Source organism: Grimontia sp. AD028, from assembly GCF_000973155.1.
Classification (GTDB): Bacteria; Pseudomonadota; Gammaproteobacteria; order Enterobacterales; family Vibrionaceae; genus Enterovibrio; species Enterovibrio indicus.
Map to the genome: position 1 here is coordinate 1 of NZ_LASY01000003.1, position 57,671 is coordinate 57,671.

General features: G+C 47.0%; 50 protein-coding genes (1 of these 50 running past the window's edge). 20 read left to right on the plus strand and 30 right to left on the minus strand.

What is annotated here, in order from left to right:
- Positions 1 to 197: 197 nt before the first annotated feature.
- On the minus strand, positions 198 to 902 hold the full coding sequence (gene hutC / locus RN22_RS00180) for a histidine utilization repressor (RefSeq protein WP_002540106.1): 705 nt from the start codon (positions 900 to 902) through the stop codon (positions 198 to 200).
- Positions 903 to 1,140: 238 nt separating this feature from the next.
- On the opposite strand from hutC, the gene RN22_RS00185 reads away from it, so the two are divergent.
- On the plus strand, positions 1,141 to 2,352 hold the full coding sequence (locus tag RN22_RS00185; RefSeq protein WP_046302613.1) for a glycerophosphodiester phosphodiesterase family protein: 1,212 nt from the start codon (positions 1,141 to 1,143) through the stop codon (positions 2,350 to 2,352).
- 90 nt (positions 2,353 to 2,442) lie between these two features.
- On the opposite strand, the gene RN22_RS00190 is transcribed toward RN22_RS00185, so the two are convergent.
- Positions 2,443 to 2,877, minus strand: a complete 435-nt coding sequence (locus RN22_RS00190) for a hypothetical protein (RefSeq protein ID WP_046302614.1) — start codon at positions 2,875 to 2,877, stop codon at positions 2,443 to 2,445.
- Between the two features lie 536 nt (positions 2,878 to 3,413).
- Here RN22_RS00190 and thrS point away from each other — a divergent pair.
- The 4 genes from thrS (at position 3,414) to rplT (ending at position 6,581) form a co-directional block, all read left to right on the plus strand.
- Positions 3,414 to 5,342, plus strand: coding sequence for a threonine--tRNA ligase (gene thrS / locus RN22_RS00195; protein WP_002540102.1), 1,929 nt, complete (start codon positions 3,414 to 3,416; stop codon positions 5,340 to 5,342).
- Between the two features lie 3 nt (positions 5,343 to 5,345).
- Complete coding sequence (gene infC, locus RN22_RS24580; protein WP_082111321.1) at positions 5,346 to 5,891, plus strand: translation initiation factor IF-3; 546 nt, start codon at positions 5,346 to 5,348, stop codon at positions 5,889 to 5,891.
- Positions 5,892 to 5,991: 100 nt separating this feature from the next.
- Entirely contained in the window at positions 5,992 to 6,186 is a 195-nt protein-coding gene (gene rpmI / locus RN22_RS00205; protein ID WP_002540100.1) for a 50S ribosomal protein L35, read from the plus strand.
- A 41-nt stretch (positions 6,187 to 6,227) separates the two neighbouring features.
- Positions 6,228 to 6,581 (plus strand): 50S ribosomal protein L20, encoded by a 354-nt coding sequence (gene rplT / locus RN22_RS00210; protein ID WP_002540099.1) that lies wholly within the window; start codon positions 6,228 to 6,230, stop codon positions 6,579 to 6,581.
- Positions 6,582 to 6,651: 70 nt separating this feature from the next.
- On the opposite strand, the gene RN22_RS00215 is transcribed toward rplT, so the two are convergent.
- A complete protein-coding gene (locus tag RN22_RS00215; RefSeq protein ID WP_046302615.1) occupies positions 6,652 to 7,992 on the minus strand; it encodes a polysaccharide deacetylase family protein in 1,341 nt (446 codons plus the stop codon).
- Between the two features lie 496 nt (positions 7,993 to 8,488).
- On the opposite strand from RN22_RS00215, the gene pheS reads away from it, so the two are divergent.
- From pheS to btuD, 6 genes are all read left to right on the plus strand, one after another.
- Positions 8,489 to 9,472, plus strand: a complete 984-nt coding sequence (pheS, locus tag RN22_RS00220; RefSeq protein WP_046302616.1) for a phenylalanine--tRNA ligase subunit alpha — start codon at positions 8,489 to 8,491, stop codon at positions 9,470 to 9,472.
- Between the two features lie 19 nt (positions 9,473 to 9,491).
- Positions 9,492 to 11,882 (plus strand): phenylalanine--tRNA ligase subunit beta, encoded by a 2,391-nt coding sequence (pheT, locus tag RN22_RS00225; RefSeq protein ID WP_046302617.1) that lies wholly within the window; start codon positions 9,492 to 9,494, stop codon positions 11,880 to 11,882.
- 410 nt (positions 11,883 to 12,292) lie between these two features.
- Entirely contained in the window at positions 12,293 to 12,589 is a 297-nt protein-coding gene (ihfA, locus tag RN22_RS00230) for an integration host factor subunit alpha (protein WP_002540095.1), read from the plus strand.
- Positions 12,590 to 12,787: 198 nt separating this feature from the next.
- Positions 12,788 to 13,837 (plus strand): succinylglutamate desuccinylase, encoded by a 1,050-nt coding sequence (locus tag RN22_RS00235; protein ID WP_046302618.1) that lies wholly within the window; start codon positions 12,788 to 12,790, stop codon positions 13,835 to 13,837.
- 63 nt (positions 13,838 to 13,900) lie between these two features.
- Positions 13,901 to 14,887, plus strand: coding sequence for a vitamin B12 ABC transporter permease BtuC (btuC, locus tag RN22_RS00240; protein ID WP_046302619.1), 987 nt, complete (start codon positions 13,901 to 13,903; stop codon positions 14,885 to 14,887).
- The gene (gene btuD / locus RN22_RS00245) at positions 14,884 to 15,639 is read left to right on the plus strand and encodes a vitamin B12 ABC transporter ATP-binding protein BtuD (protein WP_046302620.1); all 756 of its coding nucleotides are present in this window, start codon (positions 14,884 to 14,886) and stop codon (positions 15,637 to 15,639) included. The genes btuC and btuD overlap by 4 nt, the downstream gene beginning before the upstream one ends.
- 107 nt (positions 15,640 to 15,746) lie before the next feature.
- Here the strand turns inward: btuD and RN22_RS00250 are convergent, their stop codons facing one another.
- The 3 genes from RN22_RS00250 to RN22_RS00260 form a co-directional block, all read right to left on the minus strand.
- A complete protein-coding gene (locus tag RN22_RS00250) occupies positions 15,747 to 16,196 on the minus strand; it encodes a TerB family tellurite resistance protein (protein WP_002540091.1) in 450 nt (149 codons plus the stop codon).
- A 128-nt stretch (positions 16,197 to 16,324) separates the two neighbouring features.
- Positions 16,325 to 16,738, minus strand: coding sequence for an OsmC family peroxiredoxin (locus RN22_RS00255; protein WP_002540090.1), 414 nt, complete (start codon positions 16,736 to 16,738; stop codon positions 16,325 to 16,327).
- A 363-nt stretch (positions 16,739 to 17,101) separates the two neighbouring features.
- The gene (locus tag RN22_RS00260) at positions 17,102 to 17,938 is read right to left on the minus strand and encodes a calcium-binding protein (protein WP_046302621.1); all 837 of its coding nucleotides are present in this window, start codon (positions 17,936 to 17,938) and stop codon (positions 17,102 to 17,104) included.
- A gap of 380 nt (positions 17,939 to 18,318) precedes the next feature.
- Between RN22_RS00260 and RN22_RS00265 the strand changes: the two genes are divergently transcribed.
- Positions 18,319 to 19,662 carry an endonuclease/exonuclease/phosphatase family protein gene (locus tag RN22_RS00265; RefSeq protein WP_046302699.1) on the plus strand — a complete coding sequence of 448 codons (1,344 nt, stop codon included), beginning with the start codon at positions 18,319 to 18,321 and terminating at the stop codon, positions 19,660 to 19,662.
- 133 nt (positions 19,663 to 19,795) lie between these two features.
- On the opposite strand, the gene RN22_RS00270 is transcribed toward RN22_RS00265, so the two are convergent.
- The 4 genes from RN22_RS00270 to RN22_RS00285 all read right to left on the minus strand — a co-directional run bounded on the left by RN22_RS00270 (position 19,796) and on the right by RN22_RS00285 (position 25,330).
- Positions 19,796 to 20,152 (minus strand): YibL family ribosome-associated protein, encoded by a 357-nt coding sequence (locus tag RN22_RS00270; RefSeq protein ID WP_002537231.1) that lies wholly within the window; start codon positions 20,150 to 20,152, stop codon positions 19,796 to 19,798.
- Between the two features lie 125 nt (positions 20,153 to 20,277).
- Positions 20,278 to 21,954, minus strand: coding sequence for a GMC oxidoreductase (locus tag RN22_RS00275; protein WP_046302622.1), 1,677 nt, complete (start codon positions 21,952 to 21,954; stop codon positions 20,278 to 20,280).
- Positions 21,955 to 22,193: 239 nt separating this feature from the next.
- Positions 22,194 to 24,980 (minus strand): immune inhibitor A domain-containing protein, encoded by a 2,787-nt coding sequence (locus tag RN22_RS00280; protein ID WP_046302623.1) that lies wholly within the window; start codon positions 24,978 to 24,980, stop codon positions 22,194 to 22,196.
- Positions 24,981 to 25,051: 71 nt separating this feature from the next.
- The gene (locus RN22_RS00285; RefSeq protein ID WP_156168133.1) at positions 25,052 to 25,330 is read right to left on the minus strand and encodes a hypothetical protein; all 279 of its coding nucleotides are present in this window, start codon (positions 25,328 to 25,330) and stop codon (positions 25,052 to 25,054) included.
- Positions 25,331 to 25,613: 283 nt separating this feature from the next.
- Between RN22_RS00285 and hrpA the strand changes: the two genes are divergently transcribed.
- The 4 genes from hrpA to RN22_RS00305 all read left to right on the plus strand — a co-directional run bounded on the left by hrpA (position 25,614) and on the right by RN22_RS00305 (position 32,620).
- Positions 25,614 to 29,516, plus strand: a complete 3,903-nt coding sequence (hrpA, locus tag RN22_RS00290) for an ATP-dependent RNA helicase HrpA (RefSeq protein WP_046302700.1) — start codon at positions 25,614 to 25,616, stop codon at positions 29,514 to 29,516.
- 339 nt (positions 29,517 to 29,855) lie between these two features.
- Positions 29,856 to 30,467, plus strand: a complete 612-nt coding sequence (locus RN22_RS00295) for a murein L,D-transpeptidase catalytic domain family protein (protein ID WP_046302625.1) — start codon at positions 29,856 to 29,858, stop codon at positions 30,465 to 30,467.
- Positions 30,468 to 30,643: 176 nt separating this feature from the next.
- A complete protein-coding gene (locus tag RN22_RS00300; protein ID WP_046302626.1) occupies positions 30,644 to 31,501 on the plus strand; it encodes a DNA ligase in 858 nt (285 codons plus the stop codon).
- Positions 31,502 to 31,615: 114 nt separating this feature from the next.
- Positions 31,616 to 32,620, plus strand: a complete 1,005-nt coding sequence (locus RN22_RS00305) for a substrate-binding domain-containing protein (RefSeq protein WP_046302627.1) — start codon at positions 31,616 to 31,618, stop codon at positions 32,618 to 32,620.
- Between the two features lie 50 nt (positions 32,621 to 32,670).
- Here the strand turns inward: RN22_RS00305 and RN22_RS00310 are convergent, their stop codons facing one another.
- From RN22_RS00310 to RN22_RS00355, 10 genes are all read right to left on the minus strand, one after another.
- Complete coding sequence (locus tag RN22_RS00310) at positions 32,671 to 35,502, minus strand: FAD-binding and (Fe-S)-binding domain-containing protein (RefSeq protein WP_046302628.1); 2,832 nt, start codon at positions 35,500 to 35,502, stop codon at positions 32,671 to 32,673.
- Positions 35,503 to 35,504: 2 nt separating this feature from the next.
- The gene (locus tag RN22_RS00315; RefSeq protein ID WP_046302629.1) at positions 35,505 to 36,179 is read right to left on the minus strand and encodes an LUD domain-containing protein; all 675 of its coding nucleotides are present in this window, start codon (positions 36,177 to 36,179) and stop codon (positions 35,505 to 35,507) included.
- Complete coding sequence (locus RN22_RS00320) at positions 36,176 to 37,606, minus strand: LutB/LldF family L-lactate oxidation iron-sulfur protein (RefSeq protein ID WP_046302630.1); 1,431 nt, start codon at positions 37,604 to 37,606, stop codon at positions 36,176 to 36,178. The genes RN22_RS00315 and RN22_RS00320 overlap by 4 nt, the downstream gene beginning before the upstream one ends.
- Positions 37,603 to 38,376, minus strand: coding sequence for a (Fe-S)-binding protein (locus RN22_RS00325; RefSeq protein ID WP_046302631.1), 774 nt, complete (start codon positions 38,374 to 38,376; stop codon positions 37,603 to 37,605). Before RN22_RS00325 ends, RN22_RS00320 begins: the two co-directional genes overlap by 4 nt.
- A 221-nt stretch (positions 38,377 to 38,597) precedes the next feature.
- Entirely contained in the window at positions 38,598 to 39,422 is an 825-nt protein-coding gene (locus RN22_RS00330; RefSeq protein ID WP_046302632.1) for an HDOD domain-containing protein, read from the minus strand.
- A gap of 135 nt (positions 39,423 to 39,557) precedes the next feature.
- Positions 39,558 to 40,277 (minus strand): DUF3581 family protein, encoded by a 720-nt coding sequence (locus tag RN22_RS00335; protein WP_046302633.1) that lies wholly within the window; start codon positions 40,275 to 40,277, stop codon positions 39,558 to 39,560.
- 78 nt (positions 40,278 to 40,355) lie between these two features.
- Complete coding sequence (locus tag RN22_RS00340; protein ID WP_231590814.1) at positions 40,356 to 40,808, minus strand: NUDIX domain-containing protein; 453 nt, start codon at positions 40,806 to 40,808, stop codon at positions 40,356 to 40,358.
- A gap of 77 nt (positions 40,809 to 40,885) precedes the next feature.
- Positions 40,886 to 42,514 carry a sensor domain-containing diguanylate cyclase gene (locus RN22_RS00345; RefSeq protein WP_046302635.1) on the minus strand — a complete coding sequence of 543 codons (1,629 nt, stop codon included), beginning with the start codon at positions 42,512 to 42,514 and terminating at the stop codon, positions 40,886 to 40,888.
- A complete protein-coding gene (locus tag RN22_RS00350; RefSeq protein WP_231590815.1) occupies positions 42,498 to 42,794 on the minus strand; it encodes a hypothetical protein in 297 nt (98 codons plus the stop codon). Before RN22_RS00350 ends, RN22_RS00345 begins: the two co-directional genes overlap by 17 nt.
- Positions 42,795 to 42,933: 139 nt before the next feature.
- A complete protein-coding gene (locus RN22_RS00355; RefSeq protein WP_046302636.1) occupies positions 42,934 to 44,187 on the minus strand; it encodes a porin in 1,254 nt (417 codons plus the stop codon).
- Positions 44,188 to 44,400: 213 nt separating this feature from the next.
- Here RN22_RS00355 and cobB point away from each other — a divergent pair, with 213 nt between their 5' ends.
- A complete protein-coding gene (gene cobB, locus RN22_RS00360) occupies positions 44,401 to 45,117 on the plus strand; it encodes a Sir2 family NAD+-dependent deacetylase (protein WP_002537172.1) in 717 nt (238 codons plus the stop codon).
- A gap of 51 nt (positions 45,118 to 45,168) precedes the next feature.
- Here cobB and RN22_RS00365 read toward each other — a convergent pair whose 3' ends face one another.
- From RN22_RS00365 to potA, 4 genes are all read right to left on the minus strand, one after another.
- Positions 45,169 to 46,209, minus strand: a complete 1,041-nt coding sequence (locus RN22_RS00365) for an extracellular solute-binding protein (protein ID WP_046302637.1) — start codon at positions 46,207 to 46,209, stop codon at positions 45,169 to 45,171.
- 123 nt (positions 46,210 to 46,332) lie between these two features.
- On the minus strand, positions 46,333 to 47,103 hold the full coding sequence (gene potC / locus RN22_RS00370) for a spermidine/putrescine ABC transporter permease PotC (RefSeq protein ID WP_002537168.1): 771 nt from the start codon (positions 47,101 to 47,103) through the stop codon (positions 46,333 to 46,335).
- Positions 47,100 to 47,957, minus strand: a complete 858-nt coding sequence (gene potB / locus RN22_RS00375; protein WP_192815496.1) for a spermidine/putrescine ABC transporter permease PotB — start codon at positions 47,955 to 47,957, stop codon at positions 47,100 to 47,102. Before potB ends, potC begins: the two co-directional genes overlap by 4 nt.
- Positions 47,941 to 49,056, minus strand: a complete 1,116-nt coding sequence (gene potA, locus RN22_RS00380) for a spermidine/putrescine ABC transporter ATP-binding protein PotA (RefSeq protein WP_046302638.1) — start codon at positions 49,054 to 49,056, stop codon at positions 47,941 to 47,943. The genes potB and potA overlap by 17 nt, the downstream gene beginning before the upstream one ends.
- Before the next feature lie 342 nt (positions 49,057 to 49,398).
- On the opposite strand from potA, the gene RN22_RS00385 reads away from it, so the two are divergent.
- Genes RN22_RS00385 through RN22_RS00395 form a run of 3 tightly spaced genes read left to right on the plus strand, consistent with a single transcriptional unit; the run spans position 49,399 to position 51,623 of the window.
- Positions 49,399 to 50,208: a hypothetical protein gene (locus tag RN22_RS00385; protein WP_002537163.1), complete on the plus strand. Its 810-nt coding sequence runs from the start codon at positions 49,399 to 49,401 to the stop codon at positions 50,206 to 50,208.
- Complete coding sequence (locus RN22_RS00390) at positions 50,209 to 50,982, plus strand: glucosaminidase domain-containing protein (protein WP_046302639.1); 774 nt, start codon at positions 50,209 to 50,211, stop codon at positions 50,980 to 50,982. It abuts the gene before it with no gap.
- Positions 50,979 to 51,623, plus strand: coding sequence for a DUF2987 domain-containing protein (locus RN22_RS00395; RefSeq protein WP_046302640.1), 645 nt, complete (start codon positions 50,979 to 50,981; stop codon positions 51,621 to 51,623). Before RN22_RS00390 ends, RN22_RS00395 begins: the two co-directional genes overlap by 4 nt.
- A gap of 64 nt (positions 51,624 to 51,687) precedes the next feature.
- Here RN22_RS00395 and ttcA read toward each other — a convergent pair whose 3' ends face one another.
- From ttcA to RN22_RS00425, 6 genes are all read right to left on the minus strand, one after another.
- A complete protein-coding gene (ttcA, locus tag RN22_RS00400; RefSeq protein WP_002537159.1) occupies positions 51,688 to 52,614 on the minus strand; it encodes a tRNA 2-thiocytidine(32) synthetase TtcA in 927 nt (308 codons plus the stop codon).
- Positions 52,615 to 52,813: 199 nt separating this feature from the next.
- Positions 52,814 to 53,764, minus strand: coding sequence for a universal stress protein UspE (uspE, locus tag RN22_RS00405; RefSeq protein ID WP_002537157.1), 951 nt, complete (start codon positions 53,762 to 53,764; stop codon positions 52,814 to 52,816).
- Positions 53,765 to 53,907: 143 nt separating this feature from the next.
- On the minus strand, positions 53,908 to 54,651 hold the full coding sequence (locus RN22_RS00410) for an FNR family transcription factor (RefSeq protein WP_002537156.1): 744 nt from the start codon (positions 54,649 to 54,651) through the stop codon (positions 53,908 to 53,910).
- A gap of 63 nt (positions 54,652 to 54,714) precedes the next feature.
- Complete coding sequence (locus RN22_RS00415) at positions 54,715 to 55,389, minus strand: sulfite exporter TauE/SafE family protein (protein ID WP_046302641.1); 675 nt, start codon at positions 55,387 to 55,389, stop codon at positions 54,715 to 54,717.
- Positions 55,389 to 55,580 (minus strand): cbb3-type cytochrome oxidase assembly protein CcoS, encoded by a 192-nt coding sequence (ccoS, locus tag RN22_RS00420; RefSeq protein ID WP_046302642.1) that lies wholly within the window; start codon positions 55,578 to 55,580, stop codon positions 55,389 to 55,391. The genes RN22_RS00415 and ccoS overlap by 1 nt, the downstream gene beginning before the upstream one ends.
- 4 nt (positions 55,581 to 55,584) lie before the next feature.
- On the minus strand, positions 55,585 to 57,671 hold the 3' portion of the coding sequence (locus RN22_RS00425) for a heavy metal translocating P-type ATPase (RefSeq protein WP_046302643.1). Its footprint extends 307 nt past the window's final position; the window shows 2,087 of its 2,394 coding nt (coding positions 308–2,394); the start codon falls outside the window, past its right edge — the gene reads right to left on this strand; it ends in the stop codon at positions 55,585 to 55,587.

Consider the following 57,671-nt stretch of genomic DNA (forward strand, 5'->3'; position numbering starts at 1 on the left):
AGATGTGTATAAGAGACAGGCGTTTGTGGGGAATTTCTGCTGCGTTATCGGCTTCTCATGTAGGCTAGCTACACATCGAAGCCTCTGCCTTGCATAAAATCCCCACAAACTGCTGCAAAAACCATCACCAAAGGTCAACAGCCCCTAGGAAAACCACTGAATTTAATAAGGTAGTTTGGTCTTGCGGTTGACTGGACTTAGAGTTCTGCGCGTGCGCTCAGTTTGTAGCGGTTACCGGGATGGAAGAGAAGGGCAGCACTGACTAGTTGGTTCTCACTCCAGGTACGTCGGTGGAGTAAAAGGCAAGGCTGGTTAGTTTCGATTTGTAGAAGGTTAGCAATGTGCGCAGGAGGTAAAATAGCTTCCACCGTGTGTTCGATGATGCCTACCGGGCATTGGGACACCAGATATTGATTTGGCGTCATCGAGGAAAAGTCCTGATTTAAATAATCAGGTGCAAATGCAGGGTTTACCCAACGAAGTTCAACCTGAATGGGTATGTCATCGGCAAAATGGACGATTTCACTCTTGAATACATCGCTACCTAGCATAATACCGAGACGCATTGCCACATCTTCTGGCGCACGTATTCTTCTTAAGGATATGATTTCACTGTGATGTGCTTGACCACGCCCTGATATTTCTTCTGCGATATTGCGGATATCCATCAGAGGACTTTCCGCTTTGCGCTGGCATACAAACGTGCCCAAACGAGGCGTTCGTTCCAGCCAACCCTCATTGACTAAATCTCTTACCGCTTTGTTTACTGTCATTCTACTGACCGAAAATTGCTCACAAAGCTCTGCTTCTGTTGGCACTTTTGCGCCAACTGGCCATTCCTGTGATTCAATTTTCTCAATCAGGAAGTCTTTAATCTGCTGGAAGCGGGGAGATTTCGGCATAGGTTCTCAGTGTCATATTAGTATATACAAATAATCATTGATGAAGTCAGAGCGAAAATCAAGGCCGATAGTCAGGGAGTCGGATGAAGCGCATAAATCATGCCTTTGTCTTATCTTTTGTTATGGCCTTGATTTAACACTGAACGGTAAGATTTTTGTCTCAATTTATTCATATGGTACATACAGAATGCAGTACGGTGACTAACGTAATACCCATAAAACCTAAAGGAAGTGGTACATGAAGAATATCGTCAAGTTGGGTTTAGTGTTTTCATTGTTAGCTGCAGGGTCAGCAATCGCATCTGAAGGCTATACACTTGGACCTCGTCCATTGTTTCTTGTTGCAGATATGGATGAAGGAAAACTGAAAGAGAAGCTGGAAACGTGTTTGGAGGACAAACCGAAGAAAAGTGCTTTCTCGATTGGTCATCGTGGCGCTGCTTTAATGTTTCCAGAACATACGAAGGAATCTTATATAGCGGCAGCCCAGATGGGGGCTGGTGTGGTGGAGTGTGATGTCACATTTACCAAAGACAAGGCGCTTGTTTGTCGCCATTCCCAGAACGATCTTCACACCACGACAGATGTGTTAGCTCACCCGGATCTCGCTGCAAAATGCACGGTACCTTTCAAGCCGGCCAATCTGAAAACCGGCACGAAAGCGCAGGTTGAGTGTCGTACGACGGATTTCACTTTGGATGAATTTAAGCGTTTGAAAGGAAAAATGGATGGTGCAAATCCAATGGCGACAACACCTGAGGAATACATGAATGGTACGGCTGGCTGGCGCACCGATCTTTACAACAGTCGCGGCACTTTGATGACACACGCGGAGAGTATTGAGCTGTTCAAAACGCTTGGAGTGAAAATGACGCCGGAGCTAAAAAGCCCCGCTGTCGATATGCCGTATGATGGTTTTACACAACAAGATTACGCGCAAAAGATGATCGATGACTATAAAGAAGCCAGTGTGAAAGCATCTGATGTCTTTGCGCAGTCGTTCGATATTGAAGATGTGAAATACTGGATTGCTTCAGAGCCTGCTTTTGGTGAGCAAGCAGTGTTACTTGATGCGCGTATGTACAAAGACCGAACGTGGAAACCCACTTCAGAAGACATGAAAGCCCTTAAAGCGTCAGGTATTGAATTTATTGCTCCGCCGTTGTTTGCGCTAGTGTCGTTAGGCGATGAGGGCGAGATTGTTCCTTCTGATTACGCAAAACTGGCTAAGGATGCAGACTTGAAAATCATTGCTTGGACACTAGAGCGTTCTGGTCAGTTGAGCAATGGTGGCGGTTGGTATTATCAGTCGATAAAAGATGTGACCAACAACGATGGTGATGTCTTCAACTTATTGGATGTATTGGCTCAGGATGTTGGCGTTGTAGGCGTATTTTCTGATTGGCCAGCGACAACCACCTTTTATGCAAATTGCATGGGTATTAGATAAAAAAAGGGCCTCATCGACGGGTGTCATTGGGGCCCAAAGCTACAGCATTGCAACATCACTGAATCATTACGTGACGTCTTTAGCTTCGGTTCACTTCACTGACTCAACATTCTCTTTATCAATTTCTGCGAGCTTCATTGCGAACTGTACATAAGCTCTGCGCTCCTCGGCTGACAGGTGTCGATTAACCGCCAGGAAGGCAATGAAGCTATCCATGATGGGCTCCAAAAGGTCTTGTTCTTGAGTGTCGCAATCGATGTACCGTGGCAGGAGTTTGTGCATTTGGTTGAGCAGGCCGGGTTCGAGTTCGATCTCGTTGTCCATTTCTTCCGCTCGCGCTAATGCTGTCGCCACCTTGTTGAAGTTCGCCTTTTTGGTATCTGGCGTTTGGCTCTGACATTGACTGGCAATGAGCTCACTAAAACTTTGTATATGTCGGTTTAAAGCCTTTTCTGAGATATCGGCGTGTGCAGGCGTGAGAATGAATAGGGCTGAAAGAGCAACAAATAGGAAGATGTTAGGCATGAGCAACTCTTAATACTGCGATGTTGATAGTGACGTCGTGAGAGGTTTATTCCATCTTCCTGTTTTGGTGCCAAATGACCACCTTTTCGGGAGGGAATTTCGTATCAAAGTGTTTGCTGGAGTGAATTTTGGACTGAAGATCTCCATATGAGGAAAATAAATAGCGATATAAGCGATTGTTTTGTCGATTGATACCGTTATTAAAAAGTCGGGATTTCCCAATAATGGGCCCTCTTTAGTTTGGTAAGAGCGGGGAGGAGTGGCTTAGTAAATAGGTGAAGGTCCGTAAAGTAGTAATGGACAGAGTTATAGCCGATTACTAAGTAAACTGATGGGGATAGCGCATGATTGGTTGCGTTATTCCACCACATGGTTACAATCCCAATTCGATTCGGGTTCAGACATTTTGATTGGTACCAAAATTGGACCCTCAAGAATCTTTTCATTCTCGTGTATTCATCGCTCTCTAAGCTGAATACAAAAAATCCAAACAAGTGTTACTTCGTGTGTAACACCACTGTAAATAGGACAATATAATGCCTGTAATTACTCTTCCTGACGGTAGTCAACGTTCATTTGATAACCCAGTTTCTACTTACGACGTCGCTGCTGACATCGGTCCTGGTCTTGCTAAAGCATGTATCGCGGGTCGTGTTAACGGTCAACGCGTTGATGCGTGCGACCTGATTGAAAACGACGCGAATCTGGAAATCATCACTGCGAAAGACGAAGACGGTCTTGAGATCATTCGCCACTCTTGTGCTCACTTGCTGGGTCATGCGATTAAGCAGCTTTTCCCTGACGTGAAAATGGCGATCGGTCCAACCATCGACAGCGGTTTCTATTACGACGTTGACCTTGACCGTTCTCTGACTCAAGAAGACCTGGATGCGATTGAAAAGCGCATGAAGGATTTGGCGAAAACCAAATACCAGGTCATCAAGAAGAACGTGAGCTGGCAGGAAGCGCGTGATGCTTTTGAATCACGTGGCGAACCTTACAAGATGGAAATTCTGGATGAAAACGTATCTCGCGATGATCGTCCAGGCCTTTACCATCACGAAGAATACATCGACATGTGTCGTGGTCCGCACGTACCGCACATGGGTTTCTGCCAAAACTTTAAAATCCTGAACGTTGCTGGTGCATACTGGCGCGGTAACAGCGATAACAAGATGCTGCAACGTATCTACGGTACGGCTTTCAACGACAAGAAAGAACTGAAAGCTCACCTGCAGCGTTTGGAAGAAGCCGCAAAACGTGACCACCGTAAACTGGGCAAGCAGCTTGACCTTTACCACATGCAACAAGAAGCACCGGGTATGGTGTTCTGGCATCACAACGGTTGGGTTGTTTTCCGTGAACTGGAAACTTTTGTTCGTGCAAAACTGAACGAATACGATTACCAGGAAGTGAAAGGTCCGCTGATCATGGACCGTGTTCTGTGGGAACGTTCTGGTCACTGGGACAAGTACGCTGACTACATGTTCACCACTCAATCTGAGAACCGTGAATACGCACTGAAGCCAATGAACTGCCCTGGCCACGTTCAGATCTTCAACCAAGGTTTGAAATCTTACCGTGACCTGCCACTGCGTATGGCTGAATTCGGCAGCTGTCACCGTAACGAGCCATCAGGCGCGCTGCACGGCCTGATGCGTGTTCGTGGTTTCACGCAAGATGACGCACACATTTTCTGTACCCCAGAGCAGGTGCAACAGGAAGTGACGTCTTGTATCAAGATGGTTTACGACACTTACCAGACTTTCGGTTTCGACGAGATCGTGGTTAAGCTGTCTACCCGTCCTGAAATGCGTGTAGGTTCTGATGAAATGTGGGATCGCGCTGAGAAAGCACTGGCTGAAGCACTGGAATCTATGGACATTAAGTTCGAGATTCTGGAAGGCGAGGGTGCATTCTACGGTCCTAAGATTGAATTTACTTTGCATGACTGTTTGGATCGTGCGTGGCAGTGTGGTACTGTGCAGCTCGATTTTGCTCTGCCTGAGCGTTTGGGCGCAACGTACGTTGGCGAAGACAACGAACGTCACACCCCAGTAATGATTCACCGTGCGATTCTGGGTTCACTGGAACGTTTTATCGGTATTCTGATTGAAGAATACGCGGGTCATTTCCCAAGCTGGTTAGCTCCACAACAAGCTGTAGTGATGAACATTACCGACAATCAAGCGGAATATGTTCAGGAAGTAGCGAAAAAACTGCAAAAAGCAGGATTTAGAGCGTCTGCAGACTTGAGAAACGAGAAGATTGGCTTTAAAATCCGCGAACACACTTTGAAGCGCGTACCTTATATGTTGGTTTGTGGCGACCAGGAAATGGAAGCTGGCGAAATCGCGGTACGTACACGCAAAGGTAAAGACTTGGGTAAATATAAAATTGACGAATTCGTTTCTCTGCTCGAGAACGAAGTTCGCACCCGAACTCTTAATATTTTGGAGGATTAAGGTATTAAAGGCGCAAGAAAAGTCCCGGCTAAACAAAATGCTCACCGTCTTAACGAAGAACTTCGTGGTCTGCGTGAAGTACGTCTGACTGGTATTGATGGTGACCAGCTTGGTATTGTTTCATATGATGAAGCGATTAAAGCGGCAGAAGATGCTGGTGTTGATCTGGTAGAAATTAGCCCTAATGCCGAGCCGCCAGTATGTCGTGTGATGGACTACGGTAAGTTCATCTACGAAAAGAGTAAGGCTGCGAAAGAGCAGAAGAAAAAGCAAAAGATTGTCCAGATCAAGGAAGTTAAATTCCGTCCTGGAACCGATATTGGCGACTATCAGGTAAAACTACGCAACCTGGTTCGCTTTATTGAAGAGGGTAACAAGGTCAAGGTTACTATCCGTTTCCGTGGTCGCGAAATGGCGCACCAGGATATCGGTGTTGACGTTCTGAACCGACTGAAGGAAGACACTGCTGAAATCGCTTCAGTAGAAAGTTTCCCTTCAAGAATTGAAGGTCGTCAAATGATCATGGTTCTTGCCCCTAAGAAGAAGTAATTTCGGCATACAAGTAACGAGAGGCTATGCCTTCGGGCATAGCCTCTTTGTTCGCCAAATTACACTGTTATTAATTGCATACAATGCGGAGTTATTCATCATGCCTAAGATGAAAGCAAACAAAGGCGCTGCTAAGCGTTTCAAGAAAACTGGTGGCGGTTTCAAGTTCAAGCACGCAACTAAGCGTCACATCCTGACTAAGCGTACTACTAAGAACAAACGTCAACTGCGTCCTAACTCAATTCTGCCTAAGTGCGAAATGGGTGCAGTTGCGCGTATGCTTCCATACGCATAATTTTCTTAGTATTTTTAACGAATTAGTTTAGGAGAGACATAATGCCTCGCGTAAAACGTGGTGTACAAGCTCGTGCACGTCATAAGAAAGTTCTGAAACAAGCTAAAGGTTACTACGGTGCACGTTCACGTGTTTACCGCGTAGCTTTCCAAGCAGTAACTAAAGCTGGTCAATACGCTTACCGTGACCGTCGTCAGAAGAAACGTCAATTCCGTCAACTGTGGATTGCACGTATCAACGCTGCGGCTCGTCAAAACGGTATGTCTTACAGCCGTTTCATCAACGGTCTGAAGAAAGCGTCTATCGAAATCGATCGTAAGATCCTGGCTGATATCGCTGTATTCGACAAAGCTGCATTCTCTGTTCTGGTAGAGAAAGCGAAAGCTGCTCTGTAATTTATTACAGAATAGACTTTGTGAGAAAGGGGAGCTTCGGCTCCCCTTTTTCTATTCTAAATCCCGACAGTTAATTCGCTGTGCAAGATGGAATTAGCTCCCAAGGCGAGTTTTCGTAAAGCCCCGGTATTTGCTGGGTTGTCCACCATTTCGCCTGATAGTTTTCTCCCCCATACGTGACAACACTACCTTCAACATATGTTGTATATACATTCCAATCGTCTTTGGGGCATAAGGTCAGCGGCTCAGGGTTTTTCATCCAATCAATGATTTCAATGTGGCTGACAAACCGCACTTCAGATTTTGATAATGCGTACTCGATAAATTTGGAGAGGGCAGCTTGGCGGCTTTGGGTGTCCGAACCCGGCATTCCATATTGTTCTTGTCCATTCACCAACCCATAGAAGCCGGAATGTAATCCCAAAACCAAAGGTGCTCTGTTTCCTTTCAAACGTAAATCCAGGTTATAGGCATAAATGGCAAACACCTCATCTCCTGAGAGTCCAGCTGCGCCCCAAGCTGGCTCGGAGTATAGGTTCCAGTCGAAGTTGTCACCTTTACCAGATTCACGGTCAAACCAAGGCACGCGCTTGGCTATCTTGTCTCTCAAAGAATAATCAATGCCATATTCCGATGTCAGATTATCTGGTGGTACGATCAATGTGTGTGCAGGAACTTCCCACAAACCTGAATAGTTGGCTATTTGCGGCTTCCAACCACCATTAACGGCAATATCATGCTCTGGACTGCCGTTCTCAAGAGTGTATGGCCAGTAATTGTTGGTTCCGTCATGAGCGGGTGTTATGCCTGCGGGAAAGCTGACGTCGTATGCTATACCGTTTTGAATGACTGCCTTTAACGTGTTGTCATTGTAGGTAAGAAAAGGCGCTCGGAATCCATGTGCTTCTTCAATACCTATACCGCCATCTTCAACAGCGGAGGTGAGAAACTGATTACAGAGTGTCACTTCTTGCTGCCAAGCTTCTTGAGTCATCCAACTGTCCAAGGGATTCCAGTTCACCTTGTCATCCGGGTGTGTTTCGGTGTGATTTCCAATGTCATGGCCCGCTTGGTGGGCGCGTCGCCATAAGTTCAAGACATCTTCGTTTTCCCTAGATTGGCCGCAAAGCATAAAGAATGACGCGGTAAGATTGCGATTAGCATGTTTGTCCATGCCATTAGGATTTTTGTGAGAGGCCAGGGTATCGAGAACCCACTTAAGACCCTCTAAGTCGTTGTTATCATCAAAGCCTAGCGAGACGAACATAGGCGTTTTTGCAGTATCAATCGGTGATAATTGAGAGGGTGGGTAAGCATTTTCCATTGCGAGTACTTGTGCTGACATAACTAGTGGAAGAAAAAGCGAGTAACTGGTTTTTTTACCAGTAATGTGCCAACTGAATTTTGCCATTGTATTGTCCTATTTTTAGCTTCTACGTTATTGAATGTGAGCAAGAGCTCATCCACTAGAAAATACATACTCGGGCCTGATTTCTACGACATCTTGTACGTGCTGTTATCAAAGTTTGACTGTAACGATAGCGGAGGCTGTAAGTTGCATTCAGCGCAGAACAGATATTGGTATTTGATCGCACTAAGTGGTGAATCAATAAGCAATTTTCTGAATCAATTGCGTTGCCATGGGCTTGAATCTGGGTAAATTCACGTCGTTGAAAAATATCAGGTGATAAAATCGCCGACGATTTAGTCATGACCGCCATTAAACGGCTATTTCAGATTGGATTTGAGGCGCGGTTTATTTACTATGTACCGTTACGTCTTATACCAATTCTCAGAGCGTGATCTGCCAATGCGAATTCGCACTGGAAAGACGGATTCTGCTACGAGAATTGGTATATCTTTTACTCCCCCGTAGGACACTGCCTAGACAGGCAGATGAGGAAACGATGCAACAACTAGAAGAGATTCTATCCAACGCAACGGCTGCTATCGAAGCAGTTGATTCAGTTGCGGCTCTGGATGAGGTACGTGTTAAGTACCTGGGCAAAAAAGGTGAGCTGACCCTCCAGCTTCAGCAGTTGGGCAAACTTCCGCCGGAAGAGCGCCGTGAAGCGGGTGCAAGCATCAACAAAGCAAAGCAAGCAGTTCAACAAGCGCTGACCGAGCGTAAAGTTGCACTGGAAAGTGCAGAGCTTGAAGCGAAGCTGGCAGCTGAGACCATTGATGTGACTCTGCCTGGCCGTCGTATCGAGAACGGTGGCATTCATCCTGTAACCCGCACTATCGAACGTATCGAAAGCTTCTTTGGTGAGCTTGGCTTTAGCGTTCAAACAGGCCCAGAAATCGAAGACGCATTCCACAACTTCGATGCTCTGAACATTGCGGAAGACCACCCAGCGCGTACTGATCACGACACTTTCTTCTTCAACCCGGATCTGATGCTGCGCACGCACACTTCAGGTGTTCAAATCCGTACGATGGAAAACAACCAGCCGCCACTGCGCTTTATCGCACCGGGCCGTGTTTACCGTAACGACTACGACCAGACTCACACCCCAATGTTCCATCAGGTCGAGGGTATGCTGGTTGACGAAAACGTAAACTTTGCACAGCTGAAAGGCATCCTGAACGACTTCCTGTGTAACTTCTTCGAAGAAGATCTGGAAGTACGTTTCCGTCCGTCATACTTCCCATTCACTGAGCCTTCAGCAGAAGTTGATGTTAAAGGCAAAAACGGCAAATGGCTGGAAGTACTGGGCTGCGGTATGGTTCACCCGAACGTACTGCGTTCTGTTGGCATTGACCCAGAAAAATACTCAGGTTTTGCATTCGGTATGGGCGTAGAGCGTCTGACCATGCTGCGCTACGGCGTAAACGACCTGCGTGCGTTCTTCGAGAACGATCTGCGTTTCCTGAAACAATTCAAGTAAGCATTGGGGTAATTGATAAATGAAATTCAGTGAATCCTGGCTTCGCGAGTGGGTTAATCCTGCAGTAAACAGCGAAGAACTGGCACACCAAATCACCATGGCAGGTCTGGAAGTCGACGACATTGAAGCTGTTGCAGGTGAGTTTACCGGCGTTGTTGTTGGTGAAGTGGTTGAGTGTGGCCAGCACCCTGATGCAGACAAATTGCGTGTTACTAAAGTGAACGTTGGCGGTGAAGAGCTGCTGGACATCGTTTGTGGTGCACCGAATTGCCGTCTTGGCCTGAAAGTAGCCGTAGCGACAGTTGGCGCTGTGCTGCCAGGCGACTTCAAAATTAAGAAAGCAAAACTGCGCGGTCAGCCATCTCACGGCATGCTGTGTTCGTTCTCTGAGCTGGGTATTGACGTCGAGTCAAATGGCATCATGGAACTGCCTGCGGATGCAGTGATTGGTACTGATTTCCGTGAGTTCCTGAAGCTGAACGACGTGACTATCGATGTAGACCTGACTGCAAACCGTGCTGACTGTCTGAGCATCAAAGGTCTGGCACGTGAAGTAGGCGTTCTGAACCGTGGCGAAGTATGTCAGCCAGCGTTCGAGAAAGTCACTCCGGCAATCGACGACAAAATCTCTGTTGCGATCGAAGCGCCAGCAGCGTGTCCACGTTACCTGGGCCGTGTGGTTCGTAACGTTAACGTTAAAGCGGCCACACCACTGTGGATGCAAGAAAAACTGCGTCGCAGCGGTATCCGTTCTATCGACCCAATTGTAGATATCACTAACTACGTGATGCTGGAACAAGGTCAGCCAATGCACGCATTTGATCTGGCGAAGATCGAAGGTGGCATCGTTGCACGTATGGCGAAACCAGGTGAAAAACTGGTTCTGCTGGACGGCAATGAAGCTGAGCTGAACGAAAATACGCTGGTTATTGCTGACCATAATAAAGCGCTGGCGATTGCAGGTATTTTCGGTGGTCAGGATTCTGGCGTAAATGCAGAAACCACGACTGACGTTCTGTTGGAAGCAGCATTCTTTGCACCAGACGCAATCCGCGGTCGTGCACGTAGCTATGGCCTGCACACTGATTCTTCACACCGCTTCGAGCGTGGTGTTGATTCAACGCTGCAAAACTACGCGATGGAGCGTGCTACTCAGCTGCTTATCGATATCTGCGGTGGTGAAGCAGGTGAAATCGTAGGTCAGGAGTCTGAAGAGCACCTGCCTAAAGCGAACACCATTGCATTGCGTCGTACCAAGCTGGACAACCTGCTGGGTCACCACATTTCTTCTGAAGATGTGGTAGAGATCCTGAGCCGTCTTGGCTGTGAAGTTGAAACGACTGAGCAAGGTTGGACTGCGAAAGCGCCTTCATGGCGTTTCGATATGGCGATTGAGCAAGACTTGATTGAAGAAGTTGGCCGTATCTATGGCTACGACAACATTCCAAACCAAGCGCCTGTAGCCTCACTAAACATGAACGAGCACAAAGAAGCCAATCAGCCTCTGAAACGTGTTCGTGATCTGCTGGTTGATCGTGGTTACCACGAAGCAATTACTTATAGCTTTGTTGAGCCAAACCAACAGAAACTGATTGTGCCAGACGTAGAGCCATTGATTCTGCCGAACCCAATTTCAGCAGACATGTCAGCCATGCGCCTGAGCCTTTGGACTGGCTTACTGAATACCGTTGCTTACAACCAAAAACGTCAGCAGCCACGTGTTCGTCTGTTTGAAGCAGGTCTTCGCTTTATCCCTGAACAAGCCGCAGAAAACGGTATGCGTCAGGAAATGATGTTGGCAGGAGTGATTGCAGGCCCTCGTTCAGAAGAGCACTGGGACATCGCAACCAACACCGTCGATTTCTTCGACCTGAAAGGCGATCTCGAAGCGATTTTGGAGCTGACTGCAAACGAGCTGAGCTACAGCTTTAAAGCTGCTAAGCATCCAGCACTGCACCCGGGTCAATCAGCAGCAATTGAAGTCGATGGCAAAGTCGTGGGCTACATCGGTACGGTTCATCCTGAACTTGAGCGTAAGTTTGGCCTGAACGGCCGCACCATCGTATTCGAAATCGAATGGTCAGCGATTAACACTCGAGTCATTCCAGAAGCGGTTGTTATCTCCAAGTTCCCGGCTAACCGCCGTGACATCGCAGTGATTGTTGCTGACGACGTTGAGTCAGAGGCTGTGGTTCGTGCTTGTTTGGAAACCGATAATGCACTGATCACCGGTTCTAAGCTGTTTGACCTTTACAAGGGCAAGGGCGTAGAAGACGGCAAGAAGAGTTTGGCTATCGCTTTGAGCCTGCAATCCACTGAGCGCACCTTGGAAGAAAGTGATATTTCTGAGGCGGTTGCATCGGTTGTAGCATTGCTTGGCGAGAAATTTGGCGCGCATCTTCGCGACTAATTACAAATTTATTAATAAAAAAGCAGCCCAATGGCTGCTTTTTTTATGTCTAAAAGTTCTAACACGTATCATTCTGATAAATCTATGTTTTATCATAATCTTAACAAGTCTCGACTTGCAAACGATTAAAACCCCAGTAAAAACATCACTTAATGACTATATTCACAATATCGTGTCTCAGTTTTTATGCATGACTCGAGAATGAAAAGCTCATAAACAGAGCACTGTTCTAAATAATGATATGGAAAAAAGTTGGCGCAAATCAGCCAGTTGGCTTACACTGTTCGATAGTTGCTGCTGGAGATTATGCTGCCCGACGAAGGAGCAAGTGAATAATTTCTTCGCAGTGCAATCGTGGTGTAGATACGACGTATCACATTTGTGTTCAACATTTCTTGAGGGAATGACCTATGGCGCTCACCAAGGCCGATTTGGCTGAGAACCTGTTTGAGAACGTCGGGATGAGCAAGCGGGACGCCAAGGAAACTGTCGAAGCGTTTTTCGAAGAAGTTCGTAAAGCGTTAGAAAGTGGCGAACAAGTCAAATTGTCTGGCTTCGGAAATTTTGATCTTCGTGACAAGAACGAACGTCCTGGCCGTAACCCAAAGACGGGCGAAGATATTCCTATCACGGCGCGTCGCGTTGTTACGTTCCGTCCGGGCCAAAAACTGAAGGCACGTGTCGAAAAAGCCAAAGTAGACAATTAATCGTCGTACGAGAGTTTTCCAAAGAACCGTGGTTATTTAACCGCGGTTTTTTATTGCCTGTAAGTTAGGGGCTTCGGCATTTTCGCATGGCGATATAGGCGTCTAATTGCGTTTGTTATCAGAGTGTTTAATTTGTATATTGGGGGTCAGATACGAGAAGAACACATAAAACAAAATAATCAAAAAGGACAGCTTGAAATGGATAGTCAACTCTCCGGGGGCTTTCTAAAGCACACGTTATATCCACCCAGCAATTTCATCCCTAGCAGCATAACTCTTTCTAACGGTGTCAACGTCAGCCATAACGCAATTGGTGTTGTTGAAATCACGCCACCAATGGCTGATAAAGCCATTGTGATCTCTTCAGGTATTCATGGTGATGAAACCGCACCTATCGAACTGGTCGACGATTTGGTCTCCAGCGTTCTAGATGAAGCCTACGTGCCTACATCACGTTTACTGTTTATCATTGCCCATCCTGATGCCATTCACGCACACACACGCTTTATAGAAGAAAACCTCAACCGTTTGTTTGCGGGTATAAACCCTGAAAGAAACAAAGAGTGTGAAATGGCCAATGAGCTACAGGCGCAAGTTCAGTCTTTTTTTGAAAAGGGTAGTGAAGAGCCTTGGCATTTTGATCTGCACAGCGCAATCAGAGCGTCTCAGCATTATATGTTTGGTGTTGTACCGGCTTCGTCGAAAGCCACTGATATCAGACCGCTGGTCAACTTCTTAAAAGCGTCTCACATGGATGCAGTCATGTTGAGCCGCACTCCATCATCGACATTTAGCTGGTTCAGTGCCGAAAAATTTGGCGCATTGGCAGCGACTTTTGAGATGGGGCGAGTAGCTCGTCTGTATGAAAACAACATGGAAGAATTTGTGCCACTGCGAGACGCTTTAGTCGCATTAATGTGTGGTAAGGCTTTGCCTGCACCTTCTGCTGTGAAAAGCTTCTCAAGTTATAAAGTGACGCGAACTATCACCAAGACTGATACCGCTTTTAATCTGGCATTCAGTGATGATGCTGCAAACTTTACCTATTTTGCAGAAGGGGCGCAGTTAGCAGAGGAAAACGGTACCGTTTATTCAGCGATCGCTGGCGGTGAGGCGGTGGTGTTTCCAAATTCAAAGGTAGCGATAGGGCAGCGTGCAGCTCTATTAGTTCAACCGTTTGAACCTGATCTTTCTAAGCCGCTCTACGTCAATGTGGAACGCGATCCGGGGCCTGTCGCCTTAAGTTAGCGCTTTTCATTTTCATCTGTTCTATGTATGGTTGGCGGCAATCGCGATTAAAACCCGAAAACCATGCATTTACTTCAACTTGTCCAGCGTCGGGAAAGGCGCTGGCATGCCGCACTTATCACTTCACTTTGCCTTCTCACGGTTAGTGCGTTCGTTTCCTTGTCCGTTGGTGAAATCTGGATATCTCCTTTTTCTGTCAGTTCGCAACTCGAGCAGCAACTTCTTGTTGAATTGCGTGTTCCGCGAGTTATTGCAGCGGTTGTCATTGGTGCCTCGCTGGCGGTTTCCGGTGGGGTATTGCAAGTGTTGCTTGGTAATCCACTGGCAGAGCCCGGGGTGTTGGGTATATCAGGCGGGGCGAGCCTTGCTTTAGTTGTTGTGCTGTTTCTCTTTCCCGCACTGGCCACGCCTTATGGGTTAATGGGTGCCGCTATGTTGGGAGCATTGGCATTTACGGCGATTTTGGTCATGTTGGCCAGAAAGCGGACGATGTCGACAGCAAGGTTGCTTTTGATCGGCGTCGCGCTCGGGATCTTATCTGGTGCGATTGTCACTTGGGCGTTTTATTTCAGTTCCGACCTTAACTTACGTCAGTTGATGTATTGGTTGATGGGAAGCTTGTCAGGTGTTCACTGGCCCCAACTGACATTGACTATCATTGTTGTCCCTTCGCTTATCTGGCTCTGTTTCCAGGGTAAAAAGCTTGATTTGATGATGCTTGGTGAAATGCAGGCCAAGCAACTAGGTCTGGATACAGACGCCTTAAGATGGCGTTTGATCCTTTTAGTGAGCCTTCTGGTTGGGGCATCTGTGGCGATGGCTGGCGTGATAGGTTTTGTTGGTCTTGTTGTGCCGCACTTTCTGCGTCTTTGGCTGGGAACGGAAAACAAATTCCTGCTACCACTTGCTGCGATTTCCGGCGCTGCTTTGATGTTAATTGCTGACACAATAGGTCGAATGGCAATCGCTGAAGCTGAGCTACCCGTGGGCGCCGTAACAACGACCATTGGCGCCCCTCTGTTTATCTGGATGCTGTTGAGGCGCATATGATCATTGCAAGAAACATTGCGTTGGGGACGCGCCTGTTACCGCTTAACTTCCGAGCAGAAAAGGGAGAAATTGTTCATCTGTTGGGGGCAAATGGTAGCGGGAAAAGTACACTCCTCGAACTTCTATCCGGTTTAATTGAAGGGCAGGGTGATATTGAACTGAATGGCAAGGACATGCGAAAAATTGAAAGCATGTCTCTCGCACGCCAGCGTGCTTATCTTAGTCAGCAACAGAAGCCCGCTTTTGCAATTGGTGTTTACCAATATTTAAGCCTTAGCCTGTCTGCTATCCATCAATTGGACCCCTCAGCCGCTGAGCGAGCTGTCGTTGACGTTTGCGAGGTATTGGGCATTGCAGACAAGTTGAATCGCAGTACAGACCAGCTTTCTGGTGGTGAATGGCAGCGTGTCCGTCTGGCTGGTGTGTGTTTGCAGATATGGCCGGATATCAACCCTGAAGGAAAACTACTGATACTTGATGAGCCCGCCACTGCGCTCGATATTGCCCAGCAAAGCGTGATGTACCAAATCGTCAGGAATATAGCAGACAAAGGTATCGCGGTAGTGATGTCTAATCATGACATCAACCGGACACTATCCGATGCAGACCGAGTCGTGTTACTGAAGCATGGTCATATCGTTGCCCAAGGTGAACCGGCAAAGGTTATGGATGTTTCTAAATTAGAGGAGACCTTTGGTACAAGGCTCAAACGAGTAGAAGTGGATGGTCAGATTCTTATGTTGAGTCAATAGACTGCATCATTCAACGGAGGGATTTTAATCCGTTTCAATTGGTTCAGTGTCCAGCATTGGTGCTTGAATAATGCAGCTGTATATCTGTAATCGAGTGGCTTGCCGCTTTACTGCTTAGTAACCTCCAATTTCGCTTTAATAAATAGCGCGTGATCCAGGTAAAGTAGTTCTGCTGTTTTTCGAATAACGGAATCCTCCAGTGGGTCAACCTTGCCGTCTGCATACGCGACTTCCCACATCGCCTTGACTAAATCGTACCGTTGGCTCTGCTCTAACTGTCGCAGTTTGTCTGTATAGTCATAGAGCGATACGGAGTGTTGGCTATCCTTTTGTGCTTCTTCGACTAGGGTGTTTGCCTCATCTTGCTTAATGTCTAGTAGCGAGCAGAGTAGGCTGACTTTGGCGGCTTCTTCTCTGGGGTCTAGTTGGTGATCTGCACCAGCCACTTCGCACAGTAGTCCCGCCATTGCTCGCTGATAGCGCATTTCATTTGAAGTGGCGCTACCACCTTCTTCCGAAAATACTTCTTTTAAAATAGAAGACAGTTTTGAAAACATAGCCGTCGTTCCTCGTGATCTTTTGTCTAATCAAAGAGTACGCGACAAGGAAACGTGATGTAAACCGTATTTACAAAGCGAGTTTGAAAGACGCTCCTCAGTGAATCGCATAAGGAGCGTCAGTAACGTTAAGCGAGGGTCAGTTGAAGAGTCACTTCAGCACCAGTCACAAGACGAGATACAGGACATTTCTGCTTGGCAATTGAGCCTAATTCTTGAAGTAAGCTGTCTTCCAGGCCATCTGCAGACACTTCAGATTCCAATTCAATAAGCGTGATTTTGGGGCCATCCTCATCACCTAAGTGAACTTTGGCTTGTGTAGAAATGGTTGGAACCAGACCTTTTTCTGATAGAAGGGCAGAAAGGAACATAGAGTAGCATCCAGCGTGAGCTGCACCTATCAGTTCTTCAGGGTTCGTGCCTTCACCATGTTCAAATCGGGAAGCGAAAGTAAACGGCCCAGTAACATCACCGTATTTCATTACGCCTTTACCTGACTTTAAGGTTCCTTCCCATACTGCATTGGCTTTTTGTGTTGGCATTATTTTCTCCTTGTTTGAATTTACCCAGTCAAGTGGTAGTAACGGGGCAATAACCTACTGACTTTATTGTGCAGTAGAATTTTTCCAGAGCAGGGGAGCGGTAACAACAAATGAAATATTGTTCGCGGAGAGAGAAAAAATAGGTTGGAAAGGAATAAAAAAATGCGCGCCATTAGACGCGCAAAGTAGTATTGGCAGACGACCGCACTACAAAACCGATTTCGGACTCAGTGTGCTCTATTTCGCCATAATTCTTTAGGATTTATTTTCTCACTATAAAGACATTATCCTAAAGTCGTAGAAGTCGTTCTCAGCATTGATGAACAGCCTTCTTAGGTATAGCGTATATTCATACCGGCTAAATTAGAGATTGTAAAAAATGAAATCGTCTGCGGTGAAGTTTTCAACTTGTGAGTTATTGAAAATGATGGTGTGGTTTTCACTGACCTGAATTTCAACGGTAGGCCCTGACTGATTAAAAGCAAGATCTTGAAAATCAGTGGCGATATTAAAAAGCACCACCTTGTCTGTTCCCTGTTCAAAATCCACGATACGATCTGTGCTTTCTTCGGTGTCTAACAACCTTGTAAACATAAAATAGTCACTACCTTCACCGCCAAAGTAAAAATCTGACCCGCTAGTGCCAACCAAATAATCTTCGCCGCTATTTCCGTAAAGTCTATCGTTTCCAATGCCTCCAGTGATGACATCACTTCCTTCACCACCTAAAAGTAAATTATCGCCGGCAAAACCGATCAACATGTCATCTCCAGAGCCTCCGCGTATGACATCATCACCTGCACCGCCATAAATCATGTCGTTGCCAGCACCGCCGATCAGCATGTCGCTGTCGCCTTGTGTTGCAAGAACACTTAGAAATTCGGGGTTTTCGACAATAAAGTTTTGTACTTCAAACAAAGCATATTGGATATCTTCGATTGAAAAGTCGCTTAAATCACGCGACTGAACGGACTCGTAAAGTGCAACCAGCGCTTGTTGGACCGCTTCACTGTTAAGATCGATGTAGTCTTCAATAGGTATGTCATCACCCAGGATCAGGTCGTTGCCGCCAAAACCTACAATAGTATCCTGGCCATCCAAACCATTAATAAATCCGTCACCGTTACCACCATTGAGTGTGTCGTCTTCGTTCGTACCAAGTTTTAGATAATCAAATTCAATTCCATATACTGTTGTCATTTTTTAATCTCCTAAAAGGCAAATCTGAATATCGACGAAAGAGAAACTCCACTTCATTGTATTTGCCCGTGGATAATAAAATGTTTCAGTTCGCTGACTTTATGCTGTAAATGGCCTTCTGAAACAATTGAAAGATATGTGAGAACGCGATTTTTAATAATGAGAAAGAATTAGTCATCCATATAAGTGGCGGATTGGAATCGTTTTTTCTTATTTTTCTTTCAATAGTTCAACTAACATGAATTGTGAAAATTGAACCAAGGTTAAATATTCATCATCGGTTAATTACTGTGTCAATAACATCAGTTAATTTCGACGGTTGCCCGAGCGCTTATTCAAAAAGGTCGGGCATCACTACCTTAATCAATGAGGAAAAGATGATGAAGGACCTCAAGTTAAAGATTTTGCTATTGCTCTCTTTCCTGATCTTAACAGGATGTATGAACGAGAAAGTCACCATTGCGGCGTTCAATCTCTCATTTGATCGCGCCACTTTTGAGCAACTCCAGAATGAAATGGCAACCTCACAAGAAGAGCAGGATGTGCTTGTTGCTGCGTATGTTGAAGACAAAGATGGGATGAGTGATGAAAACAAAGCGAAAGCGGAGAAAGTGATCCAAATCCGTAACGTCGCAGCAATCATCCAGCAAAACCGACCGGATATCCTGATGATGGGCGAATTCAACAATGAAGGATATGGGCAGGATCTCAGTGCCTTGCATGGCTTTCAGAATAACTACCTGTCAATAGGACAAAGCCTGAACAGTATTGATGGAGGAGACGTACTTAAGCCTATTTCATATCCCATCATAGAAAGCTTTTCTACCAATACCGGCCTGAACAGTGGATTGGATTTAGACAACAATGGCAATGCAGGCCAGTTGCCTGGTGATGCATGGGGCTTCGGTTTTTATCATGGTCAGTATGCGTTTGCTGTTATGTCCAAGTTCGGTATCAAGAAGAACAAGGTAAGAACATTCCAAACCTTCAAATGGAAAGATCTGCCCACTGCGAGTATTCCAACCATTACTAACTGTGACGATGAGAACAACCCAATTCCTGAAGGACTGGCTTGCGGTGACAACTGGTACACCGATGCGGAATGGGAACAAGTAAGATTGTCTTCAAAAAATCATGTTGATCTTCCCTTAGTCATTCCTACGCCCTATGGCAAAGAGATTGTGCACCTTCTGTTGTCACATCCCACACCGCCTGTGTTCGACACCGTGACGCAAAATAACAAGCTACGGAACCGTGATGAAATTCAGTTTTGGATTGATTACATCAATGGCGAGAAGTTTATCTACGACGACAGCGGCAAAAAGGGAGGGTTGAAGAAGAATGTACACTTTGTCGTTATGGGAGATTTAAATGCCGATCCTGAAGCGGGTGATGGTGTTCGAGACACTATCGCTGGGCTGCTTGAACATCCACGAGTCAATCAATCAGCGACAGTGGGGGAGTTTGTACCAACAAGCACTGGCGCTTTAGAGGAAGCAATTGATGCTCCATTTCCTGAACGTGTTACCAGCACCTTTGGACTTCGCGTTGACTATGCGTTTCCGTCTTCAATGCTGAAAGTAGAAGACTCCGGCGTATATTGGCCAGCGAGCGGTGAACCAGGGCGGCTACTGATGAATGACGATCGTGTGGGGCGATTTGGCAACGGCAAAGATATTTCTTCGGATCACCGGATGGTTTGGTACACACTGGAACTGTACTGAACGAGTGATGAATGATGATAAAGCCGGGCGAAAGTCTGGCTTTTCTTTTTTCGATTGGGGCGTGTTTAGCGGGATGAAAGAGGATGAACACGTTGCCACTCTTTTTCAGAAGAATGGCAACGCTTTTGGAAAGTTAGAATTGTTTCGGTGCAAAGCCAGTAACGACTTCCAGTTTCAACTCTTTACCCAGTTTAGTCAGTGGGTGAACGACAACTAGGCCACGAACTGATTTCTTCAGCTTACCCATGTCTGCTTGTTCTTGTTTGGTGATTTCACGGGAGAAAGGCATATCCAACAGTGCCTTACGCTCTTTATTCAGAGTAAAGCTTTGTTTGTGCGTGAGTTGGCTGATTTTCTTATTCAAATCTTCAATGTCGTTGGTGAACTTAGTCACCATCACATCGTCACCACGAGACTTAGCAGCATCAAGTTTGACTTGGCTTTTGTTCAAACGGTTTTTCAGTTGTTGTAGTTCTTGTTTAATGCTCATGGTAATCGACCACTCAGATTGACTTGGGCGCGGAGTGTATCACAGGCAAAGCAAGATGGTAATGACAATTCCAGAAGCGAAATCGGCACCTTTTCGGTGCCGTGCGTTTCCATAAGCGAGGAGGCTCAGAAATCTTCCTGAATCACTCTTTCAATGTTTCTTTCCGCCAGTGCAGCAATGGTGAGTGAAGGATTTGCGCCTCCGGTGTTACCCGGAATCAGTGAACCATCCATCACGTAGAGGCCGGAGTGATTTTTTACCCGCCCAAACAAATCCGTCGCTTTGCCAATTTCCATACCACCAACCGGGTGAGCGCCCGTGAAAATAACATCGTCAAATCCTGGCGCTCCAAGCTTCTGCCAATTAACCCAAGCCATCTTGTTGTTTACTGCACGAACAGCGTTGGTGGCGTCTGCTTCCAGCGTTTTAGGGTAATGCAACACCGCATCGTCTTTTGCGGCGTCGTAATAGAAGTAACCTCGGTTTGTGAAGTCTGCGGTCACTGCCAATGTCATGGAAACCCCAACTTCTGCGATAGCAGCGTTGGCCCAGTTTTCTGCGACAATTGGGCTTTGACCCGTGTTTGTCACGTAAATCGCTGAAGGGGACGGTGAGGCTTGAGGGCCGCCTTGTGGCAGGCCAAACCAAGATTGACGGAAAGCCATCCGGTTTCCGTTGTCGCCCCAGTTCTTACCGACGAAATCGTTCAGCTCCGGAAGTGTTCCTTTCGCTTTCGCACGGACCAGCATTCTTGGGGTGTGATAAGCGCCAGCCGCCATAATGAGTTTGTCGCAGGTGACTGTTTTTGAGTTGATTACCTCACCATACGGGTTGTATTCGACCACGTCTAATTCGTAAATATCGCCGTTCGGCCGAATTTCTCTCACTTCATGATTGTGGTGAACGGTGACATTCCCCGTCGCTTCCGCCATCGGAATGTAGTTTTGATCCAAACTGTTCTTACAACCATTGCTGTTACCGAAGTTCGTTAGGCCAATGGTGCTGGAAGGTAACGAGTGTCCGGTTAATTCGTCTCTTACTGTCCCCCAGTTCCAGTTTCCATCAATTTTGTAGGACCGATAGCCCGCTCTCGCGGCTTCTCTGTCCCAATCCCTGCAGTGTTTAAATGGCAGACTGTTGTATATGTCGTCCGGCATTTGGGAGAAATTGAGCACTGATTTCACCCGTGGGTAATAAGTGTTCACCATGTCGCTGTAAGAAATATCTGAGGGGAACAGGCGTTCAAAGTATGCCCGCTTTGGAACCGCTTTCACGCCGGTGTAAATGACAGATCCGCCACCCACTGCGGTGCCAAGAAGAAGGTCAGAACCGCCTGTATAGTTCTCTCCCGGTCTGTCGATGATATTCAACACGCCACAGAAGTTATCAATGGCCTTTGAATCGATAGCATTGAAGAAAGGAAGTCGGTATGTCAGCGCAGGGAAAGTGGTAGTGGTGCGATGCCAGAACATCCTGCCATCAGCAAACATATCGTGAGCAAAAACTTTCCGTGATGGGCTGAGCGGCCAGCGATTCCCGCGCTCTAACACTGCGGTTTGAATACCTGCTTCCCCAAGGCGAAGTGCACTGACTGCTCCGCCAAACCCACTCCCGATAATTATGACAGGGTAGTGGTAGGAAAGACGTGGTGGCGAATTGAATAGTTCTGGCAATAAAGTTTCGTAATTAAATAGCAGGGGAACGATTGATGCTTGGGTATTGCTGGCGTAAGGCGCTACAGCCGCGGCAACAGATACGCCTAAGGCAGATTTGACGAATTTTCTTCGCGCAGGGTTATTCATTTGTTCTCTCCTTAATACAGAATCCTTGATGAATGCCTAACTGCTTGTGCAATGCAATTAGTTGGTGAGGGACAAAGTACAACTGAGATAAGTCCTGTTAACTAGATGAAGCTAAAGCTCCCGCATATGAGGTTGTGTGGAGGAGTGTCCAGATTAGCATTCATTTTAGGCAGGGTATTTTGCATGTTTAAGAAATAAAGAAAGGAAAAAGCCGGCTTACGCCGGCTTTGATAAGGTTTTTACTTGCCACCCTTTGGAGATTTTTTGACGGTCACTGTCATTTCAGTTCTGTCACTTGCTCCATCGTTATCTGTCACTTTCAATGATGTTTGATAAGTTCTGCGTTTGCGGTACTTATGGAGAATAATGCTGTTTCGAGTATCAAAACTTGTACCGTCACCAAAATCCCAATGGTGCTGTTTGATAAAGCCATCTTTATCGGTGGAGCGGGAAATAAACAACGCCCATTTATGGAATTGAAGGACATCATAGTCAGCTTTCGGTGCCAGATTAATTGAAATGGTTTTGGTGATGGTATGAGTTTGACCAAATTGATCCGTCACGGTCAACGAAACAGTGTAATCCCCACCCTTTGTATAGATATGTACCGGATTGGGCTGGGTTGAAGTATTTCCATCCCCATAATCCCAAAACCATGCGGTGATTGGACCTTCACGGTCAGTAGACTGGTTGATGAAACTAACTTGATAGCCATCAACTTCGAATTCAAAACCTGCTAGGGGTGCAACATCATCCAGTGAAATTTCAATGATACCGAATTGGTTATCTTCAGCTTGCTCAACAACGGAAATCATCAGACCGTATTCTGGAATGTTGCGCCCCGCATCGGGTTGATCGGCATTGGAATAATCATTTCGATCAGAAAAATGAGCGTTGGCATTGAGTGCATCGTCTATCAGAGAGCCAACGTCTTCACCACTGACATCAATACCGGCAAACTGATCCTGTAGGCTGAATGCTGCATCGTGGATTTGGTAGTGTGTTGAAGCAGCATTGCCAGTCTTGCTCCAGGTGACGGCATATTGGTCTGCGTCAACGACACCAAGCCAACCGTAGCCGGGATGTTGTCCGACCCAGTTATCGCTGTATGAGTCATCCGCATACCAGATCACGAGTCCCGGTTCGTACTGCCAGACTTTCCCGTAACGGTTTAGATGTTTAAGCCCTTGATCAACGTCGGCATAGCTGCGCCATTGCAGCATGTAGTAATGGTCGTAAATACCGAAGCCATCATTGAGGGTGTAACCGTTAAGTGAAAATGCGCTTTCACCTTCTGCGTCGTCTGAAAAGAGTGCGCTTCCATCGGCAATTATTTGGATGTTATCAGCGTAAAAACCTTGTTCGATCCACCCACCGTCGGTGATGTATTCAAACGTGAGTGTGACATCTTTACCTGCAAATTGTGAGAGGTCAAAAGTTGCGGGTACCCAGCCGTCGACATTGTCAGGGTGGTCTTTTGAATAACTGTGTACAGCAGGAACCAATCCGGATCCCAGTGGATCTTCATAAGTGGTGATATTCCCGGGAATTGCTTCGCCGTCAATCAAGACTCTGGCAAAGTCGTAGTTGGGTTCAACATCGTAGTGGGAGTCAAATGTCAAAACGATGCTTGCTGCATCAGGCAGTGATATATCTGCTGACATGCTGGTGTGAAGGTCATCCCCTTTGCCGGAATAGTACTGGTACTGTCCCTGCTTTGGAGGGATTTCCGGAATGCGTTTTCCCGGTAGGTTGATGCGAATATGATTAGTGCCGTCGTTATTTTCTGTGGTTTCTGCCAATCGAACCGTTTTCGTGTTTCCTGCCAAATCCTCTAACGAATAGGTTTCCGGTGATAACCAGCGCCCACCCATTTTGGCAAACAGGAACTCTTTTGCCCAGGCGCTGAATGCTACGGGTTCTGAGCCGGGAATTTTTCCAGCCCAAGAACCGGAAGACATAATTGACCATGCGGAAACTGGCTCTCCACGCCCTGAATATCGTGTGTCATATTCGTCGGGCAATCCCAGGTCATGGGCATACTCGTGCGCTGTTACTCCTGCTGCGGCATCAATCGGCTGCATAGTGTAATCGTAGGCTGCGTATTTGCCATTCCAGTAACCCAAACCGCTGTCAGTTCCTTCAAGTTCATAAACGGAAGAAAGGCTCCAACGGTGTGACCAAATTGCATCAGTGCCAATAGCTCCGCCGCCAGCTTCCTCGCCAACAGATGAATGGAAGATCATGAGATGATCTATTAAGCCATCCGGTTCGAAGAAGTCACCGTCGCCATCCTGGTCATATCGGTCTTCTTTATCGAAATCTGCCAGATTAATGGAAGGGTCTTTCGCGAGCGCATCCAGTGCTTCCATCACTAACGCTCTTGCGTTGATATCGCTGCCACCAGAATCAGTTCGAGCACCGTAGAAAGCCGCTGGATTTTTAGCGCGATACCAACCTGCGACCAAGCCATCAACGCTATAAGAGCCTCCAGATTCTTTTTCGTAATAAGCTTTCATGGTGATGAGAGGATTTCCGTCTGGCCCTTCATAAGAGTCGCCAAACAGTAGATTCTGATAATGCGATGCCGGATAGCTCTCGTAGTACATATCCGTTAAATCTGGCGTTAGCTGGTTATCGTCAAAGGGAAGATCAGGAAAATCAATCAGGATGCCGAGCACTTTATCCGTACGTTGACTAGTAGCAAGTAGTGAGAAAAGGGCACGCTTATTCTGATCTGGAGCACTAAGCGACTCTTTGCGAGCTAATACATCGTGCTTGAGCTCTAAAGACTTTTTGGAGAAGACACCATCGTCTTTGGGCTCGGAACGGTTAAGGTATTCGGAGAGGGCTCTTTCTATTTCGTTTTTTGTTGAGTGGTTGTTGATGACTCCAGTTCTACGAAGGTACTCAATGATTTTCTCTTCATTGACGATAGCCTGATCGCTCGGTGTTTGCCCATGAGCCTGATAAGCTATCGCGATGGAGACTAACAGGAGCAGGGAGGTAGCTTTGACGTTGTTCATAAGGTGAAGATCCTTCTCTTTGGTTATGTTGTCGTATCTCTTTGCTTTGTATCGAGAGCCATTTGGGGCACTCAATTCGTTTTATCCTTTGGCAGGGTCTTTTTGTGGTGTGGAGGCTTAGGCTGATTGGGTTCTTTAGGAAATTGTCCGAGGTATTTTCTGAGTTGGTGTTGGATCTCTTCTTCACTCATGTCCTTGGTGATAATGCCTTTTTCTTTCAATGAATTGATAATCATTTGGTCGTTGGCCGGCATGGCAATTGAAAGACGCGGAGTGGTGACGGGTGCAATGAATACGGTAATCAGCACTAAAGCAATCCAAAGTGATCGATGAAGTAACGCTGAAATCATGAAGAGCCCAGAAAAACATATTGTATGCATTTATAAATAGGCGCAATTAAGGGCAGGGAATGAATAGGAAATGAGAAACGGGATCCTCTGTGGAAAATAAACAGAGATTGGGATTATCAATAAAAGTAAGTAGCCAGAAATTTGGAAGAAAGATTGAAGATCGAGCTTGCTGCGTGTTGTGGTAGAATCTTCGCAATTTTTCAAACGGTACTGAGCCTTATCGAGTCTTACGCTCGTATCGTGAGTGGATTTTCTTCAAAACAGCATTTCTTTGGATATCGATTTGACCGCTTCAATCCATCAAAACAACGCTAAAACGCTTTTCGCTGCGCTTGATGATTGCATGCTGAAAGACAAGTTCCGTCTCAGCAAACGCATCAAGGGAGCACAACGCATTAAGAAAGACGAAGCCCGTCAGGCTGTCTTCGATGAGATCGCGCTGGACATCGCTAAGTCGATGCAAGTGCGCATGCAACGCTTGGCTAATAAGCCAAACATTACTTTCCCTGAGCAACTGCCAGTCAGTCAGAAAAAAGACGACATTGCAGAGGCGATTGCCAACAATCAGGTGGTGATTGTCGCTGGTGAAACCGGTTCAGGTAAAACCACGCAGTTGCCTAAAATCTGCATGGAACTGGGACTTGGTGTATCAGGCGTCATTGGCCACACTCAACCCCGCCGTCTGGCTGCACGTTCAGTAGCAACCCGCATTGCCGAAGAACTGGAAACTGAACTGGGTAAAACGGTCGGTTACAAGGTTCGATTCAACGACCAGGTGTCGGAAGAGTCCCGTGTGAAGCTGATGACGGACGGTATTCTGCTGGCGGAAATCCAGCATGACCGTTTTCTGAATCAGTATGACTGCATCATCATTGATGAAGCGCACGAACGCAGTCTGAACATTGACTTCATCCTTGGCTACCTGAAACAGCTTCTACCAAAGCGTCCAGACCTCAAACTGATCATCACATCAGCGACTATCGACCCTGAACGTTTTTCTAACCACTTCCGTGGCGCGCCGATTATCGAGGTCTCTGGCCGTACCTATCCTGTGGAAGTGCGCTACCGTCCTCTGGTTGAAGACAGTGAAGATACTGATCGTGACCAGCTTCAGGCGATTTTTGATGCAGTCGATGAACTGCACGACGAAGGGCCGGGCGATATTCTGATTTTCATGAACGGTGAGCGTGAAATCCGTGATACTGCTGACGCGCTGAATAAACGCAATCTGCGTGATTGCGAGATTTTGCCGCTCTATGCACGTCTGTCATCGGCAGAGCAAAACCGCGTGTTCCAATCTCACTCTGGTCGACGCATTGTCCTGGCAACCAACGTTGCGGAAACCTCGCTGACAGTGCCAGGTATCAAATACGTGATTGACCCGGGTACGGCGCGTATTTCGCGTTACAGCTACCGTACCAAGGTTCAGCGTCTGCCAATCGAGCCCGTTTCCCAGGCGAGCGCGAACCAGCGTAAAGGTCGCTGTGGTCGTGTGTCTGACGGTATCTGTATTCGCTTATACTCAGAAGAAGATTTCCTGTCGCGTCCCGAGTTTACCGATCCGGAAATTCTGCGTACCAATCTGGCGTCCGTTATTCTTCAAATGACGGCCATTGGCCTGGGTGACATTTCTGCCTTCCCATTCGTTCAGCCGCCTGATAGCCGCAACATTTCTGATGGTGTTCGGTTGCTTGAAGAACTTGGTGCGCTGAAAGAAGGTAAAAAAGGCGATGACCACAAACGTCTGACCGAAACGGGGCGTAATCTGGCGCGTTTACCAATCGACCCGCGTTTGGCGCGTATGGTACTGGAATCAGCCCGTCTTGGCTCATTGCATGAAGTCATGGTGATTGCGTCTGCGCTGTCGATTCAGGATCCGCGTGAGCGTCCATCTGATAAACAGCAGCAGTCTGATGAAAAGCATCGCCGCTTTAATGATAAAGAATCAGATTTCCTCGCTTATGTGAATCTTTGGGAACATATCAAAGAGCAGCAAAAGGCGCTGTCTGGAAACCAATTCCGCAAGCAGTGTAAGAAAGACTATCTGAATTACCTTCGTGTTCGTGAGTGGCAGGATGTTCATTACCAAATTCGCCAGGTGGTGAATGAGTTGGGCTTTAAGATTAATCAGGAACCGTCTGATTATCAGTCCATTCATATGTCGTTGCTGGCTGGCTTGCTCTCGCATATTGGTTTGAAAGATCAGGAGAAGAACGAATATCAGGGTGCGCGTAATGCCCGTTTCAATATCTTCCCGGGATCAGGCATCTTCAAGAAGCAGCCGAAGTGGGTGATGGTGGCCGAGCTGGTTGAAACCTCTAAGCTTTGGGGTCGTGTTGCCGCCAAGATCCAGCCGGAATGGGTAGAGCCGCTAGCGAAACATCTTATCAAGCGCAGCTACTCCGAACCGCACTGGGAGAAGAAGCAGGCTGCGGTATTCGCGTTCGAGAAAGTCATGCTCTACGGCATTCCTATCGTTCCAAAACGTAAGGTCAATTACGGCAGCATCGATTCGGTGGTCAGCCGTGAGATCTTTATCCGCTCCGCACTGGTAGAAGGGGACTGGGATACCAAACACAAGTTCTTCCATCAGAACCGTAAAATGCTGGCGGAAGTCGAGGAGCTTGAGAAGAAATCACGTCGCCGCGATATTCTGGTTGATGATGACACGCTCTATGAGTTCTACGATCAGCGTATCGAACATACCGTAGTTTCCGGTCGTCATTTCGACAGCTGGTGGAAGAAAGCCAGCCGTGATGAACCAGAAAAGCTGAACTTCGAAAAAGCCATGCTGCTGGCAGGCGATGCCAGCCATGTGACTGAGCTGGATTACCCGAACTTCTGGCATCAGGGCAATCTGAAGCTCAAGTTAAGCTATCAGTTTGAACCTGGTGAAGACCACGATGGTGTGACGGTTCACATTCCGCTGCCGGTGTTGAACCAGATTGAACCTGAAGGGTTTGATTGGCAAATCCCGGGATTACGCCACGAGCTGATTGTAGCGCTTATTAAATCGCTACCAAAAACGTTACGTCGTAACTTTGTGCCGGCACCAAACTATGCGTCTGCATTCCTGCAGCGTGTTACGCCAATGGAAATGCCCTTGTTGGATGCGTTGGAGAAAGAGCTCAAACGTATGACTGGCGTGACCGTGCTTCGTGAAAACTGGCAGTTGGACCAGTTGCCTGAGCATTTGAAGATCACTTATCGCGCGGTGGACCATAAGAATCGCAAGCTGAACGAAAGCTACGATTTGTATGAGTTGAAAGATGGCTTGAAAGAGAAGGTTCAGGAAACCTTGTCTCAGGTTGCGGATGACGATATCGAGCAACAAGGGCTGACCACCTGGAGTTTTGGTACGTTGCCGAAAATGTATCAGCAAAAACGCGGTGGCTTTGAGGTAAAAGCTTTCCCGGCGATTGTTGATAACAAAGATTCGGTGGGCATTAAGCTTTACGAAACCGAAGAAGAGCAGCGTCAGGCGATGCAACAAGGTCAGCGTCGTCTGATCCTCCTGAACGTACCATCGCCAATCAAATACCTGCACGACAACTTGCCGAACAAGTCCAAACTCGGTTTGTACTTCAACCCTTACGGTCGTGTGCTGGATTTGATTGATGATTGCATTGCCTGTGGTGTTGATAAGCTGATTGAGTCGCAGGGCGGTTTGAAGTGGCAGCCTGAAGAGTTTGAAGCGCTGAAGGAATATGTTCGTGCAGAGCTGGGTGACACCGTGGTGGAAATCGCCAAACAGGTCGAACAGATCCTGACGACGGCATTCAGCATCAACAAGAAGCTGAAAGGTAAAATCGACTTCACCATGGCATTCGCCCTGTCGGATATCAAAGCTCAGGTTGAAAGCTTGATCTTTAAAGGGTTTGCGACGGAATGCGGCTGGAAGCGTTTGCCGGATATTCAGCGTTACCTGAATGCAGTGGAGCGTCGTCTGGAGAAACTGCCGATTGATCCTAATAAGGATCGTCTGCACATCCTCAAGATTGAATCTGTCACTAACGACTACAAAGAGCTGCTGAATAAAATCCCGAAAGGGCAGCGTGTTCCTGAGTCAGTGAAGGAAATCCGCTGGATGATTGAAGAACTTCGTGTCAGCTACTTCGCCCAGCAACTTGGTACGCCTTATCCGATTTCAGATAAGCGAATCAAGAACGCTATAGACGCTATCTAGCTCTGCTTTACAGTCATGCTTCATCTTAGAAGCACTTATCTATAAAAATAGAAAGCCAGCGTTGTCGCTGGCTTTCTCACCTTTTGCCGCTATGGCAACATTCCTTCATACAGGTGATGACAAACGGCAAGCATATGCCTTTCTCACCGACCACATGCAGGTTACGCACGAAAGGAAAAATGCGCAGCTTGTAAACTAAAAAAGCTAACTTACTGAAAAAATATAATTAATCGTTTCAGATAAGGCTCTGGCACGAATTTTGGTATGACATAAATGGGATTAGCCGATTTGCATTGCTCGGCACGCATTTTTAATCACATACCATTTACGGGGAATGTTATGTTTAAGGCGTTGAAAGCGACTTTTGCGCTCATTTTATTACTGTTTTCTGCGAACGTATTCGCAGCCATTCTGCCAGATGCACAGTCTATGTATCGGCAACTTAGCCTCTCTGACGAGGTATCGTTCGACAAATTCCAGAAAGCCTACAATCACTTCCGCACACACAGAACAGGAAAATCTGTTTTCACTCTCATTGACTACGGCAAACCTTCTTCAGAAAAACGTTTTTGGGTCGTTGATGCAGAAAAACGCAAAGTGCTGTTCGCTTCTTATGTCTCTCATGGCAAAAACAGCGGCTCGCTCTACGCGAAGAAGTTTTCTAACGTGGTTAACTCGCGTCAAACTTCTATCGGCGTGTTCCGCGCTGCGGAGACTTACTACGGGAAACACGGTTACTCATTGCGTCTCGACGGTTTGTCTAAAGGTGTGAACGACAACGCGCGTCGCAGAGCGATAGTGATTCATGGTGCGGCATATGCTCATCCAAATGTCATTGCGAAAACAGGTCAGCTGGGTCGTAGTTGGGGTTGTCCGGCGCTGCCGAATTACTTGTCGAAGAAAGTGATTAATACCATCAAGAACGGGACTTATATTTACGCTTTTGCTTGATGTTCAAATACGAATTTAATGGCGGCGCATTCAGACGAATGCGCCGTTTTTTTGTTTGTGCCTGCAACAACAGAATGAGATTTTGACGAGACATCTCAAATCGCTTATTCAAACTGGTATTCGAGTGAACGGGAGGAAAAATGGATTCAACCTCTTGAAATTATTGTGTCGATGCCATGAAACCTGCTCCATTGCTATTAGCCATCAGTTTAGGTCTGGCAACCAGCCAGCATGTCCATGCCACTACTTGCTTGCACTACAAACCACAACTCGCGATCCCGTTTGAAGAGTCTGAAATCAGTCACTGGGAAAACTATGTCTTTAGTGAAAAACTCGATGGTATTCGAGCTTACTGGAGCGGCCAGTACCTTTTTACACGACAAGGCAAACTAATATACGCACCGAAATGGTTTATTGATGCGCTACCCGAAATACCACTAGAAGGAGAGCTATGGATAGGCCGAAACCGCTTTGAAGAAACGATGGCAGCGGTGATGGATGGCAAGCCTGATGACAAAGAGTGGAAGAAGGTGAAATTTATGGTCTTCGACCTTCCTGCCAGCCTTGATAGCTTTGATGTTCGCTACAAGCAGTTTAAGAGCATGGCGCAAGGACTAAACATTTCTCATCTTGATTTTGTTGAACACAAACCTGTTGAAAGCAAAGCATCTCTGTTGGCATTACTTGAGACAATCAATGATGCAGGCGGTGAAGGTTTGATGCTCAGAAAGCTAAGCGGTGTCTATCAGGCCGGGCGCTCGGCAAATGTCATCAAAATGAAAGTGGCTGATGATGCCGAAGCTGAGGTGATTGGGTATGTGGATGGCAAAGGAAAGCATGAAGGCCGGATGGGGGCATTAGTAGTGAGGATGCCCAATGGTAAGGAATTTAAAATCGGCACCGGCTTTTCTGATTTTCAACGGGAAAACCCACCAGAGCTTGGCGAGCTGGTAACATACCGCCACAATGGTTTCACCAAAAATGGCATTCCAAAGTTCGCACGTTTTATGAGAGTAGATGCCAGTAAGCAATAACCTTTATTCGCCGGATATAGAGTTAATGTTATGGGTCACACTTTGCATATTCCTATTGGCGAATAACTGAATCGTCTCAAAAACTTATTGGAAGAGTGTTTTGAGGAGATTGCTATGGGAAAGAATCGTCGTCCTACAATGAGTGACGTGGCCGAGCGCGTTGGTGTCACCAAAATGACAGTCAGTCGCTACCTCAAACATCCACACAAAGTCGCCAAGAAAACAGGCGAGAAAATCCAGATTGCCCTCGATGATTTAGGCTACATCCCAAACCGGGTTCCCGATATTCTTTCCAACCGCAGCAGTAAAACGCTTGGCGTCATCCTTCCTTCTCTTCGTCATCCTGTTTTCCAGCAAGTGATCGCAGGTATAGAAGCCATTACAGAAGAAAACGGTTACCAACTGATGCTGGCTCATGGCGGCTATGAGGCAGAGATTGAACAGCAACGTATTGAGTCCTTGCTTTCGTTCAATGTGGACGGGTTGATCTTGGCTGACAACGATCATACCGAGAAATCACTGAAGATGATTCACACCGCGGGTATCCCTTATATCGAAATCATGGGCGCGACGGAAACTGAAACAGCCCAAAGCGTTGGAATCGATAACGAACTGGCGGCATTTTCTATGGTCACCCTGATGATTGAGCGCGGCTTCGAACACATTGTTTGTCTTAATGTGAAAAAGGGGATCCGAACCTCAAGCAAGCTTCAAGGTTATGTCGACGCGATGGAAGACGCCGGACTGACGCCAAGGAGTATTACCGCCAAGGCGGAATCCTCAATATCCTTGGCCCGTAAAATGACGACCAAGGTATTGGATCGCTACCCGGATACCGATGCTTTCTTCTGCACAGATGATGAACTTGCGGCTGGCGTATTGATTGAGTGCCAAAATCAGGGATTGTCGGTTCCAGAGCAAATTGGCATTGCCGGTATTCATGCACTTGATATCGGGCAGTCTATGATGCCGAAATTAGCCAGTGTGGTGACACCAGACCGTGAAATCGGTGAAAGAGCAGTACTGTCCTTACTCAGCCAGATTAATGGCACTGAATGGTGCTCAGAGCCTTTAGAGTTTGAAATCGATGAAGGGGACAGTTTGGCAGTCTCTTCTTAAAAATAAAAAGCCCTTTGCGTTATCTACGAAAAGGGCAGTCTTGGTGCTATCTAACCACGTGGGCGTGAAACTTCATCCAACAGGTAAAGAATGCTTCGATAAGGGATACCACTGTGATGGGTTAATCCAATCTCACACGTTCTACTGTTGCTGAATCCCCGCGTACAACCATCTGGTATCTGAGCTTTGAGCGGTGAAAGGGCAGACTCATTGAGTTCTGGCGTGAAAAAGCCTTTGTCTCCAGCAAAGCCACAACACTCTATATGTTCCGGAACAATCACTTCCTTTGCACACGCTTTAGTGGCTTTCAGCAAGGTATCTGCTAATCCCATACGTCTCGAACTGCAGGTGATATGAAGCATCACGGTTTCATCCAGTGGCTTGATATCCAGCTCATCAATCAGATGCTCCATAATAAAGCCTGCCGGCTCCATGATATTCATGGCTTGGGAAAAGTGTTCCTTACTGAGTTTGGTACAAGGGCTGGTGTCCATCAGCACTGGGATTTTTCCGTGCTGGCTGGCATGCCAAAGCGTGGCTTGAAGCTCCTCACTTTTGTTCTTGGCAATAGAATTCATGCCTTTGCTGTCATAGGGCATACCACAGCAAAGTGATTTGAGCGTGTTTGGTGTGATGACCTGATATCCCGCACGCTCAAGAAGTGACAAAGTCACCTCAGTCAATGAGCGTTTGTCATCACTGGTCACTTCATTGCCCATATTGCGTGAGGCACAGGAAGGGAAGTAAACGACTTTTTTCTCTTTAGCGATGGCAGATGGCTCGACCGGGGCACTATTCGCAACAGGAAAGCTCTCATGCCAGCTTGGGGTTCTGCCTTTGGTCAGTTTACGAAGTCCATTGATGGTCGAGCCGAGCGCTTTTTGGCCCAGCATTTTCTGCATCACCTTATTGGTGCTTAGACCGAATCGCGTCATTGCCGTGACTGCGGAGAAATGATCTGCCGTCCAGGTCGCAATCGGCGTGAAGCGTTTGTACTTTTCTGTGCGTACTTTCTTGATGAGATCGCCCGTGTTGATGCCGACAGGGCAGCGGTCAGCACATAACCCCGTTGCTGCGCAGGTATCTACCCCCAAGTAGTCGAATGCCTTTTGAAGCTCTGCGTGTCTCTCTGTGTTGCCTTCGCGTTCGAGACGGCTCAACTCGCGATAAATAACGATACGTTGACGAGGTGACAGCGAAAGGGCTCTCGAAGGGCACACAGACTCACAGAAGCCACATTCGATACAGCGATCAACGAGGACGTCGGCTTTCGGCATAGGCTTTAGGTTTTTAACGTGCGCATTCGGGTCTTCATTGATGATCACGCCGGGGTTAAGCAGCCCTTTGGGATCGAACAAGGTTTTGATGCGCTGCATCAGTGAATAGGCATCAGCTCCCCATTCCAGTTCGACATAAGGTGCCATGTTGCGACCTGTACCATGCTCTGCTTTCAAAGAACCGCCATATTTAACCGCAACGAGCTTTGCCACGTCGTCCATGAACTGACCGTAGCGCTCAACTTCTTCTGCGCTATCAAACCCCTGTGTGAAGACAAAGTGCAGGTTACCCTCTAACGCATGGCCGAAGATGATAGCTTCGTGGTAATCGTATTGGGTAAACATCGCCTGAAGCTCTCGCACGCCTGATGCCAAGCGTTCAACAGGAAAGGCGACATCTTCAATAATGACAGTGGTACCCGCTTCGCGAACAGCGCCGACGGCAGGGAACATGCCTTTACGAATGCCCCAAAGTGTCGCGACGGTGTGAGCGTTTGAGGTGAATGCGACTTGATGTGGTACTTCATATTGCGCGATGGACGAGAGAATAGCGTCGCACTGTTGGTCGAGTGTTTCCTGATCCGCGGCGCGGGACTCCACCAGCAAAGCACAATGTTCGAGCGTCAGTGACGGCAGAAAATCTGGCATGCCGGGTTTGTCAGCCACGGAACGCAATGCACGTCCATCCATCATTTCTACCGAGGAAACTGGCGTTTTAGAAAGCGCAGTAACAGCGTTGGAAGCGGTTTCGATATCGTTAAACACCAACAAGGTTGATGCTTTATTTGGGTGCTCTATCACTGTGTGGTAAGTGATCTCAGCAATAAAGCCCAATGTGCCTTCAGAGCCGACCATCAAGTGCGTCAGTACATCGATAGGGTCAGAGAAATCAATCAAGGCGTTGAGTGCGTAACCGGTGGTGTTTTTTAAGCGGTATTTATGAGCGATGCGGGACTTCAACTCGTGATTCGCGTTCACGTCATCACAGAGTGACTGAATACCTTCAATCAGAAGCTGGTGGCTTTGTTTAAATTGGTCGACAGATTGGCTATTTGCGGTATCGAGAAGGGATCCATCGTGGAAAACGATCTTCATCGACTCGACGGTTTTATAGGTGTTCTGTGCAGTACCACAGCACATGCCACTGGCGTTGTTCGCCGCAATACCACCGATTTTGCAACTATTGATAGAGGCAGGATCCGGCCCAATCTTTCGGTCAAAAGGGGCGAGATAGCGGTTGGCATCTGCACCGATCACACCTGGCTGTAGCCGGATTTTCTCACCGTCTTCGAGAATGGTGTGGTTACGCCAGTTATCTGTAAGTGTGATTAACACCGAATCTGACACCGCTTGACCGGAAAGGCTGGTGCCTGCCGCGCGGAAGGTGAACGGAACATTCAGTTCGCCACAGGTTTGAATGATGAAAATCACATCCTCTAAATCATCCGCCTGCGCGACAATTTTAGGGATTAAACGATAGAAGCTGGCATCCGTACCATAAGCCAAACGACGGGTTTCATCCGTGATGAGGCGTTGTAGTGGAATCCTTTGTTGCAGCGCTTCATGAAGGGTATTGTAGATTGAGTCAGCCAATGTTTGGCTCATGGTTACTCCTTAACCAAAATCAGGATCAGGCGCTTCGGTCCGTGAGCGCCGTAGGCGAGTGTCTGTTGGATATCTGCTGTTTTTGACGGGCCAGAAATTAACACCAAATTTGTTGGTGGTTGGGTTTCCCATCCCGCTTCTTTCCAAAACGGCGAAACCATTAACTCGCTGAAATTAGACACAATGTCAGATTCATGAAGGATAGCAATATGAACAGGGGGAACCAGTGACAGGGCTCGCGGTTCGTCTTCGCCGGTAACAATTGCGAGGGTGCCAGTATCGGCAATAGCGGCTTTAATCACATTAACGCTGGCATCGACCTCTTGAAACAAGGTGGTTTTCAGCGCTTCCATAGTTTGGTCATATTTGAGCGCTGTTGTGTCAGGGCATTGGTTGGCGATAACTTCCGCCAAGGGACTGCTTTTCGAAAACAGCACTTTTCCGAATCCATTACTTTGACTGCATTCTATCAATGCCGTCTCAATGCTTCCTTTCTCGGTACGAATAATTTCCGTGTGACTTGCCTCCATGCATACTAATAAACGCTCAACGCGAACTTGACTGTTATCCGATGTCCAAGCTTGCCAGGCTGGCAATTCATTGCTTTTCGGTGAGCGTGGTGCCGCGTTTAACTTGGCGAAGATCGCAGCGCGGGCTTGTTGACTCTGTGTGTTCATTTTTGGCCTCCGTTGCGCTGTGCGAGCTTGGTTTTAAGCGAGGTTTTGGCAAGTTTCGGTTTCACGCGACACTGCGTCCAGTTGCAGAGATGATTCGGAATGAGTCCGTTCATCTTTCTCGCGGCATCGAGGCCTGTATGGTAAAGCGATGGGTGAGTGGCGGCGTAAGCAAAGCCTTTCATAGCAGCTTTTTCCAGCGTATTGCTGGCTGCATTTTGCCCCTTTAAAGCATCATGATTGGCTTCCGGTTTGTTCTTGGATTCCTGACGCAAGCGCTGGAGCAGGGAAGGGATAGGAATGCGAACCGGACATACTTCCTCACAGGCGCCGCATAAGCTGGATGCGGTGATCAGTTCTTTGGTGCTGTCGATGCCCATCAAGTGTGGAGAAATAATCTTCCCAATAGGGCCAGGATAGACTGTTCCGTAAGCGTGGCCACCAATGCGGGTATAAACCGGACAGTGGTTCATGCAAGCACCACAGCGAATACATTGGAGTGTTTTACGCAGTTCTTCATCGTGATAAGCCTGAGTTCGGCCATTGTCCAACAAAATAAGGTGGACTTCTTCGGGGCCATCTAACTCGCCCTCTTTGCGTGGACTGCTGATCATGTTGAAGTAGGTGGTGATGTGCTGGCCGGTGGCGGAACGGGTCAGGGCACTATAGAGCGGCGGCACGTCAGACAGGAACTCGACCACCTTTTCGATACCTGTGATAGCAATATGGACGCTAGGAATCGTTGTACACATACGCCCATTGCCTTCGTTCTCGACCAAGCAAAGGGTGCCCGTTTCAGCCACGGCAAAGTTAACACCTGAAACACCAATCTTTGCTTCTTGATAGGCCTCACGAAGAGCGTTGCGGCCAGTTTGAATTAAGGTATCGACATCGGTCGTTGGCTTGAAATCGTTTAGGTTGTGTTCGAAGGTGTCAGAAACTTGCTGCTTGTTCTTGTGAATGGCTGGCATGATGATGTGCGAAGGGGTATCACCGTCCAATTGCACAATGTACTCGCCCATGTCGCTTTCCAAACAGCGTACACCTTGTTTTTCCATGTGGTGGTTGAGGCCAATCTCCTCACTCACCATAGATTTCCCTTTCACCATGAGCGTGGCTTGGTGTTTCTCCGCAATTTCACTGAAAATTGCATTGGCCTCATCAGCGTTGAGTGCCCAGTGGACATGAATGCCGTTACGGGTGAGCTGAGTTTCTAACTTATCCAAAAGCTCTGGCAGCTTGCTTAAACAGCGCTGACGAATGGCTTCTGCCCGGTCGCGCACGGCTTTCTCTTCGGCTGCATCAGGAAAGGCGTCACGCCGTTTGCCACGAAGGTAGTCCATCGCCCCACGGAAATTCTGTCGAAGCTCTTTGTCACCCAGCGCTTCTTGTGCCTGCAGGTGGAAATGTTCTGGCGTATTGTGATTCATTGTTCACCTCCTGCCACTCCGGTGCGCTCGGCCAAAAAACGGGCGATATGTTTACCCTTGAAGGTTTCTCCTTTGTATTCCAGTGCGCCATTGATATTGAGCATGCAACCCCAATCTGCGCTGACGAATTCAACGCCGCCAGTGTTTTTCAGGTTGTTTGATTTGTCATCCACCATAGCTTCACTGATGTTCGGATGGCGAACAGAGAAAGTGCCACCGAATCCGCAGCACTCTTCTTCATATTGGGGATGCTTCAATTCCACTTTGTCGAGTTGCCCGAGCAAATGCGCGGTGTAAACGTGTACGTTCATTTCTCGTCGTGCGGCACAAGAGGTATGCATGGCAACGGTTGTTTGTTCACCTTGGTCTTTGAATTGTGCGCGGCAGACATTGGCCAGAAACTCTGTGAGCTCAAAAACACGTGCCGAAAAAGACTTTGCGGTAGCTTCAAGGGGATGATCTTTAAACAGGCGAGGATAGTGATGAACCATCATGCCACCACAGGAGCCGGAAAGAATGACCACGGGAATGTTTTCTGGAAACAGAGCCATTTGGTGTTCAGCAACGGCTCTGGCTTCTTCTGTATAGCCCGAGCTGTAAGCAGGCTGTCCGCAACAGGTTTGTTTAGGAACAAACTCGACGTCTATGCCTTGTTGCTCTAACAGAGAAATAGCGTCTAACCCAGTGTCGGGGTCAAAAGCATCCACCAGACAAGTGGCGTAGAGGTAAACCTTCCGTGGCTTTGCAGGGTAAATCCGAGGTTGTTCCATGTGTTGTCCTCGCGACATTGCTTTCTTTGAGATCTAGTCATTCTTTCAGCGACTGAATTTTCTAATTATTAGAATTTGAGAATATGCCCCGACTACCTTTCGATAAATAGCATTAAATAAATTTATTGTTTCCAAAAACGACGTAATGAGAAGGTGCTTTGACTTGTTTTGAGCAAAAAAAAGCGCCTTTTCGGCGCTTCTCGAAAGGACTTTGGTTTTGCTTAGAGAAGAGACTTGGCCATCTCGCGACCAGCACCACGAATATCGTCAATCGACTCGACAACATTTTCATTGAGTCCAAGCATGCTGTATTCGAGTTGATGATTAAGCCAGGTGATTTTAGCTTCTCCGTCGACAAGGCTGTCCCAATTTCCATCAACTTTTGCACAAAAATTGATGATAGCGGCAAGTTGAGAGAAGTTGTCGCCTTGAACGGCACCATATTGATGAGCGATGGCGTCGACCAGTGTATCTGCAAACTTCCAGCTCTTGGCTAGCTCACCGCCCAGTTGTGCATTGTCTGTGTTCAAAACAATTTGCTGTGCTTCAGGCTTGGTTTTCCCAGCTTCCATGTGGAGTTCGACTTTTTGAGCCTTGTCCGGGTAAACGGTATAAATTAATAAATCACCGATGTTGTGCAGCATGCCCGCGGTAAAAGCTTCGTTTTGATCTGCTTTGAGCTCTTTCGCAACACTTTTACATAAGGTTGCTACTTCGAAGGTGGTTCCCCAAAACTCATTGAGATCCAATCCTTCAATTTTTGGAAAAGTACTCATCAGCGCCGAAGCTGTTACCAGCGTCCGGATAGGACCCAGACCCAGTCGAATAACTGCTTCATCAACAGAGGCAACACTTCTGCCTCGGCCAAAGTGAGCTGAGTTTGACAGACGCAAAACGCGAGCACTGATCACTTGATCCATCGCGATTTTTTCCGAGATTTGGTTCATGTCAGAACCGTCACTGTTCACCAAATCCATCAGTTCCTGAACGACCTTTGGAATCTTTGGGAGCTTATCGATATGAGAGAGTAGATTCGCAGTTGCCATATTTAACTCCAGCGCGCTATTGATAAGTTAAATATAGAACAGTGTGTGAAAAGCGTGACTAAATATTGAACATAAGACATTGACGCAAATAAAAAACCCCGAATGAATCGGGATTCATATGGTATGTCGTACAGGTTATGCAGGCAGTGCTGATAAAAATTCGGATTTTCGGCTGTTAAATTTATCAACTAGCGCATCGACTGCTGTTGTTTCAAATTCTCTTAAGCCGCTACACACCATTTTCTTTTTCCCTTCGCCAATCACTTCACCATTTTCTTTAAAGGCGAAAGCCAAAATGACAGCGCCACGCTTACCTGAAACTTCCATGGTGGAGTTAGTTAGCTCAACTGTCGGGTTTGAAAAGTTAAGGTGTTTGAAGTTGAGCTCCATGCTCTCGTACATCACCAGCGGGCGGTCTGGATTGATCATCATGCCGCTCTCTTCCATCAAAGGAACCATGATGTGTGGAAAGTTCATGCCGGAAAACTTCACATAGTTTTCAGCGACGTTTGCCGCAAGCTTCTCGTCAACTAGGTTTTCACCTTCACGGTGCATGGTGAGATAGCATTTATCATTCGCGTCGACCACATCCAGGTTCCCGTTGTCGTCTTCACGAATATTGAGACCGAGGTTATCGGAGATCATGCCTGCGAAGCTCACTTTCATGTTCTGGCTGATCCCCGCTTTTGCGAGGAGAACAGAGAACAGAAGGTCACCAGGAACACAGAATCGCTTCGAGTCTTCATCGTGTATTGGGTTGAAGTCACCGGCAACGAGTTTGGCGAAATGGCTGGCTTGCTGACGAGTGAAAACGAACTGGCCATCTTTTTGGCTGAAGTAGTTATTTAACTGCATGATCTCTTTTGGTGGATGTCCACTGTTAATCTTGCTGGGCATTGTAACTGAGTGAATAGTACTAAATGGTCTAGCCAGTTACAGAATGTGTCCTTGATATATGCGATCGAAGGATTTTGTTTGCAGTGCTTTGACCATGGTTTTCGGAAAAAACAATAATTCAGGCAACTTATTAAGAGGCATCCAAACCATTCCAATTTGGTCTTTGTCGAGTTCGGAGGCTTCTGTTACCTGACGAAAGTTAGTCGCTTCCACAAACAATTCAATTTGATGAAGGTGTTTAGGAAGGTAAGTGGTGTCTAATTCATCAGCAATGACTTCGCGAACAAACAGAATGTCTCCCATGTCTGCTTCGCCTCCGGTTTCCTCTAAAAGCTCTCGCTTAAAAGCGACATCCAGCGTTTCATTGTGTTGTATACCGCCACCGGGAATGATGTACCAAAGGCCGCGTTCATCGCGGTGTTCAGCCAGCAAAATCGTATTTTCGCGATAGCAGACAGCACGCACAGAAACTCTAAGGGGATGCATCATAAGCTTCCATTCCATTTAAAGATTCAAAGCAGAATACAGAGTAGGAGAGTAAGGGTCTATTTCCTTGCTGAGATAGTTTAACGATTTGCAGATGCGGTCGCTTCTTCTGCTGTGTAGAAACGGAAGAAGTTTTTACCGTTATTTTTCACGTAGTACATGGCTTCATCGGCTTGTTCGATAAGGGCACTGATGGTCTCATCGTTATCGGGATAAACACTGATACCGATACTTGAACCAACACAGGCAGTCTGCTCGTGGCCGATTTCTACAGGAAGAGCAATCTGGAACTGGAGGTCTGACGCGATATCAGACACGGCCGTTTCATAATTCGGGTTGTAAGAGAAGCCAATCAAGAACTCATCACCGCCCCAACGGGCGACGACATCTGATCCACGGAAGAATTGCTTGATGCGTTTAGCAACTTCAATAATCACCTTATCACCCGCATCATGCCCGTATGTGTCGTTAACATGCTTAAAGCCGTCCAAGTCAATCATCAGTACCGCAAACTTACGCTGTTTCTTTTCAGCTTCTTCCAGAGACACTTCCAATTTCGCCATGCCAGCCCGTCTGTTGAGCAGTTGGGTAATTGGGTCATGTTCTGCTTCATAGATAATGTTTTGCTCTCGTTCGGCGCGCTCGGTGATGTCATAAAGCACGATTTCAAGCAGGCTATCGTCTGGATTATTAATGTCTTCGACTTTTGAGAACAGACAATGCACCCAGCGGTCGGCTGCACGAACTTTGTGCTTAAGTTGAATGTCCATGGCGCTGAACTGGTTACCTGGCTTGAGCCAAAACTCTTCAATGAATTCTTTAATTTCGGCGGGGTCGTTGAAGTAACTGGTGAAGTCAGTCTTATTGAATCGCTCTGTATCGACGATAAAGGTTTGACCAAGCAGCCTAAGTAGCGCTGGATTGGCAACGATGAGTTTGTTGCTAGCATCGATTAAACCAATACCGGCACTGGCGCGCTCGAATATAAAGCGGAATTTTTTAGAGAGATTTTCCGTTTCAGCCCTTAGCTCCCGTTCATTGTCTATCTGGTTGTTTACGGCGTCCAATAGACCATTAATGTCGCCAACCAGCGCACCTATTTCGTTTTCTTTGTGGCCGATAGGCACATCAATCCTTGTGGCGTCGCCGGGGGTTATTAAGTGGAAGCGGTTAGCGATGTTTTTCATTGGCTCCGTCAGGATGCGGTTGACGATAACCAGAGTGAGCAGGGCGATGATCACCGAATAGAACACCAGTACGATAACCTGAATCTTTGCCAACGATATCGCATTGTTTTCGATATACCTTTGGTTTGGGTACACCAAAAGATCACCAACGAACTCGTTTTCATCAAAAGGAGAAACAATAGGAAAAATGATGGCTGTGTCGGTTTGGTCAAGTTCGCTGTTTCCGGAAAACGAGGCGGATAACCCATCTTGGCTAGTTAGTCGCGCGGCAGAAATAATGTCATTCGCCTCAAGCCCTCTAAGTACTTCTTCTGCCAGTTCTTTGTTACCTAAATACATCGCTATCGAGGCAGTTTGCTCAATGGTTGTAATAACCTGGCGTATCTGGCTGCGGGACCGGTCAACTTCCTGGTGGTAGGAGATGTAGAACCAAGTGATGGAAGCGAAGATCGAGAAGAGTAGCGCCCCTGTGGCTACCCCGGTGGCAACCCGAATGTGTATGCGTTTATTGAGTATTTTCAAATCGATATACCACTTTCAAACCATCAACCAGATCGGCTTCGTTGATATAAGCAATCGCATTCTTGTTATCTTTTAATAAAGCAATGACGTCAGCGGAAGAACGAACGGTCTGTGGAGGCTCTGACTTACCAGTAAAAAGTAACCTTGCCCAGTAAGCGTTAATTTGCGCAGCAGATTTGCCGACTAGCATCCGATAAAAATACTCACGTTCTTTGCTTTTTTCGGGAAGATCGGTTGTGTTAGCTGATTCTCCATTTGGATAGGCGTTGTAACGACCCATGTATAAATCTATCAACTGCCGAGAGGACAAAGAGCTTAGCGGGTTTTCTGCATTCACAACCACAACCAACTCTGCACGGACTCCTGGAGACCATGCTAGCCATATCAATGTGAGTATCGCGAATACAAATCTTTTCATGTCAGAACACAAAACTCAGGCTTATAGAGAAGGTATCGATGTATTCAGGTACTGGCTTTGTTAGGCTTTTTTCAGTTACTGACCAGCCCCCGATCCTATCGTTGTTCAACCAAGTTCTTTCTATTTGTCCTTTTAGTGATAGCTGTGGATTGATGTAATAACGCGCTCCAATACCGAGCGTCTCCTGGTCGATCACTCGTGCATCTAGGTTGGACTTGATTACCCCATATGCAGAACTGATCTCTGGCACTGATAAAACGTTGCCAGGTGGTGGTTCTAATTCGTAGAAGTTGCCTACTGATTTTGCTTTTGAAACGAAACTGTAAATGGTGAGGTCATCGACCGTTCTTCCAAGGCTGGTATATCCCGCCATCAAATCTGGAAAGAAAGGCCAGTCTGCATCCGTATAACTCAATTCGGTTTGTACGTTCCAGTCTCCGGTTTCATATTGAGCACCGATCGAATAGTAGTGAAAGCGTGTTGATTCAAATTCAAAGTCCTGCAATGTGCCTTGAAGTGAGGGCCACGCTGCTAAAATTTGCGTGTTCCTTCCAGCTAAAGCGATCAAAGACGCCGCTGGGTTTCCCTCATCAACTTTGGCCGAGGCTGCCGACGCTGAGAGGTTCCATAGATCAGACAGAAAACTAACCTTTGCTCCTACCAGAGGTGACAATGTCACTTCGTAAGAGCTAAATACGGTGTTTATAGATACTTCGGACTGCCCACCAAACACTTTGGCTTCTATGACGCCATCTGCGAATGGGGTGGTGTAAGCAATGTCACCACCATTCAAGCTGGTAACAGGAATATTGGCGTAGAAATCCGTAATAGGCTTTGTCCATAGGTAAGCAAAACCTACATCGCGGTATTCTGACAACATATAAATCGGAGTGGCGATACGTCCGACTCTGACGGTCACATCTGGAGAGATTTTGTATCGAAGAAAGGCCCAGGTAATGCTCTTATTTAAATCGTTTTCTATGCGATCCTGAACAACCCCCTGAATCACGAAGTCCCAATTATCGAAGAGATTGGCATTAAGTTGTAATCCGACCGCAGAACCCGCTTTAAGGCTCCACTCGTCAAAGACACCTTCTTTGGTTAGGTCATAAACGAAACCAAAATCTTCGGAACCTGAGTGAATGGCAGATATATTTCCGAACCCACTGACCTTGACGTGCTCATTAGCCGCAGCATGACCTGAAGCTAATGTAGCTGCTGACGCGGCAAGTAATGTGAGTTTGAGCGGTCGCAATTAGTCGTTCCGATTCATGTTTGGGACACTTATTAAATATAAGACATATTTCTGGTTTCTCTCGTTAAATCTTGTTTTATGTGGAATTTCGACCATGGTCTAGTCCCGTCACCCTGTTTTGCCAATACCAACAGTGATATAAAGGATTAAAGCGCTAGCCAAAGAATGACACAAATAAGCGCGCAGAAATCACGACCAGAAAGGAAGCCCAACATGCAATTTCCCTATAAAAACATTGTCATATTGACTGGTGCAGGTATCTCGGCGGAGTCGGGGATTCGTACCTTTCGGGCGCAAGATGGTTTATGGGAAGAGCATCACATCGAAGACGTTGCCACACCGGAAGGTTTCGCTAGAAACCCAGCATTGGTGCAAACCTTTTACAATCAGCGACGCCGACAGCTTCAGTCTGGTGTTGCTCCCAACCCTGCTCACGAAGCACTGGCAAAGCTGGAACGGGAGCTTGAAGGTTCGGTGATGGTCGTTACGCAAAACATAGACAATCTTCATGAGCGTGCAGGAAGCGAAAACATTATCCATATGCATGGTGAGTTATTGAAAGCGCGCTGCAGTGGCTCTAATCAGGTGTTGGACTGGAAAGATGACATCATGGTCGATGATCTTTGTCATTGCTGCCAAATGCCATCGCCAATGAGACCTCATGTGGTCTGGTTTGGTGAAATGCCACTTGATATGGACAAGATCCATACCGCTTTGGTAGAAGCAGACCTGTTTATTTCGATTGGTACGTCGGGCTCTGTTTATCCTGCTGCAGGGTTTGTGCACGAAGCTGCCATTAATGGTGCGAGAACGATTGAAGTGAATCTGGAGCCAAGTGCCGTAGAAAGTGAATTTGATGAAAAGCGCTATGGAAAGGCGAGTATTCTTGTACCAGAACTGGTCGGGGAGATCTTGGCGCTTCAGGATTAACTTGCCGGTAATAATGGATTAAAAAAGCGGCCACTGGCCGCTTTTTGTGTGTTACTGACCCGCTTTCAGCTTCTGGAAGTACTCTTCATAAAGCACATTCGCTTCGCCAACTGAGCTTTGCCATTCACCTTTTTCCATCACATCTTGTGGTGGATAAACGCTTGGGTCGTCTTTGAATGCCTTCGGCAGGAGAGGGTAAGCCGCTTTAACCGGTGTTGGGTAACCGATTTCGATAGCCAGTTTCGCTGCATTCTCTGGACGAAGCAGGAAATCGATCATCTTGTGTGCAGCATCCACGTTTTTCGCCGTTGCAGGGATCGCGAGGCTATCCATCCAGAAAATCGCGCCTTCTTCTGGCCATACGATGTCAACGGGTGCGCCTTCGCTACGAGCGATGTAGGCAGAACCGTTCCAAAGCATACCCAGTGCCACTTCACCTGCCATATAAGGGTTTGCTGGGAAGTCTGAGTTGAACACCAGCACGTTTGGCATTATCTTCTTCAGCTCTTCGTAAGCCGCTTTGATTTCTTCCGGGTTGGTGGTGTTAGCCGAGTAGCCCAGTTTGGTCAGTGCGATATGGAAGAATTCACGAGCGTCATCCATCATCAGCAGTTGGCCTTCGTAGTTAGGACTCCAAAGGTCGGCCCATGAGTTAACAGAATCTTTTTCAATAAAGTCTGTATTTACACCAATACCTGTAGCGCCCCAAATGTAAGGGACAGAGTATTGGTTATCTGGGTCAAACGGCTTGTTCAGGTTGTTTGGATCAAGGCCGTCGAAGTGGCTGAGTTTGCTTTTATCGAGTTTTTGCAGCATGCCTTCATCGCGCATCTTCTTCACATAGTAAGTCGATGGCACAACCAGATCGTAACCTTCAGGGTGTGTTTTCAATTTGGCATACATGCTTTCATTTGACTCATAGGTTGAGTAAATGACTTTAATGCCAGTTTCCTCTGTGAACTGCTCAAGCACTTCGGTAGGAATGTATTCAGACCAGTTGTAGAAATAGAGCTCTTCTTCTGCAACCGCAGAGTAAGAGAAAAGAGAGAGGGACAGCGCGCTTCCCAGCACAAACTTAGACCAGGGTTTCATCGACAACTCCTGTAGTTTTTCATTGGTATTATTGAGAATAACGGGTGGTTCAAGCCATCCGTGACTGAAAAATGCGAAAACAACAGAGGGGAACAACCTTAAAAGGTTGCTCCCCTCGTATCACTATCGCACTTTGTCGCGTGCCAGCATCTGAGAGCAAATAACCAGCACGAGAGAGACGATAAGCATCAGCGTCGCCAGAGCATTCACTTCTGGAGAAACGCCAACCTTAACCATTGAGTAGATTTTCAGTGGCAAGATTTCATAGCTTGGACCCGTCACGAACGAACTAACAATGACGTCGTCCAAAGACAGGGTAAAGCTCAACAACCAGCCCGCAGCAACAGCAGGTGCAGCTAGAGGCAGAATGATTTTCGTCAGAATCGTCCACTCGCTCGCAGCTAAGTCTTTCGCTGCTTCAAGCATACGCGCATCAAAACCATTCAGTCGGCTATAAACAGTCACCACAACAAACGGCAGACAGAAAGTAATGTGTGACAGCAGCAGGGTCAGGAAGCCCAATTGCGCACCCATCAACACGAACAGTGCCAACAGAGAGATTGCCATCACGATGTCAGGAGACATCATTACCACGAACAGCATGCCATTCACGAAGCCTTTACCGCGGAAGCGATAGCGGAACAGGGCAACAGCAGTAAGACTGCCGATAACTGCCGCTGCAGTTGCAGAAAACACTGCGATTGTCAGTGAGTTCCACGCTGCCTGCACCAGGCTGTCGTTATTCAAAAGCAGGGTGTACCACTTAGTGGTAAAACCTTTCCATTCCATACCGAACTTACTTTCGTTAAACGAGTTAACGATAAGAATGACGATAGGGATGTATAAGAACGCATAGACCAGCGACATAAAGCTGGTACGGAAAAACTTACTCATTCCAGCTCTACCTTCTTGTTAATCAGTTTGCCAACACGCCAGTAGGCGAACAGCATAAGACCCATCAATACAGTCAGGGAAATACTCGCTGCTGAACCAAACGGCCAGTCACGAACATTCAGGATCTGACTCTTGATGACGTTACCAATCAACAGGTTCTTCGCGCCGCCCAGTAGGTCAGATACGTAGAACATACCCAGTGCTGGAAGCAGAACCAGAAGACAGCCAGCTATGATGCCTGGCATGGTCAAAGGTAAAATAACTTTGATAAATGCCTGAAGCTTGCTTGCGCCTAAGTCTTTCGCCGCTTCGAGGTAGCTGTTGTCCAGCTTCTCGATGCTTGAGTAAAGCGGCAGAATCATAAATGGCAGCAGGATATAAACCAGGCCAATCATCACCGCATACTCGGTGTACATTATACGTAGTGGCTTATCGATAATACCCAGCGTCAGCAGGCCTTCGTTAAGCAAACCACGGGTACCCAGAAAAATTTTCAGGCCGTATGTACGGATCAGTGAGTTAGTCCAGAAAGGAATAATCACCATAAACAGCATCACAGGACGCCATTTCACTGGCATGCGCGCAATGATGTACGCAAACGGGTAACCAATCAGCAAACAGAGCAGGGTAGCAATGGCTGCCATATAGAATGAATGCCAAACCACCTTCGCGTAGAGCGGATCCATCAACTTGGCGTAGTTGCTCAAGGTGAAGGTCATCTCAATCAGGTTTGCGTCATCGCGTGTTAGGAAGCTGGTGACAATAATCATCAGGTTCGGGATAAACACGAACAGCAGCAACCAACCTACAATCACACCAATGATGGCGTTTTGGAGATTAAGCTTCTTCATCAGGCAGTACCACTTCCCAGCTTTCAACCCAGGTAATCGCGACTTTCTGATCCAAAGAGTGGTCTACATCTGGATCATCTTCGTTGAAGAATTCGCTGACCATGACTGACATGCCAGATTCCAGCTCTAGCACTGAATCCAGCGTCATGCCCTTGTAGTTGCGCTCGCGAACGTAACCGATAATGCCATTGCCAGAATCTGCTGCCTCGATTTCTTCGATACGCAGATCTTCAGGGCGAAGCAGGACTTTAACGCGGTCACCCGCTTTAACGTCCAACTTACAGTAAACCTGACATTCACGGCCTTCGATGGTGGCAGTAATGCGCTCTTCATCGATACGGGCAATAACATCAGCGTCAAACACGTTGATTTCACCGATGAAGCGAGCAACGAATAGGTTTGCTGGTTCTTCATAAATTTCACGAGGTGTGCCGTCTTGAACCACTTCACCGGATTTCATTACGATGATGCGATCCGACATCGATAACGCTTCTTCTTGATCGTGAGTAACGAAGATGAAAGTAATGCCAAGCTTACGCTGGAGTTGTTTCAGCTCAATCTGCATTTGCTTACGCAGTTTGTAGTCCAGCGCAGAGAGGGACTCATCAAGCAGCAGTACTTTTGGTTTATTCACGACAGCGCGAGCAATCGCGACGCGTTGCTGTTGACCGCCCGAAAGTTGATGAGGTTTGCGTGGTGCAAATTGTTCCAGTTGAACCATGCGAAGGGCTTCCATCACACGTGGTTCGATTTCACTTTCAGCGACTTTCTGCATGCGCAGGCCGAAAGCAACGTTATCGAACACTGTCATGTGTGGGAACAATGCATAGCTTTGGAAAACGGTATTAACATGACGATGTTCTGCGGGGATAGCAGTAACGTCCTGCTCATCAATGATAATTTGGCCATCGTCTGCATCTTCAAGACCAGCAATCAAACGAAGTACTGTGGTCTTGCCACAACCTGACGGACCTAGAATTGTTAAAAACTCACCGTTGTTAATTTCAAGATCGAAGTTAGAGATGATCTCTTTACCATCGAAGCTCTTACACAGTCCTTTTAACTGGACAACGGGTTTTTTAATTGGTTGTGTTGCGTTCAATTCTACTCTCACTCCTTACACCACGGGCGATTAGCTAAGTAAAAATTCCCCTAAAAATTAGACCGCGCATGATAGACGTGCGAATCATGAAGTTAAAGCGTTTTTTTGTGTTTTATCGGGAATTTTTCGCCCTGAATTGACGCGGCATAAGAAAATGTAGAAACCGCGAACAAAACCGATTCTTGTGACCTGCATCATCCATTTGAGGACGCGGGCGCCCGCAAGTATAGACCCTTAATGTGACGTCCAAAAATGCGACACCTTGAGACGCATCCAAAAAATATCACCTATAACTTTAAGAGTGGGGAAATTTCTTAGGCTAAAGACAAAAGTTACTTTGTTATGAATAAACAACAGTTGAGCAACGCACTGCACGTTGGCGGTACCTTAGAAAATGCGCTGAGTGGTGATTACAACTTGAGTGCTTCCAGCGTGGTTCAAGAAGCCGTTAAGCTAACGCAAAAGCATTTTTGGCAATTTCTGCCAGCGACAGTGATTTTGACCATTGCGCACATTCTGATTTTTCTTGTGGCATTGACCATCATGAATGGCACGCCTTATTCGGTGATGGAGGCCTTTATAGGCAAGCAGCAAATGACACCTGATCTTATGGCGTCGGCCAGAATTGCTGTTTTCGCAGCCACGGTACTGTCTGCACCACTTTATGCTGGTGCGAGCTTGATGGGTTTAAGCCATGCGATAGGCTTTAGAACCAAACCTAGGCATATCATAAAGGGGTTGGCTTATGGTTTGGCGGTGACGTTGGCAATGAGCTTTATCAACGCATTACAAAGCTTCAGCAGCCAACTCATTCCGTTGCTGGGCATTTTCCTCGGCATTACCTTTTCCATGACCATTTTGCTTATCTGTGAAAAACGGCTGCGTCCGGTGGAGGCGATGATCGTTTCATTTAGGGCGATTATAAAAAAACTGATACCATTGACCTTGGTTTACATCGTCATTGCCATCTTGTTTGTCTTTTCTTATGCGACTGCAGGATTGGCCTTGGTCTGGGCACTACCATTCATGTTCAATGTGAAGGGCGTGCTTTACCGTGAAATGTTCGGTGTTGGTATTGAAGTGACCGTGTCACAGGAGGGAGATGACGATTCTTCTTCTGATGGCGGCAATAAAGAGGTTTTCAACGCGTAAATGAAGCTTTCCCATGCTGTATTGGCTTCGGCTCTATTTATTTCTGCGTGTAGCGACGCCCCACAATCTCCCATCACAGTAGACAATCTGCAGCCGGCTTCACCACCACCTTCGATGGTCGTGAAGCCTGATTTTGGCTCTTATCAAATCGTAGATGAGAAGAAAAAAGCGTTCGTGGCTTTCATGAAACCCGGCATCAATTACGTTAACGGACTTATCAAAGATGCACGAGCGCGTCTGATTGAACTAGATAAAGGTAAAGCTCCAAATCAAGAAGACAAAGCGTTTGTTGCACGTGTGGCAGAGCTCTTTAATCTGCCTTTACCTGAAAGCGGTGCCGATAAAGCGTGGTACAAGGAAGCGTTAAAACGTGTCGATGTGATCCCGGCAGACCTTGTTCTGACCCAGGCAGCGAAAGAATCTGGGTGGGGCACATCACGCTTTGCCCGCGAAGGAAATAACTACTTTGGACAGTGGTGTTACACTTCTGGCTGCGGCATGGTGCCAAGCGCACGTTCGCAGGGTAAAACCCACGAAGTTGCCGTGTTCAAAGATACTTACCAATCAATCCGCGCGTATTTCCTTAACGTCAACCGCAATAAAGCGTATGCCCCGTTGCGGGATATCCGAGCTGACTTGAGAAAATCAGGAGAGCCTATCTCGGGCGTTGCTTTGGCTAATGGATTGAAAAGTTATTCTGAACGCGGCCAAGCTTATGTCGAAGAAGTGCAAAGCATGATTCGATACAACGAGAAGTATTGGAGCCAAGGATGATTAAAGGACTTACGGCTGTCTTGTTGGCAGCTGTAATTTCAGCACCTACTGCTGCGGCGCAGGTAAAGTTCAGTTATAGCAAGCTATACACCCAGCTTAAGCATAACTATGGTGAAAACCATCCAGACGTAAAAATTGGGTATTTTATGGTTTCTCCTTCTTCAGGGGCGACTTGTCAAATCACCAAAGCCTGGATGACCAAAAAAGCACATTACGAAGAGTTTGAGATCCCAGCATCGCAAGAACTACCACTTCCCATTGATAACCACCTCCGTAAAGTGAATCCGGATGTGTTTATTGAAACGGCTGGCACCCAAGCTTGTGATATTTCATTCCAGGTGTTGGCAAAGAACAGTTTTGGTTCTGAAGTGACAGAAGAAGAGGTGAATAACCTGGTTCCTCAGATGACGACCATGATGCAGGATTTAGGCGGTATGTTCGCTTCTTGGTTTATGCCGGAAGTGGAAGGTGTGACTGTACATTTTGCTGATGCACAACCTGAGCTGAAAACCTCAGAAGGGCGCACAATCGATGTAAATGGCAAGGTCGCTGTTATACGTGCTTCCGAGCTAAAAAGTGGTGAACGTGTCTTCTTCCCGCAAGAACCGCTGAAAGTGACGCCCTGGATTCCGCAAAGTTAGCCGCTTAGCGTATAAAAAAGAAAAAGCCCGCTGTTGCGGGCTTTTTTTATCTCTGCTGGTCAGCTTAGTTCACTTGAACCACGTCCAGTTTCAGCGATGGATCAAATTCAACCACATCGTCTTCTGAGGGTTGTGTATCACTGAATTGTTCTTTATCGAATGCAGTATCACCACCATTAATGACACCAGAATCTTTATCGATGCTCTTAAAGTCGAACAGTTCGAAGTCAGCCAGATGTGATGGCACCACGTTCTGCATGGCACGGAACATGGTTTCGATGCGACCAGGGAAACGACGGTCCCAATCGCGCAGCATTTCTTTGATCACCTGGCGTTGCAGGTTTGGCTGCGAACCACACAGGTTACATGGAATAATCGGGAACTCAGCGGCTTCTGCATAACGCTCGATATCTTTCTCACGGCAGTACGCCAGAGGACGAATCACAACGTGTTCACCGTTGTCGGAAACCAGTTTAGGTGGCATGCCTTTCATCTTGCCGCCGTAGAACATATTCAGGAACAAGGTTTCAAGAATGTCATCACGGTGGTGACCCAGTGCAATCTTGGTTGCGCCCAGCTCTTTAGCCGTGCGGTAAAGAATACCGCGACGCAGGCGAGAACATAGCGAACAGGTGGTTTTACCCTCTGGCACTTTGTCTTTAACAATCGAGTAGGTGTCTTCTTCTACAATCTTGTACTCAACACCAAGACCATCAAGATATTCAGGCAGCACATGCTCAGGAAAACCCGGTTGCTTCTGATCCAGGTTTACTGCAATGAGTTCAAAAGAAATCGGTGCGCTTTTCTGCAGACTCTGCAGAATCTCCAGCATGGTGTAGCTGTCTTTACCGCCACTCAGACAAACCATGATACGGTCGCCGTCTTCAATCATGTTGAAGTCAGCAATGGCTTGGCCGACGTTACGGCGAATGCGCTTTTGCAACTTATTCTGGTTGTACTTTTGTGCTTTGGTGATTTCTTGATTCGACATGTTAATACTAAGTGCCTCTAAAATTTCTCTACGCGATCAAGCCAGCCGATGGCATATGGTAATGGCACATCGCTCCCCGATGCGAAGGTTAGGCGCGTATGATACGGATTTCGTGGCAGGATGCCAGTGCCGAAGGGAAATAGAGTTAAAGTCATAGACAAAGAAAAAGCGCCTTTCGGCGCTTTTCAAAATATGTTTCTCAGCCTAAGCCAACATTAGGTGCGAGCGGGCTGACATAACCGTCAGGTTTAATCGCTAAAACGTCACAGTTGAGTTGGTCAATAGTATGTTCAGCGGTATTGCCGATAAAGATGGCCGACAATCCCACACGTCCTGTTGTTCCCAGTATCACTAACTCAGCATCAAGCTCTTTGGAAACTGCGGGGATAACATCCTCGGGCAAACCTTCCAGGCAGAAAGTCTGCTCTTCATCAATGCTATGTTTTTGCCGCAATGCTTTCATCTGAAGCAAATGGTGTCCTCTCACGGCGTCAGTGTATGAAGCAGGATCGAACTCAGGAAGCTCTATCGTGACGTTCACCGGTGTTGCAGGGTAGGCGTTAACGAGGTTCACTTCTGCGTTAAGAAGTTTACTCATCGCTTTTGCTTCATCTATCAGTTTGTCGTTGAGCGGCTCATGGGTTTCATTTTCAGAAGAAACATTCACCGCGGTGAGGATCTTTCCATGCTCAGGCCAGCTATGTTCTTTCACGAGAAGAACGGGGCATGGGCATTTTCGAAGCAGGTGCCAGTCAGTTGGCGTGAAAATCAAAGAACCGAGCTTATCGTGCTGATGGGTCGCTTTGATAAGCAAGTCATGCTCTCCATCAAACACTTTTGCGATCATGCTTTCGTAAGGGCGATTGTGCCAGACAAGGTGTTTTACAACGTCTATCCCTTCACACGCATTGTTTTCAACGACTGAATCTATCCATTCTTCTCGCTGTTTGAGCACGCCTGCACGCATTGCCTGACGCTCTTCTGCGGAAAGCATAGAGGTCATTTCATAAGAAAAGTCATAGATGGCAAGGAATAGGGTTATTTTGACAGGCGCAGAAGATTTTCTCGCGATATCCATCGCGCGGGAGAGCGCGGGTTGTTCTTCGTGGTCGGGATCGATAGCGACGAGCAAGTTGGTATATCTGTTCATAACAACCTCCAGCTGGGTGATGCCGATACTTTAATTTAACCCATTGTGGCAGGAGTTTGCGATAAATTCAGATAGATAAACGTAAAAAAAGAGAAATGGCGCGTGTAGCGCCATTCCATAAGTCATTTGTAAAGCAGGGGGATTTACTTGGAAACACCCGCCAAACGGCTTAATTCATCGTGGTCAAGAATCGTAATGTATTTGCCTTTAACACTTAGCATGCCGCTCTTTTGGAAACGGCCAAGCAGACGGCTGATGGTTTCAACAGTTAAGCCAAGGTAATTACCGATATCACCACGTGTCATCGTCAAACGGAACTCTTTTGCTGAAAAGCCACGCTGAGAGAAGCGGGTAGACAGGCTGTGTAGGAATGCGGCTAGACGTTCTTCTGCATTCTTCTTAGAAAGAAGCAGGATCATTTCCTGATCACCTTTGATTTCGTTACTCATCAAACGCATGATCTGCTGACGAAGCTTAGGCATTTTGCCTGATAGGTCATCAAGAATCTCAAACGGGATTTCACATACCATAGAAGTTTCCAACGCCTGCGCAAAGCTAGGGTGGGACATATGGTTTATCGCGTCAAAGCCAACGAGATCTCCAGCTAAGTGGAATGCTGTGATTTGCTCATCACCTTGCTCGGTGATGGTGTAGCTTTTGATGGTGCCGGAACGGATGGCGTACAACGAACGAAGTTGATCGCCCGCTTGGAATAATGGCTGACCTTTTTGAATCGGCTTTTTACGCTCGATAATTTGGTCAAGCTGATTCAGCTCACTCTCGCTTAACGTAAAAGGGATACAAAGCTGACTGATGCTGCAGTCCTGACAATGGATTGCACAACCGCCAGATTGAACACGTTTAGTAGGAATTTTGTCTTGAATCATGAGCCTGCTTAGCCAAATTGATTTGAGTCAATATTTTACCATTTCCGGAAGAGAAAGCGAGACTTAGTACAACTGATTGTATACAGAATAAGCGGTAACAATTCCGTACATTAGCAGTATCAATGATGAGAACCTTCTAAATATCAGATTGTTAAGGAGGTTCTTGGTTGCTTCTGCAGCAGAGCCAACCAAAATCATTGCGGGGAGAGTTCCTAAACCAAATGCGAGCATTATCAACAATCCATCTAGTGCATTTCCAGCCACAGCTGCCCAGCTCAACGCCGAATATACCAACCCACAAGGCAACCAGCCCCACAACATACCAAATGGTAAAGCCGCGAAGGGGGAGCGCAACGGAAGTAACTTAGTGGAAAGGGGTGAAAGACGTTTCCAAAGCACTTGGCCTATTCTCTCCACATAGGCAAGGCCATTCCAGAACCGACCAATGTACAAAGCAAGCAAAATCATCATGATAGCAGCGGCCAATCTTAGCCACAGTAGCTGTTGTGTGATTTGAGTGACACCGATAACACCTGCTACTAATCCACCTGCAATCGCACCAATCAAGCCATAAGAAAGCAGGCGTCCGCCATTGTAAAAGAGAAGGAAAGGGAGCTTATGTTGATTTTGGGGAGTCCCCATGGAAACAGCGGCGGCGACACCGCCACACATTCCTAAACAATGGCCTGCACCCAGCAGGCCAACTGTAAAAGCAGCAATGAGATCACTTATAGGCATTATTTTTGATCCGACGAGGTATCGCTCTGTTTCTTTGATGAGGATGTTGACTCATCCTCATCAAGAAGGATGTTCATGCCTTGTCTTTCAAGATCTTCAAATTGCTCGGATTTTACCGCCCAGATAAAAATCCCTACGGCGACACAAACCAAAGCAATTGCGATGGGGATGAGGATATACAGACTTTCCAAACCGTTACTCTCCCTTCAGCTTTTCAATGAGGTCTTTCTTAAATAAACGAAGCGAGTTCGTAACGACGATCACTGAACTGCCTGACATACCAGCTACCGCCACATAAGGTGCGACAAATCCCATCACCGCCAGCGGCAAAATCACAAGATTGTATCCTAATGCCCAAGCCAGATTCTGACGAATGATTTTTTGGGTAAAAGCCGCCAATTTGCGCGCATCGAGTAGCTTGGTGAGGTCATCACCGAGCAATACCATATCCGCAGAGGCTTTAGCCACGTCTGTGCCACCACCCATGGCAACCGAAAGGTGTGCACCAGCGAGCACAGGCGCATCGTTCACCCCATCACCAATCATCATGGTTATTTGGTCTTGCGGTAGAGAATTTAAATACTCGAGCTTACCTTGCGGCGATACACCCGCGACCAGTTCATCAATGCCCAACTTATCAGCGACAGCTTGAGCTGTGGCTGAGTTGTCGCCGGTTAGCATGGTGACTTTGATACCAGCTTCGTGGAACTTCTCGATCAGCGTTTTGCTTGACTCACGGATTGGGTCAACAAGCAAATATGACGCTACCGCCTCACCATTTCGGGATAGCCAAATCTGGTGTGTACTTTGCTCGGAAATTTGCGTGTTGTTTAATGCAAACTGAGGTTTGCCGATACGCCATTCGTCACCATCGATTTGACCTTTTAAACCTTCACCGATGACGTTTTCGACGTTCTCCAACCCCTTAGTTTTATCAAAGCCGCTAAAAGCTTCCGCGATAGGGTGGTTAGCATAGGACTCCAAAGACGCTGCGATGGCAGTTGCCTGGTTTGCATCAATGTCTGCGTAAATCTGGGTATCAGAAATTGAAACGTTGCCTTCAGTCAGTGTGCCGGTTTTATCAATGACTACACGGTTAATGTGCGTCAGCGTTTCGAATACATGCCCCCGACGCAGAAGAATACCGAGTTTGCCGAAGGTGGATGTCGAGCAAGTTAGTGCGGTAGGTGTCGCCAATGACAACGCACAAGGGCAGGTTGCGACCAATACAGAAAGCATGATCCAGAAAGCGTCTTCTGGGCGATGACTTTGCCAGTACCACCATGTACATGCCGAAATGACAAGAATGGCCGCCACAAAATAGCGTGCGACGATATCAGCAATTTCAGCCACTCGCGGTTTGGCAAGCTGCGCTGCATCCTGGAGCTCAACAATATGCGCAATAAGGGAGTCTTTTTTCTCTGCCGTTACCTTTACGTTAACGTTTCCGTCAATATTCATGGTGCCCGCATAGACATGCTCACCACTTTGACGTGATTCGGGCATGGACTCACCAGTCAGCATGGATTCGTCAACTGTCGTTACGCCATCTACGACCAATCCATCTGCAGGGAAGGGTTCACCAGGTAATACACGCACGACATGACCAATGGTCAGCGACTTAGCAGGGATTTGCTCACCCGATGCCAGTGTCGCCAGACGCGGGATCAGCTTAAGCAAGTTTGCGCTTGCAGCAGCTGCCGTTCTTCGGGCTCGCATTTCAAGGAATCGGCCAACCAGCAGGAAGAAAGTAAACATGGCGATAGATTCAAAGAATACTTCGCCTTTTCCAGTCACTGTGGCATACAAGCTGGCGAAATAGGCAAACAAAAGCGCGATTGAAACAGGAACATCCATTCCGAGCGTTCGGGCTTTGAGGTTTCGCCAAGCGTTGATATAGAAAGGCATTGCAGAATAGAGTAGAACCGGTGTTGCAAATATCAGGCTTACCCAGCGGAAGTAATCCCGAAACGCTTCGTCCATGTCTCCGAACACTTCGAAGTACATCGCCACAGCTAGCATCATGACCTGCATGGTCGCGAGACCAGCAATACCCAACTTATAAAGGTATTGCTTCATGGTGTGGTGATATTGCGCTTCTTGATTATCGGCTTCGAATGGTGCTGCTTTGTAGCCAAGCTCGTGAATCTTATTTAGCAGAGTACTGAGTTTGTTTTTTGATGGATCCCAACGAAGCGTTGCTCGGTTGGTTGTGGTGTTGACGCGAATGCGCGAGACACCTTCTTGGCCATTTAGTTGTTTTTCAATCAACCAAGCGCATG

Coding starts and splice junctions, on each gene's coding strand:
- potC (WP_002537168.1), bottom strand. CDS start 47,103: ATGAGTAAGTTTTTCCGTACCAGCTTTATGTCGCTGGTCTATGCGTTC.
- RN22_RS00350 (WP_231590815.1), bottom strand. CDS start 42,794: ATGGGTCGTTACAACGCCTATCCAAATGGAGAATCAGCTAACACAACC.
- RN22_RS00385 (WP_002537163.1), top strand. CDS start 49,399: ATGAATAAACAACAGTTGAGCAACGCACTGCACGTTGGCGGTACCTTA.
- RN22_RS00255 (WP_002540090.1), bottom strand. CDS start 16,738: ATGCCAACACAAAAAGCCAATGCAGTATGGGAAGGAACCTTAAAGTCA.
- RN22_RS00285 (WP_156168133.1), bottom strand. CDS start 25,330: ATGATTTCAGCGTTACTTCATCGATCACTTTGGATTGCTTTAGTGCTG.
- RN22_RS00265 (WP_046302699.1), top strand. CDS start 18,319: ATGAAGGACCTCAAGTTAAAGATTTTGCTATTGCTCTCTTTCCTGATC.
- uspE (WP_002537157.1), bottom strand. CDS start 53,764: ATGAACAGATATACCAACTTGCTCGTCGCTATCGATCCCGACCACGAA.
- RN22_RS00300 (WP_046302626.1), top strand. CDS start 30,644: ATGAAACCTGCTCCATTGCTATTAGCCATCAGTTTAGGTCTGGCAACC.
- RN22_RS00280 (WP_046302623.1), bottom strand. CDS start 24,980: ATGAACAACGTCAAAGCTACCTCCCTGCTCCTGTTAGTCTCCATCGCG.
- RN22_RS00410 (WP_002537156.1), bottom strand. CDS start 54,651: ATGATTCAAGACAAAATTCCTACTAAACGTGTTCAATCTGGCGGTTGT.
- RN22_RS00315 (WP_046302629.1), bottom strand. CDS start 36,179: ATGAACACACAGAGTCAACAAGCCCGCGCTGCGATCTTCGCCAAGTTA.
- RN22_RS00270 (WP_002537231.1), bottom strand. CDS start 20,152: ATGAGCATTAAACAAGAACTACAACAACTGAAAAACCGTTTGAACAAA.
- rpmI (WP_002540100.1), top strand. CDS start 5,992: ATGCCTAAGATGAAAGCAAACAAAGGCGCTGCTAAGCGTTTCAAGAAA.
- RN22_RS00395 (WP_046302640.1), top strand. CDS start 50,979: ATGATTAAAGGACTTACGGCTGTCTTGTTGGCAGCTGTAATTTCAGCA.
- RN22_RS00260 (WP_046302621.1), bottom strand. CDS start 17,938: ATGACAACAGTATATGGAATTGAATTTGATTATCTAAAACTTGGTACG.
- RN22_RS00190 (WP_046302614.1), bottom strand. CDS start 2,877: ATGCCTAACATCTTCCTATTTGTTGCTCTTTCAGCCCTATTCATTCTC.
- RN22_RS00295 (WP_046302625.1), top strand. CDS start 29,856: ATGTTTAAGGCGTTGAAAGCGACTTTTGCGCTCATTTTATTACTGTTT.
- pheT (WP_046302617.1), top strand. CDS start 9,492: ATGAAATTCAGTGAATCCTGGCTTCGCGAGTGGGTTAATCCTGCAGTA.
- RN22_RS00250 (WP_002540091.1), bottom strand. CDS start 16,196: ATGTTTTCAAAACTGTCTTCTATTTTAAAAGAAGTATTTTCGGAAGAA.
- RN22_RS00365 (WP_046302637.1), bottom strand. CDS start 46,209: ATGAAACCCTGGTCTAAGTTTGTGCTGGGAAGCGCGCTGTCCCTCTCT.
- rplT (WP_002540099.1), top strand. CDS start 6,228: ATGCCTCGCGTAAAACGTGGTGTACAAGCTCGTGCACGTCATAAGAAA.
- RN22_RS00215 (WP_046302615.1), bottom strand. CDS start 7,992: ATGGCAAAATTCAGTTGGCACATTACTGGTAAAAAAACCAGTTACTCG.
- RN22_RS00390 (WP_046302639.1), top strand. CDS start 50,209: ATGAAGCTTTCCCATGCTGTATTGGCTTCGGCTCTATTTATTTCTGCG.
- pheS (WP_046302616.1), top strand. CDS start 8,489: ATGCAACAACTAGAAGAGATTCTATCCAACGCAACGGCTGCTATCGAA.
- ihfA (WP_002540095.1), top strand. CDS start 12,293: ATGGCGCTCACCAAGGCCGATTTGGCTGAGAACCTGTTTGAGAACGTC.
- RN22_RS00320 (WP_046302630.1), bottom strand. CDS start 37,606: ATGAATCACAATACGCCAGAACATTTCCACCTGCAGGCACAAGAAGCG.
- RN22_RS00275 (WP_046302622.1), bottom strand. CDS start 21,954: ATGAATAACCCTGCGCGAAGAAAATTCGTCAAATCTGCCTTAGGCGTA.
- thrS (WP_002540102.1), top strand. CDS start 3,414: ATGCCTGTAATTACTCTTCCTGACGGTAGTCAACGTTCATTTGATAAC.
- hutC (WP_002540106.1), bottom strand. CDS start 902: ATGCCGAAATCTCCCCGCTTCCAGCAGATTAAAGACTTCCTGATTGAG.
- RN22_RS00330 (WP_046302632.1), bottom strand. CDS start 39,422: ATGGCAACTGCGAATCTACTCTCTCATATCGATAAGCTCCCAAAGATT.
- ttcA (WP_002537159.1), bottom strand. CDS start 52,614: ATGTCGAATCAAGAAATCACCAAAGCACAAAAGTACAACCAGAATAAG.
- RN22_RS00340 (WP_231590814.1), bottom strand. CDS start 40,808: ATGATGCATCCCCTTAGAGTTTCTGTGCGTGCTGTCTGCTATCGCGAA.
- RN22_RS00310 (WP_046302628.1), bottom strand. CDS start 35,502: ATGAGCCAAACATTGGCTGACTCAATCTACAATACCCTTCATGAAGCG.
- RN22_RS00415 (WP_046302641.1), bottom strand. CDS start 55,389: ATGCCTATAAGTGATCTCATTGCTGCTTTTACAGTTGGCCTGCTGGGT.
- RN22_RS00185 (WP_046302613.1), top strand. CDS start 1,141: ATGAAGAATATCGTCAAGTTGGGTTTAGTGTTTTCATTGTTAGCTGCA.
- btuD (WP_046302620.1), top strand. CDS start 14,884: ATGATCATTGCAAGAAACATTGCGTTGGGGACGCGCCTGTTACCGCTT.
- RN22_RS00335 (WP_046302633.1), bottom strand. CDS start 40,277: ATGCAGTTAAATAACTACTTCAGCCAAAAAGATGGCCAGTTCGTTTTC.
- RN22_RS00325 (WP_046302631.1), bottom strand. CDS start 38,376: ATGGAACAACCTCGGATTTACCCTGCAAAGCCACGGAAGGTTTACCTC.
- RN22_RS00305 (WP_046302627.1), top strand. CDS start 31,616: ATGGGAAAGAATCGTCGTCCTACAATGAGTGACGTGGCCGAGCGCGTT.
- cobB (WP_002537172.1), top strand. CDS start 44,401: ATGCAATTTCCCTATAAAAACATTGTCATATTGACTGGTGCAGGTATC.
- btuC (WP_046302619.1), top strand. CDS start 13,901: ATGCATTTACTTCAACTTGTCCAGCGTCGGGAAAGGCGCTGGCATGCC.
- RN22_RS00235 (WP_046302618.1), top strand. CDS start 12,788: ATGGATAGTCAACTCTCCGGGGGCTTTCTAAAGCACACGTTATATCCA.